Consider the following 56,461-nt stretch of genomic DNA (forward strand, 5'->3'; position numbering starts at 1 on the left):
CTTCAGCCACAGCGCGACATATTCGGCAGTCCCGCCAAAGATCGTGTTGCCGATCGCATAGGGCAGCGCGACGCCCAAAGTGCGGACCGCGGGCGGGAAGAGCTCGGCCTTGATCAGCCCCGAAATCGATGTGTAGGCGCTCAGCAGCAGCAGCGGCACTAGCACAAGGCCGAACGCGGCCGCCGTCGACGTCGTCGCCGCGAGCGCGCTGAACACCGGCACCGATACCAGTATGCCGCCGATGCCGAACAGCAGCAGCATCGGCTTCCGCCCCACGCGGTCGGAGATCGCCCCGAACACCGGCTGCGCAACCATATAGGCGATCAGCGCCAGCGTCATGATCTCGGTCGCGGTCTGGCGGCCGAAGCCGCTCGTGTTGACCAGGAATTTCTGCATGTACGTCGTGTAGGCATAGAAGGCGCAGGACCCGCCGCCGCTGATCGCGACGACGATCAGGAATTCGCGTGGGTGCGCCATCCACAGGCTGCGCGCGGTCGATTTGGCGCGGCCCTTGTCGAGTTTTTCGAACGCTTCGGTCTCGGCGAGGTTGCGGCGCAAGACATAGACCAGCAGCGCGAGCGCCGCGCCGATCGCAAAGGCGATCCGCCAGCCCCAGGCTTCGAGTGCCGTTTCGTCGAGCAGCGCCTGCAGGATCAGCGTCACGCCGAGCGCCAGCAATTGCCCGCCGATCAGCGTGACATATTGGAAGCTCGCCCAGAAACCGCGGTTCCGGCGCGTCGCCATTTCAGAGAGGTAGGTGGCGCTCGCGCCATATTCGCCGCCGACCGACAGCCCCTGCAGCATCCGTGCGATCACCAGCAGCGTCGGCGCGAGCACGCCCGCCTGCGCATAGGTCGGCGCGACCGCAATCATCAGCGATCCGCCGCACATCAACCCCACCGACAACGCGAGCCCCGCCTTGCGCCCGTGGCGGTCGCCATAGCTCCCCATCACCCACGCGCCGATCGGCCGCATCAGAAATCCGACCGCGAAGATCGCCGCCGTGCTCAGCAGTTGCGCGGTCTGGTCGGTGCCCGGGAAAAAGCTCGGCGCGAAATAGATCGTCAGCGCCGAATAGGCGTACCAATCATACCATTCGACCAGATTGCCCGCCGATCCGCCGACGATTGCGGTCAGCCGCTTGCGATCCATGCTTCCTGCCATGGCGCTAACTTGCCGATGCGCGCGGTGAAGGGAAGCGCTTTGTCGGCCCGGCGGGTGCGGAAGCGGTTGAGCCTGCCCGGCGCTTCGCCCATAGCAAGGGCATGCGCTTCGTTACGCCCGCCCTTGCTCTCGTGCTGCTCGCCAGCGCTTGTGCCTCCGCGCCGCCGCCGCCGCCCGCGGTCGCCGCTGCGCCGGTCGCTGTGCCGGCGCCACCGCCTGCACCGATGCCGGTAGCTGCTCCGGCGACCCCGCGCGGCGACTGGCGCGACTGGCCATTGACGCCGGGGGATTGGGTGTACCGGCAGGACGCGCGCGGATCGATCGCACTGTTCGGGCGGCCCGGCAGCGACGCCGAAGTGACGCTGCGCTGCGACCGGGCAGCGGCGGTGCTCTATCTGTCGCGGCGCGGAACGGTGCCAGGCAATGCGCCGATGACAGTACGGACGACCAGCGCGGTGCGTACGCTCGCAACGCGCCCGACCGGCGGGTCACCTGCCTATGTCGCCGTGACGCTCGCAGTGCGCGATCCGTTGCTTGACGCAATGGGCTATAGCCGGGGGCGTTTCGTGATCGAACAGGCCGGGATGCCGGTGCTGGTGGTCCCTGCCTGGGCCGAAATCCTGCGGGTCGCAGAGGATTGTCGCGGTTAACGCGAGCGGTTCGGCCCGAGCCCGGCGCAGTCCTTATTATTGGGGCCAAAAGAAAATCATTACAAGGCTTGCATGTCCGAATCACATGATTCAAACAGGAGTCGCGCTCAGGCAGAGCGTATAGTTTCAACTGGCGAAAGGAGGTGATCCGATGTCTCATGGTTCAGCAATGGGGTCGGTTCAGTTCGTTCGGGGGACGCGCCGCTGATCCGCCGGGCCTGACGGGGGGTATCCTCCCCCAGTCAACGTTAAGGCCCACAGGATTGGCGGTCCGCATGGTCTCCCGGGCTGGAGCATCCGGCCGCTGACCATGTTAGGAGGTTGCCGGGGAGGTGCGAGGCATCCCCCGGCAGCCTCTTTTCATTTCTGGCGTAGATCGATCGCCAGGCCCGCCGATACCGCCCTGCGGCCCCTTGCCAGCGATCATCCCCGCGTTAGGCTTGCGCCAAACGAGCCAAGGGGAAAATTCATGCGTCCGTTGATCGCTTTCGCGCTGCTCGCCGCCGTTGCCGCGCCTGTTGCTGCGCAATCGCTTCCCAAGGTCGAGGAAGCATCGATCGACCAGCTGCGCGCGATGATGGCCAAGGGAACGTCCTCCGAAGCGATCACGCGGGCTTATCTCGCCCGCATCGCCGCGATGGACCGCAAGGGGCCGACGCTGCGCTCGGTGATCGCGGTCAACCCGCAAGCGATCGCGCAGGCGCAGGCGGCCGATGCGCGGCGCAAGGCGGGCAAGCCGCTCGGTCCGCTCGACGGCATCCCGATCCTCGTCAAGGACAATATCGAGACCAAGGATCCGGTCGCGACCACGGCGGGCAGCCTTGCGCTCAAGGACAATGTCACCGGCCGCGACGCCCCGGTCGTCGCCGAACTGCGCAAAGGCGGCGCAGTAATCCTCGGCAAGACCAACCTCAGCGAATGGGCGAACATCCGTTCGAACAATTCGATCAGCGGGTGGAGCGCGGTCGGCGGGCAGGTGAAGAACCCCTATGCACTCGATCGCACGCCATGCGGATCGTCGAGCGGGACCGGATCGTCGATCGCCGCCAGCTTCGCCGCTGCCGGGCTCGGCACCGAGACCGACGGGTCGGTGGTGTGCCCGTCGTCGATCAACGGGCTGGCGGGGCTCAAGCCGACGCTCGGCCTCGTCAGCCGCACGCATGTCGTGCCGATCAGCCACAGCCAGGACACGCCGGGGCCGATGGCGCGCAGTGTGCGCGACGTGGCGGTGCTGTTCTCGGGCATGATCGGCACCGACCCCGCCGATCCGGCGACGGCCAAGGCCGACCAGTATCGCAAGGATTACGCCGCCAGCCTGAGCAGCGCGTCGCTCAAAGGTGTGCGGATTGCCGTGCGCCGTCCGCAGATGGGCCCCGATCTCGCCGCGCGCTTCGATGCCGCGCTCGCCGTGCTGAAGGCGCAGGGTGCGGTGCTGGTCGATGTCGAGGCGCCCAAGCTCGACGGGCTGGGCGAGGCCGAGTTTCAGGTGCTGCTCTATGAACTGAAAGGCGATCTCAACGCCTATCTCGCGACCACGCCGGAGGCGGTCAAGACGCGCACGCTTGCCGATGTCATTGCCTTCAACGAAGCCAACAAGGCCGCCGAAATGCCCTATTTCGGGCAGGAGACTTTCATTGCGGCCGAAAAGACGCGCGGCCTCGACGATCCCGAATATCTCGGCGCCCGCGCGAAATCGTTTCGGCTGGCGGGCAAGGAGGGCATCGACGCGATGCTCGCCAAGGCCAATGCCACGATCCTCGTCGAGCCGAGCTATGGCCCCGGCTGGCTGATCGAGCCGATCTATGGCGACCAATATCAGGGGCCGTCGTCGAGCGAGCTGCCGGCAGTGTCGGGCTATCCCAATCTGACGGTGCCGATGGGCCTCGCCAAGGGCATGCCGGTCGGGCTGTCGTTCATTGGGACGGCCTACAGCGACCAGAAACTGCTCGAAGCCGGCTATGTCTATGAACAGGCATCGCGCGCGCGGGTGGCGCCGCGCTACCTGCCCAGCGCCGACGTCGGACCGGGGATGGACGGCGCGAAGTAACTGCTCAGTCGCGCTCGCGCTCAAGCAGCTCGACGCGGACGTGGGTGGCGCGCAGCGATAGCCGGACTTCGATCATGAACATGACGAGTCCGGCGATCAGCAGCAGCATCGCCGCGATGAACATCACCCCGAGCACGGTGCCGATGTGCAGGTTGATCAACTCGGCGACAAACAGCAGCGCGACGACGCAGCAGATCAGGATGGCGCTCGCGACGCACAGGAATAGTGCGGCGTTGATGACCGCCATCCGCCGGTCGAGCAGCCGCAATTCCCAGACATGGCGGTCGTGCTCGGGGCCGGTCGAGCGCGGGTGGAGCGCCTCCAGCGCGCGGGCGCGATCGACCACGCGCCCCAGCCGCCCGGCGATGACGTTGAGCATCGCCCCCAGCCCGGCGAGCAGGAACACCGGGCTGACCGACAGCTGAATCGTCTGGGCAATGGTGGTGACGGCGGGTGACAGGCTCATGCTGCCTTGGTCGCCGGGCGTACCGATCGCGTCAAGCGCCAACCCATTGGTAATATCGTGCCGCTACAATTGCCGCCGATGACCAAGCCGATGCTGCTCGCCGAGTTCACGCGCCTGCCTCCAGCCTATCGCGCCCGCCGCGTCGATGGGTTGGCGAGTGGCATCGATCAGGTGGCGGGGCGCGCGCGCACCTCGCATCGCTTTCTGCGCTACCAATGGTTTGCAGCGGCGCTGTCGGCCTATGGCGGCGAAGCGCAGACATTGGTGGTGGAGGGCGAGCGCGGACTGGTTGCCGCGCTGCCGCTGGTGCGCGTCGGGCCGCGTGCGCTTGGGGCTGCGACGGTGCCGGGATGCTACTGGCCATTCCGCAGTTTCCCTAAGGCAGCGGGGCTCGATGCGGCAGCGTTCGATGCCTTGGTCGATGCGCTGGCGCAAAGCATTGCCGTGCTGCGGATAGGGCCGGTCTATGATGGCGACCCGGCGACCGGCGGGCTGATCGCGGCGGCGCGGCGGCGCGGCTGGGCGGTGATCGACCGTTTCATTGCCGACAGCTATTTGTTCGACATGGCCGGCGCGGCGCAAGAGGGCTGGCCGCGCAATTCGACGCTGCGCAAGAACCGCTTCCATGAAAAGCACCTTGCCGAACATGGCGCGCTCGACTGGCGCTTTCTGGGCGGCGCGGCGCTTGCCGATGGCGGCTTCGACCAATTGGCGGACGTCGAGCAAAAGAGCTGGATCGCCGCGCGGACCGACGGACGCGACGCGAAATTCATGGCGACCGGGCATGGCGCCTTCTGGCGCGCGGTCGCGGTCGATCCGGTGCTGGCCGACATGCTCCACGCCGCGCTGCTGACCGTAAACGGGGCGCCGGCCGACTTTTCGTTCGACATGAATGCGGGCGCGATCAAATATGCGATCGCCAACAGCTATGATCCCGCCTTTGCCAAACATTCGCCGGGCAAGCTGCTCTATTACCGCAATCTTGTCTCAGCGCTTGCCGACGGCATTGCGACCGTCGATTGGGGCGCGGGCGACAGCGGCTACAAACAGGTGATCGGCGCGACCAAGGGCCCGGCGATCCGCGACTGGCTGATCGTCCGCCCCGGCGCAATGGCGCTTGCTGCACGCGCGTTCGGCGGGCTGTGGCGGCGCAGCGGGCAGGGCTAGCCCGGCAGCGCTTTGACAAAGACGATCTTGTCTTCCCCGGCCTGGTAGAAATCGCGGATGCAGGCCTCCTGCCGATAGCCGCGCTGGCGATAAAAGGCCCGCGTCGGCTCGAAATCCGCCAGTCCCGAGGTTTCGACCAGCAGCAACCGAGCGCCGCGCTTGCCGAGCTGGTGTTCGACCGCAGTCATCAGCGCCGTGCCGATGCCCTTGCGCTGGCGAAGTGGATCGGCGGCGATGAGCAACAAGTTCCACGTGCCATCGGTCATGCGTTCGGGTGCGGCATAGGCAAGGCCGGCGACGGCGCCGTCGTCGAACACCCACCAGAGCTCATCGGGCTCGGGCGTGGCGAGAAAGGGTGCGGCCATATCGGGGAGCATTGCGCCGGGAAACAGTTCGGTCGCGTCGATCAGGGTGATGAGCGCGGGCAGATCGCTGTGCATCAGGGGGCGGATGGGATGAGTCATCGGATGTCCTTCTCAGTTTCGATTGTCGGATTGTGACCGCACCGATCGCCGCCCGAGCAGGCTGATCCGGTACGGCGCGCCGCCGCGCGATTCAATCAGGCGACGACGGCGAAGGCGTTGAAACAGCGCCGTCGTGCAGTCGGTGAGGATATGGCCTTCATGGGTGAAGCAGAGCGCCTCGACGATCTGGCCGTTATCGTCGCGGCGATGGCGGATCACCCCGCCGCGCGCGAGTTCGTGGAGCACGCGTTGCTCCATCTTCGAAATATTCATGGGATTGCTCAGCAGCTTGCGACCATAGGGTATCGATCGCCGCGAGGGCGTTCGATACGGCACAAACCTGACGCGCTAGGCGATCAGGTCAGGCGAGGGTCGCAAGCTCTTGCAAAAACGCTCCGTTGGGCTGTTGATCGCCCGCCAACGGTCTACTCAACGCCATCCCGCGCCGCAAGCGTCAGAGGCGCACATAGCGGAAGTACCACACTTCATGCCCCTGCCGCCGTGCCTTGGCTTCGTAGCGGGTTTGCGGCCAGTCGGCGGGGCGGGTGAGGAAATCTGCCGCCGATGTCGCCTGCCAGACGAAATCGGTGCGGGTGCGCATGACCATCATCGACCAGCGGCAATAGGTCGGGTCGTCGGTGCCGAGCCGGAACTCGCCGCCGGGTTTCAGCTTGGCGGCGATCAGGTTGAGCGGGCCGGGATTGACCATCCGCCGCTTGGCGTGGCGCGCCTTGGGCCAAGGATCGGGGTGGAGCAGGTACACCCGCTCGAGCGAGGCATCGGGTAGCCGCTCGATCACGCCAAGCGCGTCGCCCATGTGAAGGCGGACGTTCGTCAGCGCGCCATCGCGGATGTGATTGAGCGCGCCGACGACGCCGTTGAGGAAGGGCTCGCAGCCGATGAAGCCTTGGTCGGGGTGTGCGCTTGCCTGTCCTGCCAGATGCTCTCCCGCGCCGAAGCCGATTTCGAGCTGCAGCGGGCGCGCGTCGCCGAACAGCCGCTCGGCTGTCAGCGCACCATCCTCGGGCACCGCCACTTGCGGGAGGAGCTCCTCGATCAGCGCGGCCTGCCCCTGCCGCAGCTTGTGCCCCGCGCGGCGGCCGTAGAGGCGGCGGATCGTCGTTGGATCATTCATCGCGCTGGCCGGTAACGGAGCGCGCGCGAAAGTCCAGCGTAGGCGCGGTTCATTGTCCAAGGATTGGTCGCGTAGGCCGTGGCGCCCGCTCCTATGCAAGCTGCCCCTACTTCGGCGCGACGATCTCGCACGTCGTTGGCTGGGCTGCCGCGCGCAGGCGATATTGCGATCCGGCGGGGACATGGACGAGCATCCGCTTGCCCCCCGGCAATGCGTAGCGGATCACGAAATCATTGGGGCGGCGGCAGGCGCGGGGCCGCGGGCCGCTTGCGCATTGCACGACTCCGGCGCCGATCACAATCGACGATGTGCCATCGGCCGCGATTGTTGCCTCGGCCTGGGTGGCGCCCCCCGCAACGAGTTCGGCGAAACGGGTCGGGCTGATTTCCGGGCAGGCAGTGCCCGGCGCGCGGGGGCCGACGAAACCGTCGCACCCCGCGAGCATGATGATCAGCCCCGATGCCGCTCCCGCTCTAGCCGAAATCCGCATAGCCCCGCTCCCCCGAAGGCGATGCTATGGCGAATGCGGTCGCGCGACAAGCGTTGCGCCGGTCGTGGCGCGGCTTAAGCCACCGCTGCCTTCAGCTGGTCGACCAGATCGGTCGCTTCCCAGGTGAAGGCATTGCCTTCGGCCTTGCGCCCGAAATGGCCGTAAGCGGCGGTCTGCTGATAGATCGGCGCGTTGAGCTTCAGATGCTCGCGGATGCCCTTGGGGGTCAGGCGGACGAGCTGCGGCAGCACCGCTTCGAGCGTCGCTTCGGGCACGGTGCCGGTGCCGTGCGTGTCGACATAGACGCTCAGCGGCTCGGCAATGCCGATCGCATAGCTCAGCTGGATCGTGCAGCGGCGCGAGAGGCCGGCAGCGACGACATTCTTCGCCAGATAGCGCGCGACATAGGCGGCCGAACGGTCGACCTTGGTCGGGTCCTTGCCGCTGAACGCGCCGCCGCCGTGCGGGGCGGCGCCGCCATAGGTGTCGACGATGATCTTTCGACCGGTCAGCCCGGCGTCGCCGTCGGGCCCGCCGATTTCGAAACGGCCGGTCGGGTTGACGTAAATCTTGGTCTCATCGGTGATGAAGCCTGCCGGCAGCACCTTGTTGAACACGCCGATCACATAATCGCGCAGGATCGCATATTTTTCCGGATCGCTGCCCTCGGCGCCGTCATCGCAATAGCCCTTGGCGTGCTGGGTCGAGACAACGAGCGCGGTCGCGCGGACCGGCACTTCGTTTTCGTAATGCAGCGTCACCTGGCTCTTGGCGTCGGGCTCAAGGAAGGGCGCTGCGCCCGAATGGCGATCGGCGGCCATCGTTTCGAGAATGCGGTGCGAGTAATAGAGCGTCGCGGGCAGCAGGTCAGGCGTCTCGTCGGTCGCATAGCCGAACATGATGCCCTGATCGCCGGCGCCTTCTTCCTTGTTGCCGGCTTCGTCGACGCCTTGCGCGATGTGCGCGCTCTGGCCGTGGAGGTGGTTGGCGAAATCGAACGTCTGCCAGTGGAAGCCGTCCTGCTCATAACCGATGCGCTTCACGGTCGCGCGGACGGTCGCCTCGATTTCTTCGAGCGCGCCCGGTGCCCACTTGCCGTCTTCATACACGCCCTTGCAGCGGATTTCGCCGGCGAGCACGACCCGGTTGGTCGTCGTCAGCGTTTCGCAGGCGATACGCGCATAGGGATCCTTCGACAGGAACAGATCGACGACCGCGTCCGAAATCTGGTCGGCAACCTTGTCGGGATGGCCTTCGGAGACCGATTCGGACGTGAACAGAAACGAAGAGCGCATGAATTTCCCTCGTAGTTTGAGCGCGGTGCGGCCACGAAGGCCACATATAAAGCTTTCCTTATATGCGCCCCTATCGCGCGCGGCGGCGGATGGCAACACCAAGTGCGGCAAGCAGCGCCGCCATGGCGAGCGCGAGCCAGTTGCCGAACCGCGCGAACAAGGTGGGCTCGCGTGCGGGAGGAAGCCGATATTGCGCAGCGCCTGACGTGCCCCACGGCACTTGGGCACGGACGCGACCGAAAGCGTCGACAATCGCCGAAATGCCGGTCGGCGTCGCGCGGATGATCGGCAGGCCTTCCTCGATCGCACGCAGTCGCGCTTGCGCCAGATGCTGCTGGGGGCCAAACTTCGCGTACCAGCTGTCGTTCGACGGGTTGAAGATGAAGGCCGGACGGTGCGCGGCGTCGACGACTTGGCCTGAGAAGATCACTTCATAGCAGACCAGCATCCCCGCCGTGCCGAAGCCGGGCAGCGGCAGGCTGCGCGGGCCGGGGCCGGGGGCAAAATCATATTCGCCGGGGACCAGGCGCGAGATGCCGATCTGCGACAGCAAGGGGCGCCACGGCAGATACTCGCCCCAGGGCACCAGATGCGCCTTGTCATAGCGGCTGAGGATCGTGCCCTGCGCGTCGATCGCGAAGATCGAATTGGTGATCGCGGCAATCTCGCCATTGGGCTTGAACTGCACGGCATTGCCGCCGGTCAGCACGATGTCGCGCGGGCCGAGCGCGGCGGCAATGCGCTTGCGGGTGATCAGCGGATCGCCGCGCCAATAATATTGGCGGGGATAGCCGTCCTCGATCAGGAAGCGCAGCGCGCCCTCGGGCCACATGATCAGCCGCGGGCCCGGGCCGGGCGTGCCGCTGTTGGCGAGCAGCGCCTGCAAATTGGCCTCGGCATAATCGTCGCGCGGGCGCTGTTCCTGGTCGAGATTGGGCTGAACGACGCGGATGATCGGGTGGGATGGGGCTTTGATGAAGGTCGGGAGGATGCTCGACAGCGCGAGCACGACGAGCACAGGCGCAGTTATTGCTGCCGCTGATCGCCATTTGCGGCCAATCGCGAGCAACAGCGCCCCCGCCACCACCACCGTCAGCCCCGACAGCGCATAGGTGCCAACCCACGCCGCGCTCCACGCGATGCCGAGCACCGGCAGCCAGATCGTCGCGAGCGGTGGCCATGGATAGCCGGTCAGCGCCCAGCTCCGCAGCCATTCGGTGAGGATCCACGCCGCACCCGCGATCAGCACGAAGCGCAGATCGGGCGTGGCGCCGGGTGCATGGTCCTTACCCCAGCGCCACGCGAGCCCCGCCGCCATCATCGGGTAGATCGCGAGGTACAGGCACAGCAGCGCCACGGCTGGCGGCCCGAGCCAATGCGGCATCGCATCCTGATAGGTATACGCCTGCGCGATCCACATGTTCGCAAGCGTCAACTGCGCCCAGCCGAACAGCCACCCGCGCCACAATGCCGCGCGCACGCTGGGCGCCGCATGCACCAGCGCCAGCCACAGCGCGATGCTGACGAGGCTTACCGGCCAGAATTCGAGCGGCGCGAATCCAGTCGAGGCAAGCGCGCCGAGGATCAGCGCGGCGAGGCCGGGGCGGCGGGAGAGAATCGCGATCATCGCCCCCTTCGCTATGCGGTCGGGTTTCGCCAAACAAGAGCGATGACGCGGGAACAATGCTCCGATAGGATGACCTTATGGCCCGCCCTTTCCACCTCGCTTTCCCCGTCCATGATCTCGCCGCCGCGCGCGCATTCTACGGCGGGTTGCTGGGGTGCGAGGAGGGGCGCTGCTCGGACCATTGGGTCGATTTCAACCTGTTCGGGCATCAGATCGTCGCGCACCTCTCTCCCAAGGCAGCGCCCGCGCATCACAATCCGGTCGATGGCAAGGATGTGCCGGTGCCGCATTTCGGCGTGGTGCTGACAATGGCCGATTGGGAAAAGCTCGCGGCGCGGCTGACCGAAGCGGGGATCGATTTCCCCATCCCGCCGCACATCCGCTTCAAGGGCGAGATCGGCGAGCAAGCCACGATGTTCTTCCGCGACCCGAGCGGCAATGCGCTCGAGTTCAAGGCCTTTGCCGACGACGCGATGATTTTCGCGAACTGAGGAGCGTACTGCCCCGTCAATCCTCCAGCCGGTCGATCACGCCCAGACGGATCAGCATTTCGGCGGTCTTGGTGAATTCGATCATGATCGGCTCGAGGATCGGGGCGATCCCCAGCTTTTCGACCATGCCGATCGGTGGCGTGACGCCGCCGCGCGGGTCTTCGACCAACAGACCGCGCTCGATCATCTTTTCGACCTGACGCCGCACCGTTTCGCGCGGCAGGCCGGTGGCCGATGCAATGGCGTTGCGCGAAATCGGTACCACCCATTCGCGCGGCAGAATGTCGGTGCCAGAGAATTGTTCAGGGATTTGCCGCTCGCGCATCAGCTTTTGCACATTGGCAACCGCAACCGTCAGATAGATTTGCAATTCGGTCGGGTTGATCGCGATTTCGGTGCTTTGAAAGGCGCGGTGAGTGGTGAGGAACAGGTTGGCAAGGCCGAACATCGCAATCCGCCAGTTCGCGGCCATGCGTTCGGGATTCGTAACAACTCTGATCGCCAAAATACCACCCCCGTCCCCCGACAGGCGGACAGGATAAGTTACATTGCCGAAACGCGCCAGATGCGATTGCCCACGTCGTCGGCCACCAGCAGCGCGCCGGTACGATCGGTTATGACGCCGACGGGGCGGCCCTGCGCCCGGCCCTGCGCATCGAGAAAGCCGCCCAGCACGTCGACAGGCTTGGCGCCCTTTTCGGGATAGCCCTGCGCGTTGAACGGCACATAGATCACCTTGTAGCCCGACACCGGCACTCGGTTCCATGATCCATGCTGGCCGACGAAGGCGCCTTGCGCAAACCGGTCGCCCAGCTTGGCATCGCTCGCAAAGGCGAGCCCCAGCGAAGCAGTATGCGGCCCCAGCGCATAATCGGGGCGCTTGGCATATTCATAAAGGTCGGGCCGGCTTGGCGAAACGCGGTCGTCGGGATAGCCGCCCCAATAGCTGTAGGGCCAGCCGAAGAAATCGCCGAGGCCGACCGAAGTCATGTAATCGGGCGCAAGATCCGAGCCGAGCATGTCGCGTTCGTTGACGGTGGTCCACAACCGCCCGCTGCCGGGTTCGAACGCCAGCCCCTGCGGATTGCGCAGGCCCGAGGCGAACACGCGGAATTTCTTTGAAACCGGATCGACTTCGAGAATGCAGGCGCGGTTTACTTCCTTGTCGAAACCATTTTCGGCGATGTTGCTCGACGATCCGACAGCAACGTACAACCGGCTGCCGTCGGCGCTGGCGATCACATTGCGCGCCCAGTGATTGCCGCCGCCGGGATAGCGCACCACCACTTCGGGCGTGGCGGTGATCTTGGTCTGGCCGGGCGTGAACGGCACGCGGACGAGCGCATCGGTGTTAGCGATGTAGAGCCGGTCGCCGACCAGCGCCATGCCGAGCGGAGAATTGAGCCCGGTGATCAGCACGGTCTTCAACTCGGCAACGCCGTCACCATCGGCGTCGCGCAGCAGCGTGATGCGGTTGGCCGACGGCACGCCCGCGCCGGCCTTCGTCATCAGATAGCTCATCACCAGCCCGGTGATGCCATTGGGCTCGCGCGGCGGCGAATTGGTCTCTGCCACCAGCACATCGCCATTGGGGAGCCGGTAGAGCCAGCGCGGATGATCGAGTCCGGCCGCGAATGTCTTGACTTTCAGCCCCGGCGCCGGCGTCGGCGCGGCATTGCCCTGCCAGCCGACCACATCGGCGACCTTGATCGTCGGAATCATCTGGGGACGCGGCGCAGTGATCTTGGGCTGCACACCCTGCACGGCCGCGAGGCTGAGCTTGGCCTGATCGGGCTGGCTGGCCCAGATCCACCAGCCGATCACGCCCGCTGCGAACAGCCCCGATACGATGAGAATATGACGTAGCATGGTGACAGGACTATCCTTCCCGCAGACGTGCGCAAAGCGGAAACGCACGATCGCCGATCAGGGCGCATGCGCGCGAAAGCTTTTTGGCGGGCAGTACGGGCGCTAGCAGCCGATACCAGTCACCGCGCCGAGCAGGCTTGGCCGGCAACGCTTCTTGGGCGGATCGCGGCGGCTGTCCGATCCGCGCGCGTCGCTCATCTCCATGCCGGGCAGGAACGTGGTCATCGAGCGGAAGCGGACGCGCGCCGTCCATTCCTGATTCCACGGCCCCTTGTCGGGCCGCGGCGGGTAGACGAAATTTTCCTCAGGCCCGTATGCGACCAGATTGCCGAACATGCCGTCGCCCGTTGCCTTGCGGACTTCGGCGGGAATGGTGCAGCTCGTGGTCGATGGCGCCATCACCGTGCCGTCGCGGACCAGTCCGGCGACCACCGACGGGCTGATCCAGTCCCATAGCGCGCCGCCGAAATCGCGGCTGTTCGATGACGACCACCAGACGATGTCGCCGGTGTCGTTGCGCCCCTTGCGCCCCGTACCGTTCGCACCGATCAGCCAGGCATAATATCCGGTCGCGGCGTTGACGGGGTTCCAGTTGAGCGCGACCGTGCCGTCGGCGGGCAGGCTGGTGCGCAACTGAATGCCGGGCATGTAATCCTGCTGGAGCGTGAAGCTCATTTCCGGCGCATAATTGCCGGCGATACGGTGCTGGCCCAACAGCGAGCCAGCCTGCGGCATCCGCCCCGACCGTGCATTGGGCCATTCGCCATAGGTGCGGCTGTTGCTGACGCTCGGCCCGCGATCGAAAGTGACGCGGCTGGTGAAGAGGTCGGGCGGAATCTGGCCCGCGGCCAGATTGGCAAAATCGATGATCACCGGCTGACCCGCCGGGGCGTGCGCGCCGCATCCCCAGAACAGGATCAGCCGCCCCCTTGGCCGTTCAAACTGCTGCGGCACTTCGGGCGAACCCGGCTGGATCACGGGCGTCACCAGCGGCACCGACGGTCCCATATTGGCGGGTGGCAGGAAAAAATGGTCGGCCTTGGCGCCGCCGCCGGTGGGGGCGAGCGTCGACCCGAGCCGCAGGTGCAGCGTGTGGCTCTCGCTGTTGCCGCCGCCCGATGCCATCCGCATCATGTCGCCCATGCTGGGCTTGCCGCCGCTCATCATGCCGGCCAGCCCCGATGCCGTGCCGACGTCCATCGCGTAACGCGCTTTGGGCGGCGTGACGACTTGCGCCGCTGGCTTCGCAGCGGCGGGCTTGGGCTTGGGGGCGGGCTTGCGCTGCGCTGCCACGGTTCCGGCAAAGGCCGCCAGCCCGACCGTTGCGATCAATATCGTCCAGCCACGCATGCGCCATCCCCCGACCGTTTATGGACGGAAACTTACCAGTTTAACCGGCTTCGGCCAATCCCTCGGCACGGTTTGCTGGCGGGTGGAGGCGAAGTTTCTGGATGCGCTTGGTATCGGCAGCGACAACTTCGAAGCGCCAGCCGCTCGGGTGGTCGATGCATGTTCCTGGCGTCGGCACATGTCCGGCGAGCACTGCCGCCAGCCCGCCGATCGTGTCGATATCGTCGTCGGTTTCGGCGAGTCGCGGGTCGATTGCCTCGGCGACGTCTTCCAGCTCGGCGCGGCCATCGGCGTCCCAGCCGCCGTCGTCGATCGGGACCAGCAGTGCTTGCGGCGCCTCGTCATGCTCGTCTTCGATATCACCGACGATTTCCTCGATCAGATCCTCGATCGTGACGAGTCCTTCGGTGCCGAAATATTCGTCGAGCACGATCGCGAGATGGACGCGCTTGTGGCGCATGTCGGCGAGCAGATCGAGCGCACCCCGCGACATCGGCACGAACAGTGGTTCGCGAATCAGATCGGTGATCGATTCGGGGTGCGGCGCGCCGGTTGCCAGGATGTTGAAGACATCCTTGATGTGGACCATGCCGACAATCGTATCGAGTTCGTCGCGATAGACCGGCAGGCGGCTGTGACCCGCCTCGGCGAACTGGCGGACCAGATCGGCAAAGCTGATGCTTTCGGGCACCGCGATAATGTCGGCGCGCGGGACGCCGATGTCGCCCGCGTCGCGCTCGCCGAAATGGAGCAGGTTGCGCACCATCTGGCGCTCGAGCGGCGACAGGTCGCCCTTGGTGTCGGGGGCGGGATCATCCTCATGCGCGTCGATCGCTTCTTCGAGCTGCGCGCGCAGCGAGTCGTCGCCATGGTCGCCGAAGATCAGCGCGCGGAACGAGCGCCATAACCCGCCTTCGTGGGTGCCGGCGTCCCCGGCGCCGCTACTTTGGCCATCAGGCATAGGTGGTATTTCAGTCCTCTTGGTCGTGATACGGATCGTGCAAACCAAGGCCCTTTAGCACATCTCGCTCGATTTGCTCCATCGCCTCGGCAGCGCGGTCGTCGATATGGTCATAGCCGAGCAGGTGCAGCGTGCCGTGGACGATCAGGTGCGTCGTATGATCGGCAAGCGCGATGCCCTTGTCGGCGGCCTCCGCAGCGCAGGTTTCATGAGCAAGGACGATGTCGCCCAGCAGGACTTCGCCGTCGTCGCTGTTCTGGGTGACGGTGTCGATGAGGTCGGGCTGGATCATCGGGAAGGACAGGACGTTGGTGGGCTTGTCCTTGTGGCGGTAATCGCGATTGAGGGCTTGCACTTCGGCATCGGTGGTGAGCCGGACCGAGATTTCGATCGTGGCGAGCGACGGACATAACTCCAGATAGGGCGTATGCAAAATCGTCTGCTCTGCGGCCAAGTGCGCCAAGCCTTCCCACTCGACGGCTGTGCCCCAAGCGTCGTCGCGGCTGAGTTCGACGACGATCATGTGAGTGTTGCATCCTTGATGTCTGTCTGGGCAAAGTCGTCGCCCTTGAACAGCAGGGCAGCGCCGCTTCGCCGTGCGATCGCATAGGAGAAACAATCCCCGAAATTGAGCCCCGCTGGATCAACGCCTTTGCCGAAGCGCGCATGGGCATCCAGGGCAAGTTGGGCATCGGCGGGTTCGACCGCGACGATGTGAATCCCGGCGGCTGCGACAAAATCGACCACTAGGCCGCGCGCTTCTGTCAAAGTCACCGCCCGCGCGCCTTGGACGCCGCGCACAGCCTCCCAAATGGCGAGCGGCGACGTGATCCGAAGCGGGTCGTTGCTCAAGAATTCAGCAAAGGAGCCCGCCTCGGGCTCCTTCGCAATCATGGCAACGATCGCGGACGCATCAACGAAGATCGTCACAGTTCATCGTTCAGCGAATCATAAAAACGCTTGTCCGCTTTCAAGCCCGTAGGCAGCGGCAGCGGGTGATCTTGCCAAAACTTCTGCAACCAATCGGGCGCAGGGCTTCCCAGAGAATGCCGGTCGAAATAGTCTTTGACCGCCAGCTGGACGATTTCCGCCATTGGCGTGCCGCGCTCATCGGCAAGGCGCGCGATTAGCCGCACCACCTCCGCATCCTCGACGAGGAAGGGCGAGGTCAGGGCCTGTTGTTCGGCGCGGCTCGGTGGGTCGGCAGGGGCGTTCATGACGCTCCTTCATACGCCTCGACAATTCGCCCGACAATCGGATGGCGCACGACGTCGCCCGCGCCGAAGCGGCAGATCGACAGGCCTTCGACGCCCTCCAGCCGTCCGACTGCGTCGTTCAGGCCGCTTGCGTTCATGCCGCCGGGCAAGTCGGTCTGGCGCGGGTCGCCGCACACGACCATGCGGCTGTTCTCGCCAAAGCGGGTGAGGAACATCTTCATTTGCGCGGGCGTCGTGTTCTGCGCTTCGTCGAGGATGATGAAGGCGTCCGCCAGCGTGCGCCCGCGCATGAAGGCGATCGGCGCGATCTCGATCTCACCGGATGCGATGCGCCGCTCGACCTGCTCGGCGGGCAGACAATCGTTGAGCGCGTCGTACAGCGGGCGGAGATAGGGATCGACCTTCTCCTTCATGTCGCCAGGCAGGAAGCCGAGCTTTTCACCTGCCTCCACCGCCGGGCGGGACAGGATCAGTCGCTGGACGCTGCCGGTGATGAGCTGCGCGACGGCCTGGGCCACGGCGATATAGGTCTTGCCGGTGCCCGCCGGCCCGAGCGCGAAGATGATGTCGTTGCCCAGCAGCTCGCGCATGTAATGCGCCTGCGCGACCGTGCGCGGGACGATCGTCTTCTTGCGCGTGCGGATCATGATCGACGGCGGCGCCGAAGCTTCAGCGCTGATGATGCCGGCGAGCGTCGGCTCGGCCGACTGCGTGATCACCAGTTCGATCAGGCCGGTGTCGATAATCTCCCCGCGCACGATGCGGTTGTAGAGATTGGTCAGCACGTCGCGTGCCTGTGCAACCGCTTCAGCAGTACCTTCAATCTGAACCCGGTTGCCGCGGGCCGTGATATACACCCCCAGCCGGTTTTCGATCAGCAGCAGGTTGCGATCGAACTCGCCGAACAATTGCGGCATCAGCTGCGGCCGATCGAAAGTCAGCTCGGCGCGGCTGCGGTCGCCGGCCTGGGCAGGCGTGGATTTACGGCTCATGCGGTTCCTTGGAGCGGGAGGGGCGCGATAGGGCTGCTGGGGCGGTCGCGCGCGCCACCGTCGGAACCGCGATGGCCATGGGGGCCAAGGATCGCGGAGGAGAGGCGGGCGTGCTGCATCCGCAAGCGAGTTTGGCAGATCGGCGGCGTGGGGGACAGGGGGAAAAGCGTGGCAAGTCAGCTTATGACGGTTTTGGCGAGCGCCTGCATCAGCTCGCGCGACGGCACACCCATTGGCGGCTTGAAACTGGTAAAATAAAAATAGCGGTTGCCTCCTTGGAACACATGGAGCTGGTGCATTGCGTCGGTCTGGAAGGCGCGCTTGCCAAGCCCCGGCACCTCTTCGACCTTGGCACCGCCGATGCCCGCGATCGTGTCGTGGACCGATTGCATGGCAGTGTCGCTGTTGTCGTCGATTGGCGACTGGCGCGCGAAGAAGACGATGTTCACGCCGCCGCCAAAATCATAAGTGCACTGCGAGAAGCCTGCGGTCGTGCTGGTTGCTTTGGTGACACGGTCGAGTGTCGCGCTCAGCACCGGCGCTTTGGCGATGGCGGCAACCTTCTCCTTCGGCAGGATCGCGCAGGCGTCCTCGGCATTCCACGCGCCCGCATCGGCGCTGTCGGTCTTGGCCGGCGCGGACTCTTTGGCCCCGTTGCCTGAACATGCCGCCAGCACTGCCGCTGCGGCTACCGATGTCATGATGATGGACCCGCGCATCGACTCACCCCCTGTGGCCAAACACGGGATCATGTGTGCGCCGATCCGACTGCGCCGCCAAGCCCCGGCGCGACTAACGGTGACTGGCAGACCAGCCGTCGAGGATGGCAGCAGGCGTAAATTCGGCAGCTTCGGCGCGTGTCAGCTGCCGCCGGGACGGACTCGCTGGTGCTGCGCCGGGGCCGATGCTGGCAAATTCGGCAAGCCGCGCTTCCTGTGGCGTCAGCAGGTGCTGCGTCCCCGCTTGGTCACGATAACCCATCGCCGTCCAGCCTTCCCGGCGGATATGCGCGCCCATCCAGCACCGCAGGAAAGTCGCGCTGCCGGTCAGGGCCATGTTGCCGCCCGCGCGCCAGGGTCGGCCGAGAAATGCCGACTGGTCGGGCACGCCGGGTTCGCGAGTGAGGCGGCAGCGGTCGAACACCAGCCCGAAGCGCTGCGCGGCTGGCGTGCTCGGCGCGGCGACATAGCCTTGGCCCGGGGCGTCGGGCACGAAGCGGGTCACAATCTCGCAAGCATCGAACAGCGCCGCGCCGCCGCCGAAAATGAAGTCGACGCCGCCAGCGATGCAGCACCGGCTGAACCACGCCCGCGCGTTGACGTAGAGCGTGTCCTGATAACCCTCGATGGCGCAGTCGATCACGCGCGTCCGGTCGGCGCTGCGGTCGATCAGCAGCGCTACCGCCTGAAAGCCGTTCTTGACCGCGTCGTTGCCCGAGTGCGCGCCAATGAAATCGAAGCCATTGGCAATCGTAAGCCCGCGCAAGGTGACGTCGGGGGCGGCGATCGTCAGCGTCGCCGACCCCGATGTCCCCCAGCTGCCGCCGCCGGGTTTCGGCGTGCCGCTGGCATCGGCGTGGGTCAGGATCGCGGCGCGGCTTTCGCCAATGATTTCGACGCCGGGGGTGGTCATCGTCAGTTTCTCGTCATGCACACCGTTGCGCAGCAGGATACGAAAGCGCAACCGGTTGGCAGATGCAGCTACTGCCAGTGCCTCGGCAAGCGTCGGGAAGTCACCGCCTTGGCCGACCGTTGTGTCGACTTGTCGCGTTGCCGCTCGCACCGGCACGGTCGAGGCCGCGACGGCCGCGCCAGAAAGGAAGGTTCGACGGTCGATCACGCGCGGTCGTCGCCGCAGACCGACCGGGCTGTCATAGCGGCCGCCCGGTAACCGAATTTGGGCCGGCGTCGATGATGTCGACCTCCAGCAAGTCGCCGATCGCGGCATCGGTTTCGATGATCGTCGATTGCAGCCACGGGCTTTTGCCGAGCATCTGCCCGGGCCGCTTGCCTTCGCGTTCGATCAGCACGGCGCAACGCTTGCCGACGGTCGCCGCGTTGAACGCCATCTGGTCGCGGTTGAGCGCGGCTTGCAGGCGTTGGAGCCGGTCGTCCATCACCTCCGGCGGCACTTGGTCGGCCATTGTCGCGGCGGGGGTGCCGGGGCGGGGGGAGTATTTGAAGCTGAAAGCCTGCGCATAGCCGACTGCATCGACGAGGCTCAGCGTCTCGGCGAAATCGGCTTCTGTTTCGCCGGGGAAGCCGACGATGAAATCGCCCGACAGCGCGATGTCGGGGCGGGCTTCGCGGACGCGGTCGAGCAGGCGCAGATAACTGTCGCGCGAATGGCTGCGGTTCATTGCCCGCAGCACGCGGTCGCTGCCCGCCTGAACCGGCAGATGGAGAAACGGCATCAGCTTCGCCACGTCGCGGTGCGCGGCGATCAGGCCGTCGGCCATGTCGTTGGGGTGGCTGGTGGTGTAGCGGATGCGCGCGAGGCCCTCGATCTTGTCGAGCGTCGCGATCAGGTCGTGCAGACCCTGACCATCATCTTCCCAAGCATTCACATTCTGCCCGAGCAGTGTGATCTCCTTCGCGCCCGCATCGACCAATGCCTTGGCCTCGTCGACGATCGCGGCGAACGGGCGGCTGACTTCGGCGCCGCGCGTGTAGGGGACGACGCAATAGGTGCAGAATTTGTCGCACCCCTCCTGCACCGTCAGGAAAGCGCTCGGCGGCACGCGGCGGCGTGCGGGCAGATGGCCGAACTTTGGCTCGACCGGCATGTCGGTGTCGAGCGCGGCCTCGCCCCGGCGCGCGCGCGCGACAAGATCGGGCAGGTTGTGGTACGCCTGCGGGCCGACGACGACGTCGACCTTGGCGCGGCGGATGATTTCCTCGCCCTCGGCCTGGGCCACGCAGCCCGCGACCGCGATCATCGGATTGTCGCCGTGCTTCCTGAGGCGGCCGATATCCGAATAGACCTTCTCGGTCGCTTTCTCGCGAATGTGGCAGGTGTTGAGGATGACGAGATCGGCAGCGTACTGGTCGTCGGTCGCGGTCAGCCCTTGCGCGGCCATCAGCTCGGCCATGCGGTCGCCGTCATAGACGTTCATCTGGCAGCCGAAGGACTTGACGTGGAAGGTCTTGGGGGGCGCGTTCATCGGCGGCGCTATAGCCTCGACATCAAAGTTCGTCATGCTGAACTTGGTTCAGCATCCACTGCGCGGCCGGTGCTTAAGCCCTTGCGGCACGATGGACCCTGAAACAAGTTCAGGGTGACGGTCGAGGAATCAAATCGACCTATGGGCCAACGCTATTCGGTTGCCTCCGGCACCTCATAAGCCACCCCCGGCGGCACCGTCGCCAGCGCGTCATGGCCCGGAAACGGCCGCAGCGGCTTGTCGAGGATGCGCTCCATCGCCTCGGCGATCCGCCGCCGGGCTTCGGCGCTGATCGCCTTGCGTCCCGGATAGTCGCGTGGGTTGAACGGTTCGAGGAAATGCACCGCCACCGGAAAACTGCCCTTGCGCGACAGCACGCGGAAGGCATTGTCCTGCCCTTCCTCAACCCCTACCCAGGCGATCTCCTGCGCGACCGATCCGTAGTCGAGCGCCACTGGCTGCACCATGATGCCCGGAGGCGGCGGATCCAGCACGGCGAGCAAGGAAGGCTTAAACGGCAGCAGCGACAGCCCGTCGGTGGTGGTGCCTTCAGGGAAGATCGTGATCGCCCAGACGTCGGCGAGCGCTTCGCGCAGCTGGTTGATCTGTTCGGCAACGCCCATGCGGTCGGCGCGGCTGACGAAGACAGTGCGGTTCATCTTGGCCAGCCAGCCGACGACCGGCGCATCGGCAAGCTCGTGCTTGGCAATGAAGGCCGTGCCATTGGCACTGGCGATCACCGGAATGTCGAGCCAGCTTAAGTGATTGGCGACGAAAAACACATCGCGCTTCAACGGCACGCCGACCGTGCGCCGCCGCACGCCGCAAATGCGCGTGGTTGCGACCATGAACCAGCGCGGCCACGGCGATGACAGTCGGAACAACCGCCACAGCAAATGCGGCCCCGCACATAGCAGCACGAGACCTGCCAGCAGAAATGCGCGGATTGAAAAGCGGACCCAGCCGGCGGCGTCAGCCCTTGCGTTCAAGCGCAACGCCGTAAAGTTCCATCCGGTGATCGACGAGACGGAAGCCAAGCCGTTCGGCGATCAGCTTCTGCAATTGTTCAAGCTCGGGGTCGACGAATTCGATGACCTTGCCGGTCTCGACGTCGATCAGGTGATCGTGATGCGCCTCGGGCGCGGGCTCATAGCGCGAGCGACCGTCGCCGAAATCATGGCGGTCGAGAATGCCCGCTTCCTCGAACAGGCGGACCGTGCGGTACACGGTCGCAATCGAAATGCCGGGGTCGATCGCCGAGGCGCGTTCATAGACTTTCTCGACGTCGGGATGGTCCTCGGCATCGGACAGCACGCGCGCAATCACGCGGCGCTGATCGGTGATCCGCAGCCCCTTCTGGTTGCACAGCGCTTCCAGATCGATTTTTCGCGCCATGCCGCCTTACCCGACTCCCGATGCCCGTGCGGGTTGTTTAGCGGCGATGTGCCGCGGCGGAAAGTGCCCCCGCCCGATTGCGCGTCCGACGACGGGGGCAGAAGCGGTCAGCGCGCGGTGCGGCGGCGCTTGGTGCCAAGGCCGATCTTCTTGGCGAGCGTGCGGCGCTGCTCGGCATAGTTCGGCGCGACCATCGGATAGTCGGCGGGCAGGTTCCACTTGGTCCGATATTGTTCGGGGGTCATCTGATAATGCGTCATCAGGTGACGCTTGAGCATCTTCAGCTTCTTGCCGTCTTCAAGGCACACGATGTAGTCGGGCTTGATCGACGCACGCACAGAAACGGCGGGCTCCTGCTTCACTTCCGGCTCGACAACCGGGCCGCCGAGGTTTGCCAACGCGTTGTGAACATTGGCGATGAGCACTGGCAAGTCGGAAACCGCAACGCTGTTGTTGCTCACATGAGCCGCGACAATATCGGCGGTCAGCGTGATAAAGGTTTCCTGCATTTCGTTACGCACGTCCATCTCGATTTCCTCGTAAACTGTAAGGCGACAATTGGGCCTTGACATCTGCCTATCGTGGAAATCGCCGCTTTCTGCAAGCGGAATTGATCTAAAGATGGTCCGGTTTCAGACGATCTGGCAGCGGAAGGTATAGGCATCGAACAATTGCCCGTTCTGGCCGCGATAATATCCGCGCCGCTCGCCGACCTTCGTAAACCCTAATGAGCGATATAATCCAATTGCTTCGTTGTCGGCGCGTACTTCCAGAAAGAGTTGCTTGATTGCCCGATAACGTACCTCGTTCAGCACGGAGCGCAAAAGAGCACCGCCGACACCGTTCCGCCGCATGCGTGGGTCGGTCGCAAGCAACAGCAACTCGGCCTCGTCGCTGGTCGCGCGGGTGATCGCAAAGCCGACGGTCGTGCCGTCGATATTGGCAAGCGTCAGCCAGACGCCCGGCATCGCCATGATTCCCAGACACTGCGCCCGCGTCCAAGCTTCGCCATATCGGGGATCAAATGCACGCCGCATGATGCCGTCGACGACCGCCAGGTCCGCGGCCGTACCATTGCGCAGCTCGATGAGGTTGAGCGTCGCGCTCACGCGGCCGCCATCGGCTTGGCATCCGGCGCGCGGCCATAAATCGGCTGCGGCGGCAAGGTCGTGAATGCGGGCGGCAGCAACCGCGCATCGGCGGCGCGGGGCAGTCGGTCATGCCCGAGCAGCGTTGCGGTCAACGGCGCCAGCAAGCGTCGCCCGCTGCCAACGACGGCCAGAGCCCCTACCGCTTGCAGCGCCGCCTGCGGTAGCAGCGATTGCGGCGGCGCATCTGCGGCGAGGGGGGCAGTGAAGGCCTGCATGAAGACTTCGCCATGCCCGCCCTCAATCACCACCGCAAGCATCGGCATCGCCGAGTCTTCGGCAAAGGCCGCAGCCGCGATCAGCGGGAGCGAGGAATAGCCGCCGAGCGTTGCCCCCCAACCGAACGCGAGCGCGCGGGCGGCGGCGAGCCCGACGCGGATGCCGGTGAAACTGCCTGGCCCGCAATCGACCAGAATGCGCAGCGCGCGGCCCCCGTCGGGCAATGCGGCGATCATCGGCAGCAGCTGTTCGGCATGGCCGCGCCCGACAATCGCATGCTGCTCGGCAATCAGCGTGTCGCCATCGATTAAGGCGACCGAGCAGGCAGCAGTTGCCGTTTCGATCACAAGCGTGCGCATCGAAGCGGCGTCTTTGAAGCTCAGCGGCGCGGCCGCGACTTGGCGTCGGGCACCGGCTTGGCAGGCACCACAGGCTTCGTCGGCGCGGCGGGCTTGGTCGGGGCGGCGCCGGGCAGCACGACTTCGGGGCCGAGATCGGCGGGCGGCGTGACCGCTTCGGGCGCGGGCGCGACATAGGCAGGCGGGTTGTCGGCAGCGATCCACGCATGGAGGATGCGCGAAGGCTTGAGCGGCGGCTCGCCACGTTCGATCGCATCGACATACTGCATGCCGTCGATCACCCGGCCGAACACAGTGTATTTGTTGTCGAGTTTTAGCGTCGGTTCGAACACGATGAAGAACTGGCTGTTGGCGCCGTTTTCAGCCGCCGCAACTTCTTCGGGCGGCGCCCCCGGCTGGGCACCGGGCCGCGCGGCGGAAACGGCGCCGCGCACATGGGGGAGGTAATTGAACTCGGCCTTTACATTGGGCATGTCCGACCCGCCGGTGCCATTGCCCTTCGGGTCGCCGGTCTGGGCCATGAAGCCTTCGATTACGCGGTGGAACAGCAGGCCGTCATAAAATTTCTTGCGGGTCAGCGTCTTGATGCGCTCGACCATCAGCGGCGCGACATCGGGGCGGAGCACAATGGTTACCCGACCGCCAGTCGACAGGTCGAGGTAAAGCAGATTTTCCTTATCGTTGACATTGGGCGCGGGGTGGACGCTCGGCACATATTGTGCGGCCGCCGGGCTCGCGACCAGCCAGCCGAATGCCGCCATCAAGCAGACAAGAAAACGCATCACATCCCCATAACCAAGACCCGGACAGGCTCGCGCTTAGAGCAAATCGCCCAGCGCGCCAACGCTAACATCGGCGCACTGACCCGATCGGCGCGATCTGCGCGGTCAGCTGCCGAGGCGACCGATCCGGTTGACGCGCGCAGCGACTTCGATCGCGACACGTGGCGGCACGAATCTGGTGATCGGCCCGCCGTACATCGCGATTTCCTTCACCCAGCGGCTCGCAATGGGCTGGAGCGATACATCGGCCATCAGGAAGACCGTCTCGATCCCATCGTTGATCTGCTGGTTCATTCCCGTCATCTGGAACTCATATTCAAAGTCCGACACGGCCCGCAGGCCGCGGACGATGACAGTCGCCCCTTCGCGTTCGGCAAAGTCCATCAGCAGCGAATCAAAGCTGACGACATGAATCTCGCCTTCGAGATCGGCCACTTCGCGCTGGATAATCTCCATCCGCTCGTCGAGTGTGAACATCGGCGATTTCGAAGGATTGGTCGCAACGCCGACAACCAGCCGGTCGACCAGCTTCGCGCCGCGCCGGATGATATCCATATGCCCAAGCGTTACCGGGTCGAAGGTGCCCGGATAGACGCCGGTGCGGATGCTCAACGGTCGCGTTCCAGCGTGAAGCGGGCGATGTCGCGCAGCAGATCGGCCTCGGCGCCATAGCTGCCGAGATGGGTCAGCGCTTGGTCGACCAGCATCCGCGCCTGCTCGCGCGCGCGATCGACGCCGAGCAGCGACAGGAAAGTCTCCTTGCCGGCGTCGGCATCCTTGTGGAGCTTCTTGCCCATCTTGGCTTCGTCGCCTTCATGGTCGAGCAAGTCGTCGGCGATCTGGAAGGCGAGGCCGACGTCACGGGCATAGCCGCGCAGTCCGGTGCGGCCCTCGGGCGGCACTTTGCCCAGGATCGCGCCCGCCTCGACCGCGCTGGCGATCAGCGCGCCGGTCTTCAGCGCCTGCAACCGGGTGACGGCAGGCAAATCGAAGTTCGAGCGTTCGGCCTCGATGTCCATCATCTGGCCGCCGGCCATGCCCGCGGGTCCGGCAGCGCGGGCAAGATCGAGCACCAGCTCGGCGCGCACGAACGGATCGGCATGCGTCGCCGGGTCCGAAAGCACTTCGAACGCCAAGGCGTGGAGGCAGTCGCCCGCCAGAATCGCGGTCGCTTCGTCGAATGCCTTGTGGACCGTCGGCTTGCCGCGCCGCATGTCGTCATTGTCCATCGCCGGCAGATCGTCGTGGATCAGCGAATAGACGTGGATGCATTCGATCGCGAGCCCGGCGCGGCCCGAACATTCGCGGTCGACGCCGAACAGCCGCGCGGTCGCATGCGTCAGCAGCGGGCGGAGCCGCTTGCCGCCGCCAATCGCGGCGTGGCGCATCGCGCGGTAAAGATCGGCCCGCGGATCGTCGGGCACCTCAAGCAAAGCGTCGAACCGGTTGTCGACTTCGGCCGAGATTTCGACAAGCGCCGCCTTCAACGACATCGAGGCTTCCCCCATCGTGCTCTCAGCCCGCGGCAAAGGATGTGGTTCCAGTTGGGCGGCCGTTCGCATCGAGCCGGATCGCCTCGATCCGCGCCTGCGCAGCATCAAGCCGTTCCGCGCAGCGCTGGCGCAGCAAATTGCCGCGCTCGTAAAGCGCAATCGAGGCATCGAGCGGTTCGTCACCGCTTTCGAGCCGCGCCACGATGCGTTCGAGCTCGCGCAGCGCGTCTTCAAAACGCATTTCTTCGATTGGGACTGCCGGTTCCATCTTGCCGCTATGGGGCAGGCAGGCGAGGAGGGTCAAGCATGTGCGCGGACCCGCAAGCCATTGCGGTGCGTTTCGCGTGCTAATTCGGGAAGAGGAAAGCATGTTCCAGAGCGTCAACCCCGCCACCGGCCTGCCCGGCGACACGATCCGCGAATTGACCGGGGACGAGATCGAGGAACGGCTCGCGCGCGCGCACGCGGCCTGGCACGCATGGCGCACGACCGACTTTGCGACCCGGGCCGCCTTGCTGGAGGCGATCGCCGAACAGTTCGATGCCCATGCCCATCGGCTCGCCGAAATCGCGACGCGCGAAATGGGCAAGACGTTGAAATCGGCGCTCGCCGAGGTGCAGAAATGCGCGGGCGGCTTCCGCTATTATGCGCAGAACGGCCCGGCGATGCTCGCCGATATCGAGGTGCCGCTCGCCAGCGGCCGCGCGCGGCAGCAATGGCTGCCGATCGGACCGGTGCTGGCGGTAATGCCGTGGAACTTCCCCTATTGGCAGGTCGTGCGCTTTCTTGCGCCGACGATCATGGCGGGCAATGTCGGGCTGCTCAAACATGCGTCGCTGACGCAAGGCTGTGCGGCCGCGATCGAGGAAATGGTGATCGCGGGTGGCGCGCCCGCCGGGCTGTTCCAGAATCTTGCGATTCGCAGCGGCGCCGTGCAGGCGCTGATCGAGGACCCGCGCATCGCCGCGGTGACGCTCACCGGCAGCGAGGAAGCCGGTGCGCGCGTCGCCGAGACGGCGGGGCGAGTGCTGAAGAAAGTCGTGCTCGAACTCGGCGGATCGGACCCGTTCATCGTCATGCCGTCGGCCGATCTCGACAAGGCGGTCGCGGCCGCCGTGACCGCGCGGATCCAGAATGCGGGTCAGTCATGCATCTGCGGCAAGCGGATGATCGTCCACGCCGACATCCACGACGATTTTCTCGCGCGCTTTTCGGCAGCGATGGCAGCAGTGAAGGTCGGTGATCCGATGGATGCCGCAAACGACATCGGCCCGCTGTCGAGCGAAGAGCAGCGCGACACCGTGCTCGACCAGCTCGCGCGCTTTCAGGCAGCGGGCGCCAAGCTGATCGGCGGCGAGCCACTTCCGGGCAAGGGCGCTTACATGACGCCGGGTATCCTGACCGATGTACCCGCCGACGATCCCGTTGCGCAGGAAGAAGTGTTCGGCCCGGTCGCAATGCTGTTCAAGGTTGCCGACATCGACGCCGCGATTGCGCTGGCGAACGACGTGCCGTTCGGCCTTGGTTCAAGCGTGTGGACCAATGACCTGGCCGAGCAGGAGCGCTTCGCCCGCGACATCGAAGCGGGGATGACAGCAATCAACCAGGTGCTCGCCAGCACGCCCGAAGCGGCATTCGGGGGCATCAAGCGTTCGGGTCATGGCCGCGAGCTGGGACCGTGGGGGCTGCACGAATTCATGAATTTGAAGACGGTGATGATCGCTTAACGGCGGCATTTGTCACGCAGCCGGGCTAGGGCGGTGGTGCGCGCTGGGTTAAGATGTTGACACAGGCTTTCGAACGGGAGTGACGGTAATGCGGATGGCGACGATAGGACTGAGCGTGCTGGCGCTCGCGACGACGGGCTGTAATATCGATGCCAAGCCTGTCGGCTCGGCCCTGCCCGACGGGCGCACGGCAGTGGCGATGTTGAAGACTGCCGCTGGTGTCGAAATTGGTCGCGCATCGGCGCGTGAGGTCGAGGGCGGCATCCGGCTGACGGTCGACGCCAAGGGGCTGATGCCGGGCGATCACGGCGTCCATGTCCACACGATTGGCCGTTGCGACGCGCCCGATTTCATGACCTCGGGCGGCCATTGGAACCCGACCGGTGCCAAGCACGGATCGATGAACGCGATGGGCCCGCATGAAGGCGACTTGCCCAATCTGACGGTCGGCACCGACGGTCGCGGTACCGTGGGCGTTATGGTGCCGGGCGCGATGTTCGACTCGCTGCTCGATGCTGACGGCAGCGCGTTTGTGATCCACGCCAACCGCGACGACCTGATGACCGATCCGTCGGGCAACAGCGGCGCGCGCATCGCCTGCGGGGTGTTTGCGAAAAGCTGAGGCCGAGTGTGGCTGAAGGCCATACCCCTCATCCGTTCGTGCTGAGCTTGTCGAAGCACTGTCCTTCTTATTTCCGCCGGTGGAAAAGAAGGACGGCCCTTCGACAGGCTCAGGGCGAACGGGTAAGCGGAACAACTTCGAAGAACAAGCCGACCTAAATCGCCTCGCCCGCTGCCCTGGCCCGCGCTTCGCGATTGGCTTCGGCGGCGGGGACGAGGCGATAGGCGAGGATCGCGGCGGTCAGCGTGACCGGCACGACCACCAGCATCGACAGCACCCCCGTCGACAGGCTGCCCGAAAGCGTCGAAACACGCCCGGCCAGATAGGGGCCCATCGCCAGCCCGAGCAGGGTCGTGCCGATCAGGAAAGTCCCCGTCGCAGTGCCGCGCATCCGTGGCATCACCAGATCCTGCGTCGTCGCTGCCGCGGCACCCAGCGCGCAGCTGGCGCACGCCTGCGCCGGGAACAGCATCAGATAGAAGAGCGTGATGTTGCTCGTGCTGAACGCCGTCGCGATCGCCAGCGAGGGCACGACCGCGCCGAACATCACCACCATCAGCCGCCCGGCGGGGTTACGCTGCCGCAATCGGTCAGCGACCATCCCGCCGATCGTCACGCCGAGAAATCCGGACATCGCCCCCATGCCACCGATGATGAAGCCCGCTTCGGCTGGCGTCGCACCGAGCACGCGGATCGCATAGGGCGACGCCCAGAAGGACACGGTGTAGCTGAGGAAGGCGTTGAGGCCATAGGCGACCACGGTGAGCAGGAAAGCCGGATTGGCGACGATCAGCGCAAAGGTCGGCGGATCGCGGCGCTTGAGCGCGCTCGCCCAGGAAAAGACCGCATAGACGCCGATTCCGATCGCAATCCATTGCGGCGCCGGCTCGCCGAGCGCGACCAGGCCGTTCACCAGCCCCGCAATCAGCGCCAGCCCGGCGACATTGCGGGCAAAGGCAGCCGCGCCGCCCTGCGCCGCGCCGATCAGCGTGAAAGGCGGCACGATCGTGACGAGTTCGTTGAGGAAAGCGCGAAACGGCGCCGGGTGCGGCGGCGGCGCTGGCAGCCCTTCGGACTGGCCGCGCGTCGGCTCGCGCAAGGTGAAGATCAGCAGCGCGAGCAACAGGCCGGGAATGCCGACGATCAGGAATGCCGCCTGCCACCCCGCCAGCCCCAGCGGGCCGCCGTCCGGATAGGCCTTGTTCCAGCTCCGCACGATCAGCCCGCCGATGCCGAGCGAAATGCCGCCGCCGACGTAAAGCCCTGCCGAATAAATGGCGAGCGCAGTGGCGCGCAGCCGCTTCGGGAACCAGTCCGAAATCAGCGAATAGGCTGACGGGGCGGCGGTCGCCTCGCCAATACCGACGCCGATTCGGGCACCGGCGAGCGCAATGCCGCTGCGCGCGAACCCCGACAGCGCGGTCATCGTCGACCAGAGCGCGAGGCCGAAGGTCATCAGCCGGACGCGGTGCCAATTGTCGGCGAGCCGCCCGAGCGGAATGCCGAACAGCGCGTAAAACACGCCGAAAGCGGTGCCGTAGAGGAAGCCGAGATCCTCGTCGCGCAGCTGCAGGTCGCGTTTTATGTCTTCGGCCAAGATCGAAATGATCTGCCGGTCGATGAAGTTCAGAACGTAAACGATGAACAGGATCGCGAGCACATACCAGGCATAGGGCGGTGTCCTTGGCTCTGTGCCCGCCGCTGTACCCGCCGATGATGTGTCCATGTCCGCTCCCGTCTGTTTTGTTCGGACCGTCGGGCTAGCAGAGCCAAGCAGGCGAGCGAAAGGCTTTTGTCGGCACGACTTGGTCAGCCGAGCGGCCAGCGCTCGACGATGTCATAGGCCGATCCGCCGCTGCCGAGGTGGCTTTCGAACAGGATCAGATGCGGCAGCGTGAACCCGTCGCTGCTCATTGCTGCGTGGCGGGCAAGAAAGGCATTGATCGCCGGACCGCTGCCTTGCGACCGCGCGAGCCGCGCCAGCGTGACGTGCGGCACGAACGCGCGTCCCTCTGGCGGCAGGCCGATCGAGACCAGCGCCCGGTCGACCTTGCGGTGCAGGGCCGCAAGCGGCTCGGCCGGGCGCACCCCGGCCCATAATGTGTCGGTGCGGCCGTCACGCTCGAACCGGCCGACGCCGGCGATCGCAACCTCGGGCGCCGGCGCGTGCACTCTTGCCAGCGCCACCACGACATCATCGGCGAGTCGGCCATCGACTTCGCCGATGAATCGCAGCGTCAGGTGGAGCTGATCATCACGCTGCCAGCGCGCACCCGGGACATCGGCCATCGCCGCAAGCAGCAGCGACCGGATCGCGGGCGGCGGTTGCAAGCCGATGAAAAGCCGATGCATTATTGGTGAATCCCAAGGAATTTTGCACCGTTACGCGGCGCTGAACCATTCATAGCTCGTTAAGAGTCTGAAAACGCCTTCCTTTTACATCTTGCGCGAAGGCTATGCCGGTGCCGGTTTCGCTTGAAAGATGCCGGTGAAACGCCGATATTCGTAACAACCGGCATTGGGCCGGTCAAAGGAGTTGGTTCACAATGGCAAATTGGTCTGATCCCCGGCCGGACGCCGCCGCATGGGGGGCTAGCGCCGCCGCGCGTGGCGCTGCGTACGATGCGGGGCTGCGGTCCTACATGCTGTCGGTCTATAACTATATGGCCTCGGCGGTGCTGCTCACCGGTATCGTGGCGCTGGGCTTTGCCGCAAGCGGGCTGGCCGAACAGATCTTCGTGACGATGCCGATCGTCGGCTTCATTCTGAAGCTTGCGCCGCTCGGTTTCGTCTTCGCGCTCAGCTTCGGCCAGGCACGGATGTCGCCCGCGACGCTGCAGGCGATGTTCTGGGGCTTTGCAGTGGCGATGGGCCTGTCGCTGTCCACGATCTTCCTGCAGTACACGGGTACGTCGATTGCGGGCGCGTTCTTCGCAACCGCGGCGGGCTTTGCGGGGCTTAGCCTTTACGGCTACACCACGAAGCGCAACCTGACCGCGCTGGGCAGCTTCCTGATCGTCGGCCTGATCGGCCTGATCGTCGCGAGCCTGATCAACGTGTTCCTGCAGTCGGGCCCGCTGTCGCTCGTCATCAGCGTGATCGGCGTGCTGATCTTCGCCGGCCTGACGGCTTACGACACGCAGCGCACCAAGGCGCTCTATGCCGAAGTCGCGGGGACCGAGTGGGAAAGCCGCAGCATCATCATGTCGGCGCTCAACCTGTACCTCGACTTCATCAACATGTTCCTGTTCATCCTGCGCCTGTTCGGCAGCAGCCGCGACTAAGCGACAGGCGAACAGATCGTCCTCAATGGCCCGGCGGAGCGATCCGCCGGGCCTTTTCATGTGCGGCGCAACGCCCCCAAGCCATTGGTTACAAAAGTTACGATCGAAGCTTTTTGTGCGGCACAGCGTAATCTAATTGCATCGTCTGTGCAGATATGATGATTTCTGGTCGGCGGACGGTGAACGTCAACATGGCGTTAACCAACCGCCGGGCATGATGCCCGTATCAATTTGGAGCCGATTGGACGACGACATGAGCGCAAGGATGAAGCCGGCCGCCGGGGCAGTGGCCATCGCCGAGATGAAGGAATTCGCAGGGTTCGCAGCCGCGACCCAGCGCTATGTCCGGCGCTCGCTCGACATCGGCCTCGACCGCGAAGACGCCCTCCAGCGCTGGTCGCGCGACGTGGTCGAAGCTGCCAGCATCCGCGCGCAATACCGGCTGTACGACCGTTTGCCGGACATCCGCGCGACCGTGCCGACCGAAAGCGGGCTCGATCGCGTCGATGCCTTTCTCGGCCAGCTCGTCACGCTCAGCGCATTCGATCTCGGTCAAGCGCGGCTGACGAGCTTTTCGGCCTATCGCTTCCTCTATGAACGGCTGATCGGCGCGCAGGTCCGCCCGTGGCTGCCCGCGGCCTTCTGCGCCGCCGCCGCGATGCCGCATCTCCAGCCCGACATGCGCCGCAAGCTGCTCCAGTCGATCAGCGAAGCCGCCGCAACTGCACAGGGCTGGTCGACGCGCGAGCCCGCATTCTTCCCCTATTGGGTCGAAAAGGTCGATTCAGCGGCGATGCACTAAGCGCGCTTTGCGCCGCTCAGTGGTTCGGCGGTAACGGGATAGCCCGCGTTTTCGGGAATGCAGAGATAGTCGGCGCCGCCGCGCGCCTCGGTCCACGGCGTGATCATCGGCGTACTGTGCAGCATCGCGTCCGCCACAGCCTCGTCGAAACTGGCAAAGCGCGCGAGCCGCTCGAGGTTGCGCCGCGTCGGGAAGATGATCGTCGCGCGCCCGGCATCGGCATCGTCGAGCACGGCCTGCGCGCTCGCCCAGAACACGCGGGTATTCTCGGTCGCATCGACGACCGGCTCGGCGGCGCCTGTGGGCAGGCTGGCGACAAAGAACATCGTGTCGAAAATTCGCATATTGGCATGGCGCGGGCACCAGCGCGCAAAGGGCGTCAGCGCCGCCGGATCGAGCCGCAGCCCGTGCGCGTCGAGCAGCCTGGCGAACGGCGCGCCGTGGTGGAGCCCGGCACGGATCGCGGCCAACTGCACGGCGTCCGGCATCGGGGCGATGCCGACCGCAATCCCGGCTTCCTCGATCATTTCGCGAATTGCGGCGATGCGGGCAGCGCCATGCTCGTCGCCGGGCAGGTCGCGCAGCGCGTGCGCGCGGTCCTCGGCATCGACGCGCCCGCCCGGAAACACCAAAGCGCCGCCGGCAAAGGCCATCGCCGCCGCGCGTTCGACGATCAGCAGTTCGGGCGGTCCGCCCGCGCAGGCGCGAAACAGGACCAGCGTGGCGGCCGGGATCGGATCGGCGTAAACCTCATCGGACATGGCGCCACCCTTAGGCGCGCGGGCGGGCGCGTCCAGCGGCTTTCGCGTCAGGCTGCGAGCGCGAGCCGGTCGCGACCGCCGGCCTTGGCGCGGTACAGCGCCTCGTCGGCGGCGCGCATCAACTGCAGGCGCGACGATGTCGGCGTGATTTCAGCAATCCCTGCGCTGACGGTTACCGTCACTTCGGCGCCGCTGGGCGCGCGCGTGACGTCGCCGGCGATCGCCCGGCGGACGCGGTCGCAAATCTGGGTCGCTTCCTCGATCGTTGTGCCTTCGAGGATCAGCCCGAACTCCTCGCCACCGAGCCGGGCGACATGATCATTGGCGCGGACCGTGCGCTGCGCAGCCGCAGCAAAGGTTTCCAGCACCAGATCGCCAACCGAATGGCCATGGGCATCGTTGACGCGCTTGAAATAGTCGATGTCGAACAGCGCGATGCAACCATAGCTCTTGTTCTGTCGCCGGTCGTCGATCTTGCGGTCGAGCAGCGTGTCGAAGCGGCGGCGGTTGGCGAGGCCGGTCAGCGGATCGGTCGAGGCAGCATGCGCCAGCTTCAGTTCCAGCGCCTTGCGGACCGACACGTCGCGGATCGCGCTGACCCAGCCCGAAAGCTCGCCGTTATCGTCGAAGGTGCCGCGGGTATGCGCTTCGTACCAGCGCGATTCGCCCGATGCGGCTCGCGCGCAATATTCGACCGTCGTCGGACTGCCTGCGCGGCCGTGCGCGTGATTGACGGCAGCGCGCATCGTCCCCGGGTCGGGACCGCAAGCAAGATTCTGCGGCATGTGCCCGATCATTTCCGCGCCGTCGAACCCGGTGACTTCGCGCGCCGAGGGCGACGCATAGGTAATGACCCCCGACCGATCGAGCGTAACGATCAGATCGGTCGAGCTTTCGGTGATCAGCTTGTAGCGCGCTTCGCTTTCGTGCAGCCGCCGGAACACGTCACGCCGCTGCGCGAGTTCGGCCGCAACCGGCAGCACCGTCAGCACGGTGATGGCCATGTAGAATTGGAACAGCCGCGCATGATCGGCAGCCGATCCGTCGACAAGATTGACCGGACCCTGGCCGCTGGTCGTCAGCACTGCGCCGACCATCGCCAGGATCACGACCGCCACCGCACTGCCGACCTGTTCAAGCCGGAAGGTGATCACCATCAGCGGCAGGATCGGCAGGAACAGCAGCGGCACGGTCGAAACGGTGAACACCAGCCAGCTGAATCCCGCCATCACGGCCATCAGTATCGCTGCCTCGGCCCGGTTGGCGGGCGTTGCCGAGCGCAGCCAGCGCGCGAACTCGCCGCGCAGCAGCAGCACCATCACCGGGGTGAACGTCAGCGTGCCGAGCCCGTGCCCCAGCAGCCACGAGCGGAACTCCGTGCCGAAGGGCCGGTCGACCGACCACGCCGCGATGGCCGCGCCCGGCAACCCGGCGATGGCGGGCGCGGCCAGCCCCGCGACCAGCGCGAACGCAATGATGCCGTCCGACGATTGAAGAAACGAATTGGCGCGCCGCAACCGCCGCAGCAGGGTCGCAGCGATCAGCGCTTCACCGACGTTGACGAACGCGAGCGGAACGGCAAGCACGAGCCCGAAGCCGAACAGGCTGGTGGCAACGACGCTTGCGATCAGGCAGGCGGCAATCGTCGCACGGCGGCGGGCGCGATCGGCAGTGCATAGTTCGGCGATCAGCAATGCCGTCGCGATCCACATATTCGCTAGTCCGCCATCGAAGCGGGTGAGCAGGATCATCGACGATGCGGCAACGAAATAGCCGACGCCGATCCATATGGCCCGGGGCCATACCGACTGTCCAACGTCGTTCGCCGGGATCGCGCGAAACTTCATCGGCCATTCTGTAACGCGCGATGGTTAAGCTATTCTTTGAAAGACGCGAATTGGCTAGAGTGCACGCGTTTGGGGCGATCCGGCACCACAGCGACGGGGAACGACGCGTGATCTACATTCTGCTCAATCTGCTGCCGATCGCGGTGGCGACCGCTGTCGGGCTCGGGATCGGCTATGCGTGGCGGATGACCTTGGGCAGCGGCGGGCGGATGGGGGCGGGCATGGTCACGCTTGCCGCACTCGGCGAATTCTGGCTGGCCGCAATTCTGGCGGGTGCGCTGATCCTCGCGCCGCCCAAGGCCGATCCCTGGATCATGGCGATCGGCAGCGCGGTGGTGATCTGGGCGGGGTTCGTGCTGCCGGCGGTCGCGATCACCCTTGCCCATCGCGGCGTTGCGGCGCGCGGCGTTGTGACCGATGCGCTCCACTGGCTGGTCGTGATGACCCTGCAGGCGGTGCTGATGAAGGCAATCGGCCTTGTCCCGCCGCCGCCCGGCAGCTAGCGCGCGGTCGCCTCGACCCGCAGCGTCGCCAGCGCGGCGAGTGCCATCACAACCGCGGCGAACGCCATCGTCCAGATCGGGTCGCCGGGGAACCACGCCTTCATGATCGACCCCATCACGGTGGATACCAGCAATTGCGGGATGACGACGAAGACGTTGAACAGCCCCATGTAAACCCCGAGCTTAGCCTGCGGCAGCGACGAGGCGAGGATCGCATAGGGCATCGCGAGGATCGACGCCCAGGCAATGCCGATGCCGACTTCGCTAATCAGCAGCAGTTCGGGCGTCCGGATGACGAAAAAGCTCGCATAGCCCGCCGCGCCGCACAGCAGCCCGATCATGTGCGTGCGGACTTGCCCCACCGACCGCGCGAGCAGCGGCAGCAGCGTGAGCGCGGCAATCGCGGCAACGCCGTTATAGGTCGCAAACAGCACATCGACCCAATTGCCCGCGCGCTGGAATGCCTCGCTCGATGAATCGGTCGTCCCGAAGCTGTATTGCGCGACGATCGGGGTGGTGTTGATCCACATGATGAACAGCGCCGACCAGCTGAAGAACTGGACGAGCGCGAGCCGCTTCATGAGCGTCGGCATGCCCGAAAAATCACCGACGATATGGCCGAGCATCGACGCGCCGCGACCGGCGCGCGCAAGCTGGATCGCGACGATGCTGGCAATGCCATAGGCAATCAGCAAGGCGCCGAGCAGATACATTTCCTGTTGCAGGGCAAAGCGATAGACGAACAGCAGCACGGCGGCGCCGGCGGCCATCCACGCAAAGCTGCTCGTCAGCGTGCGCGCGGCGAGCAGGCGGATGGTGTCGCCGTGCTCGGTGTCGTCCGCGCCGTGGAACGCGGCCATTTCGTCGGGGCTGTACTCGCGCGTCGTCACGACGGTCCAGACGACGGCGAGCAACAGCGCGGCACCGCCGAACCAGAAAGCGTAGCGGACCGTGTCGGGGATCGTGCCCGCCGCCGCCGAATTGGCGACTCCCGCCCATTCGAGCAGCTTGGGGAAAATCGAGCCCACCACCGCGCCCGCACCGATGAACGCGGTCTGCACGGCATAGCCGGTCGCATGTTGCTCCTTGGGCAACATGTCGCCGACAAACGCGCGGAACGGCTCCATCGAGATGTTGAGCGAAGCGTCGAGCACCCACAGCATGAACGCCGCGAACAGCAGCGCGGGCGCAAGCGGCATTACGAACAGCGACAGCGCGGCAAGGATCGCGCCGGTCAGGAAATAGGGCCGCCGCCGCCCGAGCGCGCCGAGCCAGGTACGATCGGACATGTGCCCGATGATCGGCTGGATCAGCAGCCCCGTCAGCGGGGCGGCGACCCACAGCGCCGGCAGCTTGTTCAGAATGTCGGGGTCATCGGGCGACAGCGTCTGGAAAATGCGGCTCATGTTCGCGTTTTGCAGCGCAAAACCGATCTGGATGCCGAAGAATCCGAACGAGATGTTCCACAGCCCAATGGCTGACTGGCGTGGCCGCTCGCGCACCTGCTCTCCCCCGATGTCGTTTTTGTTGCACCAAGCGTGGCAGGGGCGGCGCGGCGCGGCAATCCCGCTGCCGACTGAATTCGAATGCGAAAAATACGGTTCGGTGCCGCCCCCGGGTCAGCCCTCGCTCGATCGCCGCACGACGAGACGACCGGGCAGAGTGACGCTCGCCACCGGCTCGCCGCGGATCAGCGCGAGCAGCGTGTCGACCAGCATTTCGCCCGCCGCGAGATAGTTTTGCGCGATCGTCGTCAGCGGCGGATGGGTGAGGCTGGCTGCCGGAATATCGTCGAAGCCGACCACGGCGACGTCGCCCGGCACGCTCAGCCCCGCCTTCTCTAGCGCGGCGAGCGTGCCGATCGCGATCGTATCCGATGCCGCAAAGATCGCGTCGAACGCCGCCCGCCGCGCGATCAGCGCCTCGACGGCGTCAAACCCCGCCTGTTGCGTGTTGAGCGCGTCGACAACCAGCAGCGGATCGGGCTCGACCCCTGCATCGCGCTGGGCCATGCAACTGCCGCGATAGCGATCGTTGAATTCGGGATAATGGCTCGACGCATCGCCGATGAAAGCGATCCGGCGGCGCCCGCCCGCGATCAGATGCGCGGCGGCATCGCGCCCGCCCGAGAAATTGTCGCAGCCGATGACGGTGCCCGGCTCGCCCGCCTGCACCGATCCCCAGCGGACGAAATGGGTGCGCTGCGCGATCAGCATGTCAAGCCGCGCGCGATACTCCTCATAATCGCCATAGCCGAGCAGGATGATGCCGTCGGCCTTGTGGCTGTCTTCATAAGCGACATGCCAGTCGCTCGACATCTGCTGGAACGATGTCAGCAGGTCGTAACCGCGCAATGCGCAGGTCCGCGTGATCATCCCCAGCATCGACAGGAAGAAGGGATTGATCAGCGACTGGTCGGGCGTCGGATCCTCGAAGAACAGCAACGCCAGCGTGTTCGACTGGCCGCGCCGCAACGACGAGGCGTTCTTGTCGACGGTATAGTTAAGCTGGCGGGCGATTGCCTCGATCCGCTTGCGCGTCGCTTCGCTGACCGACGGGCTGCCTGACAGCGCGCGCGACACCGTCGGCTGCGACACGCCGGCCAGTTGCGCGATATCGAATGACGTGGGTTTTTCCTTCATGCCGCGGCGCGGCGCCTCTCCCGATGTCGCCGGTTATCCGGTCATGAGCAAAGGCTAATCCCCGCCAAGGAACGGGGGAAGGGGCATATTGAATACGTATGTAACATTATTGGCTTTGTGGCCGCGCGGCCACATTCAGGCAGCCGACGAATTTTGGGGCGCAGTGCGCTTCGATCAACACGGTCCGCAGCTACCGTCAAAAACGGAGCGGGGCCATTAGGAGGGGCAACAAGAAAATGATCCGCAGCAAATCCGCTTTGGCCGAGAAATCGATGCGCGTCGGTCTGCGCGCCTTGGCGATCGGCCTGATGGCAACGACTGCCTCCGCCGCATTTGCGCAGGCTTCGCCGGCCCCGGCCGAGGATGCCACCGCGACCGACAAGGACGACGTCGTCGTCACTGGCTTCAAGCGCTCGCTCGAAAGCGCGACCAATACCAAGAAAAAGAACGACCAGATCCTCGAATCGGTCACTGCCGAAGACATCGGCAAGCTGCCGGACGCATCGATCGCTGAATCGATCGCGCGCCTGCCCGGCATCACCTCGCAGCGGCTGAACGGTCGCGCCAACGTCATCTCGATCCGCGGCTTCGGTCCCGACCTGTCGACGACGCTGCTCAACGGGCGCGAACAGACGTCGACCGGCGACGCGCGCGCCGTCGAATTCGACCAATATCCCTCGGAAGTCATCAGCCAGGTCGTTGTTTACAAGACGCCGGTCGCTTCGCTGATCGGTCAGGGTCTGGCCGGCACCGTCGACATCCGCACGATCCGCCCGCTCGACGTGAAGAAGCGCGTGCTTGCCTTTGGTGCGCGCGGCATCAATACCGATCTGGGCAAGCTCAACGCCGGGTCGACCGAGTTCGGCTATCGCGTGAACGGCACTTATGTCGACCAGTTCTTCGACAACACGCTCGGCGTCGCGCTGGCGGCATCCTATGTCGACGAACCCTATCAGGTGCAGGAATTCAACAGCTGGGGCTATGCCGGTAACGGCACGGCGGGCAGCCCCTATCTGATCGGCGGCAACCGCTCGTTCGTGCGGTCGACGCAGCTCAAGCGTTTCGGCTTCGTCGGCACGGTTCAGTGGCAGCCGCGCCCCGAACTGACGTTCACCGCCGACGGCTTCTATTCGGACTTCAAGGATAACCAGATCGGGCGCGGGATCGAACTGCCGCTCGGCTTCGGCGGTGGCTTCAACGTCACTGGTCCCGTCAACACGACGGTTCAGAACGGCATCGTGACGTCGGGCACTTTCAACAATGTGCGTGGCGTCATCCGCAACGACCCGGCAGAGCGCAATGCCCAGCTGTCATCCGCGGGCTTCAACGCCGCGTGGAAGGGGAATGACGGCTGGAGCGCCTTCTTCGATTTCGGCTATTCGCATGTCGACCGCAACGAGCTGATCTTCGAAAGCTATTCGGGCACGGGCTTCAACGGTGACGATGCGCGGCCGGGCTTCCCGCTGGGCACGAGCCCTGCGGACTCGATCGGCTTCAACCTGCGGACCTCGGGCGCATTTTACACGAGCCGGCTCAATTACAGCGATCCCAATGTGGTGCGGCTCACCGACCCGCTCGGCTGGGGTGGTGGCACGGTGCCGCAGGCGGGTTATTACAACAACCGCATCGTCCAGGACGATCTCCAGCAATATCGTTTGCAGATCGAGCGTGATTTCGGCAGCGACTTCTTCATCAAGTCGGTGCAGTTCGGCCTCGGCTATATCGACCGCGGCAAGTCGCTGGTGCCCGACGAATTCCTGATCCGGCTCGCCAATGGCGCAACGTCGTTGCCGATCCCCAACCAGTTCCTGCAGGCGCCGACGCAGCTCAGCTACCTCGGGCTCGGCCCGGTCGTCAGCTATGATCCGCGCCAGCTGCTGGCCGCGGGCGTGCTGACGCTCGAGCGCAACACGTCGAACGACATTCCGGCCAAGGCCTATCAGATTTCCGAAAAGCTGATGCAGGCCTATATTCAGGGCAATCTGCAGGGCCATCTGGGATCGGCGGACATCTCGGGCAATTTCGGCCTGCAGATCGTCACGACCACCCAACGGTCGACGGGCCTTGTGTTCCCCAATGGTCAGCGCCAGCAGGTCAGCCTGGGCGCGAGCTACACTGATCTGTTGCCGAGCTTCAACATCACCGCGCGCTTCCCGAATGACTGGGTGGTCCGCTTTGCGGCGGCTCGCGAAATTCAGCGTCCGCGCCTCGACGACCTGCGTGTTGCGATCGCCTATGGTTATAACAACGCCTCGGGCCTGATCGAAGGCAGCGGCGGCAACCCGCTGCTCCAGCCCTACCGCGCCAACGCGTTCGATCTGAACTTCGAAAAATACTTCGGCGGCAAGGGCTTCATCGCAGTCCAGCTGTTCTACAAGCAGATCGAGAACTTCATCTTCGGTGGCCGGTTCCTGTTCAACTATGCGGGCCTGCCAACGCCGGTGAATACGCCGGCCAATGCGCCGACGATCGGTATCCTGAACGCGCCGGTCAACACGCGCGGCGGCGAGATCTATGGCGCCGAACTGTCGACGACAGTGCCGTTTGAGGTCATCACGCCAGCGCTCACTGGCTTTGGTGTCACCGGTGGCGCGGGCTATAGCATCTCGCGCATCCGCAACGATCAGGGCCAGATCCAGTCGATCCCGGGCTATTCGAAGTGGACGGCCAGCGGCACCTTGTTCTGGGAAGACAAGGGCTTCTCGGTGCGCGGCAGCGTCCGCTACCGCTCGGGCTTCCTGGCCGAAGTGTCGGGTTTCGGCGCCAACCGCGAAACGCGGACGGCCGTGCCCGAGACGATTGTCGACGCTCAGGTCGGCTATGACTTCGGCAAGGTCGGGCCGCTGGCGGGTCTGTCGGTGTTCTTCCAGGCGCAGAACCTGACCGATGAACGCTTTGCGACGATCATCAACGGCCAGCCGCTGCTGGTGCGCGATTATCAGATCTATGGCCGCCGCTATTACGCTGGGGCCTCCTTCAAGTTCTGATGATCCTGGTCTACGATCCCCCTGCTGCCGCGCAGCAGGGGGCGTAACGCGCAGAAAAAGAGTGTGGTGATGAACGAGGCCATCCGCCGAAATATCGTCATCATCGGTGGCGGCACGGCGGGCTGGATGGCGGCAGCGGCGCTCGCGCGCTTCGTCGGCCAGAGCAGCAAGATCACCCTGATCGAATCGGACGAGATCGGCACCGTTGGTGTCGGCGAAGCGACGATTCCGCAGCTCAAACTGTTCAATGCCGGGCTGGGGATCGTCGAGGCGGATTTTGTCCGCGCGACGCAGGGGACGTTCAAGCTCGGCATCGAATTCGCCGGCTGGAACGGTGCCGACAGCCGCTACATCCACGCATTCGGCGCGGTCGGGCGCCCGCTCGGACTGCTGCCCTTCCATCATTATTGGCTGCGGCATCGCGCCCAGGGCGGTGCAGCGTCGCTGTGGGACTTTTCGTCCGCCGCCCAAGCCGCCGCGCGCAGCCGCTTCGCACCGCCCGCCGACGCGCCGGGGCAATTGCCTAGCGGCTATGACTATGCGTTCCACTTCGATGCCGGGCTCTATGCCGCGTTCCTGCGCCGCTATGCCGAAGCGCGCGGCGTGGTGCGGACCGAGGGGCGGATCGGCGAAGTGCGTCTCCGACCGGAGGACGGCTCCGTCGAAGGCGTGACGCTCGCAAGCGGCCAGCGCGTCGATGGCGATCTTTTCATCGACTGCTCGGGCTTTCGCGGACTGGTGATCGAGCAGGCGCTGGGCGCGGGCTATGAGGATTGGTCGCACTGGCTGCCATGCAACCGCGCGCTCGCCGTGCCGTGCACGCGCGTCGCGCCGCTGACGCCGTTCACGCGCGCCTCGGCTCGCGATGCCGGGTGGCAGTGGCGGATTCCGCTCCAGCACCGCACCGGCAACGGCTATGTCTATTGCAGCGATTTCATCAGCGACGATGCCGCCGCCGACACGCTGCTCGCCAATCTCGACGGTGCCCCGCTTGCCGATCCGCGCCCGCTGAAGTTCGTGACCGGCAAGCGCAAGGCTGCCTGGGTCAAGAATTGCGTCGCGCTGGGGCTGGCGGCGGGCTTCATGGAGCCGCTCGAATCGACTTCGATCCATCTGGTGCAGGCGGGGATCGCGCGGTTGCTGCAACTCTTCCCGACGGCGGGCTTCGACGCGGCCGACATCGCCGAATTCAACCGCCAGACCGATTTCGAATGGCGCGCGATCCGCGATTTCCTGATTCTCCACTATCACGCCAATGCCCGCGAAGGCGCTTTCTGGGCGGCGTGCCGCGACATGGCGATCCCGGACAGCCTTGCCGCCAAGCTCGAACTGTTCCGCGCGAACGGGCGGCTGTTCCGCGAGCATGAGGAATTGTTCACCGAAGTCGGCTGGCTGCAGGTGCTGATCGGGCAGGGCGTGATGCCCGCCGGTCACCATCCGCTCGCCGACCAGCTTTCCCCCCAGGAGCTTGCCGAATTCATGAGCCTCGCCAAACGCCATGTCGACCAGGTGGTGGGGCGCTTGCCCGATCACGCCGATTTCATCGCGCGCCATTGCGCCGCCGATCAGCAGGTGGCGGCATGATCCGGCGCTGGCTGCTCGGCGCCCTGCTCGCCGCCACGACCGCGCCCGCGATCGCGCAGGATTATCGCGCGCGGCTGCCCGAGGATGAAGTGATCTATTTCGTGCTGCCCGACCGCTTCGAAAACGGCGATCCGGCGAACGACAAGGGCGGGCTGAGCGGTGATCGGCTGACGACGGGCTTCGATCCGGCCGCCAAGGGCTTCTACCATGGCGGCGACCTGAAGGGGCTGATCAAGCGGCTCGATTATATCCAGCATCTGGGTGTCACCGCGATCTGGGTCGGCCCGATTTTCAAGAACAAGCCCGTTCAGGGGCCGCCCGGCAACGAATCATCGGGCTACCATGGCTATTGGATCACCGATTTCACGCAAGTCGACCCGCATCTGGGTTCGAACACTGATTTCAAGGCGCTCGTCGATGCTGCGCACGCGCGCGGCATCAAAATCTACATGGATATCATCGTCAACCACACCGCCGATGTGATCAAGTATCGCGAATGCGTGCCCGACCGGAATTGCCCTTATCGATCAAAGGCAGATTTCCCCTTTTCGCGGCGCGGCGGCGTGACGGGGCCGGCGATCAATCCGGCTTTTGCAGGCGATGCCGTGCAGACGCCGGACAATTTCGCCAAGCTGACCGACCCGAGCTACGCCTATACGCCATACCTGCCCAAGGGCGAGGAACATGCCAAGACGCCTGATTGGCTCAATGACATGACGCTCTATCACAATCGCGGGGATTCGGTGTGGACCGGCGAGAGCGTCACTTACGGCGACTTTTCGGGGCTCGACGATGTCGCAACCGAACACCCCAAAGTCGTCGCCGGCATGATTGACATCTTCGGCGACTGGATCGACCGCTTCGGCATCGACGGTTTCCGCATCGATACCGCCAAGCATGTGAACCCTGAGTTCTGGCAAGCATTCGTGCCCGCGATGCAGGCGCGCGCGAAGGCGAAAGGCATTCCCAATTTCCATATCTTCGGCGAAGTCGCGACCGGCGAGTTCGACCCCGCGCTGCTCGCACGCCATACGCGGGTCGACAAGCTCCCTGCGGTGCTCGACTTCGGCTTCGCGGTCGGCGTCGCGAAGGCGGTCGCGGAGGGCAAAGGCACCGACATTCTTGCCGAATTGTTCGCCGATGACGCGCTCTACGAAGGCGGCGCCAATGCCGCGCGGACGTTACCGACTTTCCTCGGCAACCATGACGCAGGGCGGTTTTCGACCTTCGTGCGACAGTTGAGCCCGAAGGCTGATGCGGCCGAGCAACTCGCGCGGGTAAAGCTCGCGCATGCGATGCTGCTGACGTTGCGCGGCGTGCCGACGATCTATTCGGGCGACGAACAAGGCTTTGTCGGTGATGGTGGCGATCAGGACGCGCGCGAGGATTTGTTCGCGTCGAAGGTCGCAAGCTACAACGACAATGTCCTGCTCGGCACGAAATCAACGACGGCGCAGGCCAATTTCGACGAGGCGCATCCGCTGTACCGGCTGATCGCCGATCTCGCGAAACTGCGGGTCGCGCATCCGGCGCTGACGCGCGGGCGCACGGTGGTGCGCGCGGCGAGCCAGCAAGCGGGACTGTTCGCCGTTTCGCGGATCGACGCAGCGAGCGGCGAAGAGGTGCTGCTCGTTTTCAACACCGACACCAAGCCGCTCAGCGCCAATGTCGCGATCGACCCGGCGACCAGCCGCTTGACCGGCCTGCGCGGCGCCTGCCCTGCGGCGCCGACTGCACCCGGCAGCGTCGCGGTAAAGCTCGCCCCCCTCGACTTCATGATCTGCAAGGCGGAACGACCCCAGTGAACGACGCGCTTGCCAGACAGCCCCGCCCTCGATTGACGCGCGAATGGTGGCGCGGGGCGACGATCTATCAAGTCTATCCGCGATCTTTCGCCGATTCGAACGGCGACGGCATCGGCGACCTGCCCGGCATTACCGCGCGGCTCGACCATATCGCCTCGCTCGGCGTCGATGCAGTGTGGCTGTCGCCCTTCTTCCCGTCGCCGATGAACGATTTCGGCTATGACGTGAGCGATTATTGCGACGTCGACCCGATCTTCGGCACGCTCGCCGATTTCGATGCCCTCGTCGCGCGTGGGCACGAACTCGGGCTCAAGATCATCATCGACCAGGTCTATGCCCACACGTCGGACCAGCACGGCTGGTTTACCGAGAGCCGCAGCGACCGCAGCAATGCGAAGGCCGACTGGTATGTCTGGGCCGATGCCAAGCCCGACGGGTCGCCGCCCAGCAACTGGCAGTCGGTGTTCGGCGGCCCGGCGTGGACGTGGGACGCGCGGCGGCGGCAATATTACATGCACAATTTCCTGAGCAGCCAGCCGCAGCTGAACGTGCACAACCCCGATGTGCAGCAGGCGCTGCTCGACACCGCGGCCTTCTGGCTCGATCGCGGCGTCGATGGCTTCCGCGTCGATGCGATCAACTTTGCGATGCACGACCCGGCGCTGACCGACAATCCACCGGCGCCACCCGGCAATGGCCTGCGCACCCGGCCGTTCGATTTCCAGCTCCACATCCACAACCAGTCGCACCCCGACATTCCGTTGTTCATCGAACGGCTCCGCGCGCTGCTCGACAGCTATGGCGAACGCTTCACCGTCGCCGAAGTCGGCGGCACCGACAGCGACGGCGAGATGAAGGCGTTCACTGCCGACGATCGTCGCTTCAATTCGGCCTATGGTTTCGACTTCCTCTATGCCGACCGGCTGACCCCGGCGCTGGTGCGCGAGGCAGCCGAACGCTGGCCCGAGGCGCCCGGAATCGGCTGGCCGAGCTGGGCGTTTTCGAACCATGACGCGCCGCGCGCCGTCTCGCGCTGGGCGCCGCCGCACGCGCGCGATGCCTATGCGCGGATGGCGATGCTGTTACTGCTGTGCCTGCGCGGCGATGTCTTCATCTATCAGGGCGAGGAACTGGGGCTGCCGCAAGTCACGATCGGCTATGACGATCTGAAGGATCCCGAGGCGATCGCCAATTGGCCGCTGACGCTCGGCCGCGACGGCGCGCGCACGCCGATGCCGTGGTGCCCCGACAGCGCCGGGCTGGGCTTCAGCGCGGCCAAGCCGTGGCTGCCGATCGGCGAGGAGCATGCCGCGCTCGCGGTCGGCGTGCAGGAGCGGCAGGAAACGTCGATGCTCGCGCTGACCCGGCGGCTGGTCGCGCTCCGCCAGTCGAGCGACGCGCTGCTGCTCGGAGAGATGCATGTGGTGGCGGCCGCCGACAATGTGCTCGCGTTCGAGCGCGCGGTGGCGGGCGAGCGGCTGCTGTGCGTCTTCAATCTGGGCGAGGCGCCAGTCGACTGGCGCCCCGCGCAACCCGGTGCGTGGCGGGTGATCGAATCGGTGGGTGCGGTGGACGACTGGCGGCTCGGCGGCTTTGCCGGGCTGGTCGCGCGCCATGTTGCGTAACGGGAGAGTGATGATGTGGCAGCGGTTGATGATGGCACTGGCGGCGATGCTGCTGGTCGGTGGCCCCGCGCTGGCGCAGGACAAGCCGGTCGCCGAGGCAAGCTCGCCGGGCAATGTCGTGTCCGCGGCGCTGTTCGTCGATGGCGACGGGCGCGTGCTCTACACGATCAACCGGCGCGGCAAGCCCGTCGTCAGCCCCTCGCGGCTCGGCTTCCTGTTCACCGATCAGCCGAAGATCGAGCGCAACCTGATGTTCGTCTCGGCGAGGACGCGCGATGCCGACGGGACTTGGGAACAGCCGTGGGGCGAATGGCGCACGATCCGCAACCATTTCCGCGAGCTGACGGTGCGCTTCAAGGACAAGGGCACGCTTGGCCGGCAATTCGATGTCGTCTTCCGGCTCTATGACGACGGCGTCGGCTTTCGCTACGAATTCCCCGAGCAAGCCGCGCTCAAGACCGCCAATATCGCCGACGAGCTGACCGAATTCGCCTTTGCGAGTGGCGGGACGGCGTGGTGGAAGCCCGCCTTCCTGTGGAATCGCGAGGAATATCTCTACAACAAGACGCCGCTGTCGGCGGTCGGCACGGCCGATACGCCGGTGACGATCAAGCTCGACGACGGGACCTATGTCGCGCTCCACGAAGCCGCGCTGGTCGATTATTCGGGCATGGCGGTCGCGCGGACGGAAGGGAACACGCTGCGTGCGGCGCTGACGGCGGGGGCAGGGCGCCCGAAGGTGACGCGAACCGGCGCGTGGCACACCCCGTGGCGCACGCTGATCCTCGCCGATGATGCACCGGGCATCTACATGAGCCACCTGATGCTCAACCTGAATGAGCCCAACAAGCTTGGCGACATGAGCTGGTTCAAGCCCGGCAAGTTCGTCGGCGTGTGGTGGAACATGATCAAGGGCGAATGGAGCTGGGCCCGCGGGCCGAAGCACGGCGCGACCACCGCCAACGTTAAGCGCTACATCGATTTCGCTGCCGCCAACGGCATTCCCAATGTGCTGGTCGAAGGCTGGAATGTCGGCTGGGACGGCGACTGGTTCGGCAATGGCAATGACATGAACTTTGCCCAGCCAACGGCGGATTTCGACGCTGACGCGCTCGCGGCTTATGCCAAGGCCAAGGGCGTGCGGCTGATCGGCCATCACGAGACTGGCGGGTCGGCAAGCCATTATGAGAACCAGTTCGACGCGGCCTTCAAATTCGCCGCCGATCACGGCGAGATGGTCGTGAAGACCGGCTATGTCACCGACGCCGGCCAGATCGAGCGCGTCGACGCCGACGGCACGAAGTTGCGCGAGTGGCACGAAGGCCAGTGGATGGCGAACCACCACATCCGCGTGCTCGAGGCGGCGGCGAAGTACAAGGTCGCGATCGACAGTCATGAGCCGATCAAGGGCACCGGCCTGCACCGCACCTATCCAAATTGGGTCGCGCGCGAAGGATCGCGGGGCATGGAATATAACGCCTGGGGCGGCAAGAACCCGCCCGAGCATGAAGCGAACCTGGTGTTCACGCGCATGCTCGAAGGGCCGATGGATTTCACCCCCGGCGTGCTGAGCCTGAAGGGGCAGAATGACAGCGACATCCTGTCGACCGAAGCCAAACAGCTTGCGCTCTACGTGGTGCTCTACTCCCCCGTCGTGATGGCCGCCGACACGCCCGAAAATTACGCGCAGCACATGGCGGCGTTCCAGTTCATCAAGGACGTGCCCACCGACTGGGACGACACGCGGATGCTTGCGGGCGAACCGGGCGATTATGCCGTGATCGCGCGTAAGGTGCGCAGCGGGGCGGACTGGTTCCTGGGTGCGGTCGGCGACGAGGAAGCACGGACGCTGACGGCGAAGCTCGATTTCCTCGATCCCGGCAAGACCTATGTCGCGCAAATCTATCGCGACGGCCCGGACGCCGACTATCGCACCGACAAGCGCCATGCGATCGTCATCGAAAGCCGCAAGGTCACCGCCGCCGACACGCTGACGCTGGCGCTGGCGCCGGGCGGCGGGCAGGCAATCCGCTTCGTGGCGCCGAGGGGCAAGAAATGATCCGGTCGCTCATTCTCCTCGTCGCACTGCTGTTCGCGGCACCCGTCGCGGCGAAGAAGGCGCCGGTTGCCGCAACCGGGAACTTTGTCGAGCTGCCCAAGGTCGCTTCGACCAATCTGGTCGAGCCGGCGCATGTCACGATCTGGCTGCCGCCCGGCTACGCCAGGGGCAAGGCGCGCTGGCCGGTGATCTACATGCACGACGGCCAGAACGTGTTTTTCCCCAAGCGCTCGGGCTATGACAAGGTCTGGGCGGCCGACAAGGCAATGCTCAAGCTGATCGCCGATGGCGAGACCAAGGGCGCGATCATCGTCGCGGTCGATCACCAGAAGGCGCGATCGCGGCAATATTACCCGCAAGCGCTTTACCCGCTGCTCCCGGCCTGGGCGAAGGCCGATGCCGACCAGTTCAATCAGGGGCCGATTTATTCGGACGGCTATCTGCGCTTCCTCGTCGCCGAGCTGAAGCCGATGATCGACAAGCGTTACCGCACCTTGCCCGATCCGGCACACACCATGGTCGCGGGGTCGAGCATGGGCGGGCTAATCTCGCTCTATGCGATTACGCAGTATCCGAGCGTGTTCGGCGCCGCCGCCTGTGTGTCAACGCATTGGCCGCTGTCGAACCCGCCGCTCGCCGAAGCGCGGCGCGACGAACTGATCGCGCTTTGGGGTCGGTTTCTTACCGACCGGCTGGGGCCGCCCAATGGCCGCCGCATCTGGTTCGACCACGGCGACAAGACGCTCGACCAATTCTATGGCCCCTATCAGACCGCAGTCGATCGCACGCTGATCAACGTCGGCTGGCAGCCGCAGCGCGATTTCGAGGCGCGCAGCTATCCCGGCGCGGCGCATGAGGAAAATGCGTGGGCCGCGCGGCTGCCCGAAATCTTCGGCTGGCTGCTCGCCAAGGCACCCGAATGACGCAGCCGCGGATCGTCGTGCTGGGCGGCGGGACGGCGGGCTGGATGGCGGCCAATCTGTTCGCGCATGCGTGGCCGCGCGCGCAGGTGACGGTGATCGAAAGCCCCGACATCGGCATCATCGGCGTCGGCGAAGGATCGACGCCGCAGCTGAAGGCGTTCTTCGACCGGCTGGGGATCGCCGAGCGCGACTGGATGCCGGCGTGCAACGCGACCTACAAGACCGGTATTGCCTTTCACGGCTGGTCGGCGCGGGCGGGTTGCGAAAGCTATTTCCATCCCTTCCCGACCGCGCTCGACGTGCACACCGCCGAATCCTTCTTCAGCCACACGGTCGCGCGGCGGCAGGGGATTGATGCCGAAGCGCATCCCGATCGCTTCTACCTGCCTGCTCGCCTCGCCGCCGAGCAGCGCGGGCCGAAGCCGGCCGAGAATTTCCCCTTCGACGTCAGCTATGGCTATCACTTTGACGCCTATCTGGTCGGTGCCTTTCTGCGCGACCATGCGGTCGGGCGCGGCGTCGCCCATCTGCCGCTGCGCGTGACGGAAGTCCGGGTCGGCACCGACGGCAACGTCGCCGCGCTGGTGACTGAGGACGGGCAGGAGCTCCGCGCCGACCTGTTCGTCGACGCCAGCGGCTTCAGGAGCGTGATCGCGCAGGAAGCGCTCGGGGTGAAGTTCAGCTCATTCGCCGACAATCTGTTCAACGATTCCGCCGTGGTGATGCCCACCCCGCGCATGGGCGAGGCAATCAACGCGCATACCAAGGCGACCGCGCTGTCGGCGGGCTGGTGCTGGGACATTCCGCTGACCAACCGCACCGGCAATGGCTATGTCTATGCGTCGCGCTACCTGAGTGCCGAGGAAGCCGAGGCCGAGCTGCGGGCGCATCTCGGCCTGCCCGACGATGCGCCCGCGGCGCGTCATTTGAAAATGAAGGTCGGTCGCGTTGAGAATAGCTGGTCGGCCAATTGCCTGACGGTCGGGCTGGCGCAGGGTTTCATCGAGCCGCTCGAGGCGACTGCGCTGCACATCGTGCAGGCAACGGTCGAGGGATTCATCAATGCCTGGGCTGCGGGCGGCTTCACGCCGCGCCACCGTGACAGCTTCAACGCCGCGATCGCCGCGCGCTACGATGGCATCCGCGATTACATCGTCTGCCACTACCGCGTGAACCAGCGGCACGATTCGACCTATTGGCGCGACAATGCCGCCAACACGCATCTGTCGCACTCGCTCAAGGCGCTGCTGCATTGCTGGTTCAGCGGGGGCGATCTGACCGCCGAAGTCCTGCGCCAGCGGATCGAGGCCTATTATGCGCCGATGAGCTGGCACTGCCTGCTGTCGGGTTATGGCAGCTACCCGCCCGATACTGCCCTGCACGCGGCCGAGGGCGGCGCGGACATGGTGCAGATGGACGATTTCCTCGCGCGTTGTGCCAGCAACTTCGCGCCGCACCACCTGCAACTCGCCGCGCTCGGCTGATCTTCGAAGGACGTTTCATGGCCCTTGCCCCCAATGCCACGCCGACCGACGCCGCGAGCGAAGGCGTCAACGCGCCCGACCTGCAGCTGTTCGTGTTCGCGCTGTTCTTCATCTTCGGCGGCATCACCAGCCTGAACGACGTCATCATCCCGAAGCTGAAGGAGCTGTTCACGCTCAACAATTTCGAAGCGTCGCTGGTGCAAGTGTGGTTCTTCATTGCCTATGCCGTCGTCGGCATTCCAGGCGCCAAGCTGGTCAAGCGGATCGGCTATATGCGTGGGGCGGTCGCCGGGCTGGTGACAATGATCGCGGGCTGCCTGTTGTTCATCCCGGCGAGCCAGACTGCGACGTTCAGCGTGTTCCTGCTTGCCTATTTCGTGCTCGCAAGCGGCGTGGTGCTGGTGCAAGTGGTGTCCAACCCGCTCATCAGCCTGCTCGGCCCGCCGCGTACTGCGCCCAGCCGACTGACCTTCGCGCAGGCGTTCAACTCGCTCGGCACCACGATCTTTCCTTATTTCGGCGCGATCCTGATCCTGGGCAGCCTCGCCAAGGTTTCGGCGGACCAATTGTCGGGCGCTGAACTCAGTGCCTATCGCACGGCCGAGACGCAGGCGATCGTATCGGGTTATCTTGGTATTGCTGCCGCGCTGGCGGCGGTGGCGCTCGCTGTCTGGCTGTTCCGCAACCGCGTGCAGGGCGAACAGCATGAAGCCTCGAGCCTTGCGCAAGGGCTTGCCCTCCTCAAGCGCCCGCGGTTCGGCTTCGGCGCGCTGTGCATCTTCCTTTACGTCGGCGCCGAAGTCGCGGTCGGCAGCTTTCTGGTCGGCAATCTGATGCTCGCGGAATCGCTCGGCGCGTCGCAGCAGGACGCGGGCAAGCTCATCCCGGTCTATTGGGGGCTGGCGATGCTCGGCCGTTTCGCCGGGTCGGCGGTGCTGCGGGTGGTCAGCCCGGCCATGGTGCTCGCGTTCAACGCGATCGGCGCGGGCGTGCTCATTATCGTGTCGATTGCCACCACCGGCACCGTTTCGGGCTATGCGCTGCTCGGCGTCGGGCTGATGAACTCGATCATGTTCCCGGTGATCTTCACGCTGGCGAGCGAAGGCCTCGGCAAGCGCGCGGCCGACGGATCGGGGATCATCAACGTGGCGATCGTCGGTGGCGCCGTTATCCCGGCGCTTTATGGCTGGATGGCGGACCAGTCGGGCTTGCGGCTGGCGTTGATCCTGCCGATTGCCTGCTATGCGGTGATCGCTGCTTACGGCGTCTATGCCCGCCGCCCGGTAGCAGCATTGGCCTGATCGGCGGGAGTCGGGCGGGCAAGCGCCCGGCAGCCGCGCGCTGCACGAGCGATCGCGACCGTCAATCCGTGCCCACGGCCGCGGAAGGCCCGCTATCCGCTCCGATGCGTGCGTTTCGGGCGTTCGACATTGGCCATGGCTTGCAGCGATGCTAACCCTGCTCGCAACGCGAGGTGAGACAGATGTTGAAGCGGCTGCCGATTCTTATCACGCTCGCTGTCATCGTCTTTGCCTTTTTCTATTTTGACCTCGGGCAGTATCTGACCCTCGGCGCGCTGAAGGCGAGTCAGGCCGAATTTGCCGACTATTACCGGCAATCGCCGGTCGTCGTTATCATCGTCTTCTTTCTGGTTTATGTGGCGGTTGCCGGTGCGTCGCTGCCTGGTGCTGCGATCCTGACACTTGCGGCGGGGGCGCTGTTCGGGTTGGTGATCGGCACGGTGGTTGTCTCGTTCGCATCGTCGATCGGCGCGACATTGGCGTTTTTTGCATCGCGTTACCTGTTCCGGGATGCCGTGCGAGCGCGCTTTGGCAATCGGCTGCGCGCGATCGATGCCGGGGTGGCGCGAGACGGCGCCTTTTATCTGTTCACGCTCCGCTTGGTCCCGGCGTTCCCGTTCTTTCTGGTCAACCTGTTGATGGGGCTGACAACCATCCGCGCGCTGACATTCTATATCGTCAGCCAGCTCGGGATGTTCGCGGGAACGCTGGTGTTCGTCAATGCTGGTACCCAGCTGGCGCAGATCACGTCGCTGTCGAGCATTGCCTCGCCGGGCTTGATCGCGTCGTTTGTCGCGCTCGGCATCTTTCCCTGGATCGCCCGCGCGATTGTCGGCTGGGTAAAGGCCAGACAAGTCTATGCAAAATGGGCGCGACCGAAGCGATATGACCGCAACATGGTCGTCATTGGCGCCGGCGCTGGGGGGCTGGTGTCGGCCTATATCGCCGCGACCGTGAAGGCGAAGGTCACCATCGTCGAAGCGCACAAGATGGGTGGCGATTGCCTGAATTTCGGCTGCGTGCCCAGCAAGGCGCTGATCCGCAGCGCAAAGCTTGCGCATCAGATGCGCCACGGCAGCCACTATGGGCTCGCCGATCATGTTCCCGCCGTTCCGTTCCCCGCCGTCATGGCCCGGGTACAGCAAGTGATCCGCGATATCGAACCCCATGACAGCATCGAACGCTATACCGGGCTCGGCGTCGACGTCATCGAAGGCTATGCGACGATCGTCGATCCGTGGACGGTTTCGATCAAGCGCAACGACGGCGGCGAGCAGCGTTTGACGACGCGATCGATCGTCATCGCGGCCGGCGGCGCGCCGTTCGTTCCGCCGATTCCGGGGCTTGATACGGTCGACTTTGTCACCAGCGATACGATGTGGGACCGGTTCGCCGCGCTCGAGGCGCTTCCCGGCCGGATCGTCGTGCTCGGCGGCGGACCGATCGGGTGCGAATTGGCGCAAAGCTTTGCCCGGTTGGGCGCGCAGGTCACGCAGGTCGAAATGGCTTCGCGGATCATGGCGCGCGAAGACGCCGACGTGTCGACGCTGATCGAGGCGCGCTTCCGGGGCGAAGGGATCGATGTGCGAACCGGCACGCGCGCGGTGCGCTGCGAGCGGCGCGATACCGGCCAGTTCCTGATCGTCGAGGTGGCGGGCACCGAAGCCGAAATCGCTTTCGATTACCTTATCCTTGCGGTCGGGCGCGCCGCCCGGCTGACCGGCTATGGGCTTGAGGCGTTGGGGATCGAAACCGACAAGACCGTGATCACCAACGAATATCTGCAAACGCTTTATCCCAATATCTATGCAGCGGGCGATGTCGCCGGGCCGTATCAATTCACGCATGTCGCCGCGCACCAGGCGTGGTTTGCCGCCGTCAACGCGCTGTTTGGCCGGTTTCGCAAGTTCAAGGCCGATTACCGGGTCATCCCCTGGACCACTTTCACCGACCCCGAAGTCGCACGCGTCGGGTTGAGCGAGGCCGAAGCGACGGCGCAGGGAATTGCGCATGAAGTCGCGTCCTATCCACTTCACGAGCTCGATCGGGCGATCGCCGACAGCGCAACGACTGGCTTCATCAAGGTGCTCACCCCGCCCGGCAAGGACACCGTTCTGGGGGTGACGATCGTCGGAGAGCATGCCGGCGATCTGCTTGCCGAATATGTGCTGGCGATGAAGCACGGGCTGGGCCTGAACAAGATCCTGGGCACGATCCACACTTATCCGACACTGGCCGAAGCCAACAAATATGTCGCCGGCGAATGGAAGCGGGCACATGCGCCGCAGGGCATTTTGCGCTGGTTGGAGCGCTATCACAGCTGGATGAGAGGGTAAGCGATGTTGCGCATGATGATCGCTGTGTTGTTGATGCTCCTGCCCGTTTCGGCGCACGCGCAGGCATTCGATCATGCCGTCTGGGACGGGCTGCTGAAGCGCAACGTCGTGGTCGTGCGCGGCGGCGTTGCCTCGCAAGTCCGCTACGGCGGCATGGCGCGCGACCGGGCCGCGCTGAAGACCTATCTGGCCAATGCGGCGAAGGTCAGCCGGGCGACGTTCGACGGGTGGTCAAAGCCCGATCAGCTCGCCTTCCTGATCAATGTCTACAACGCGGCAACGGTCGAACTGATCTTGACTGCCTATCCCAAGATCAATTCGATCAAGGATCTGGGCGGTTTGTTCCAGGGGCCTTGGGCAAAGCCTTTCGTGACGCTGCTCGGCAAGACGGCATCGCTCGACGATATCGAACACGGGCTGATCAGGGGGAGCGGGCGCTATAATGATCCCCGCATCCATTTTGCGGTCAATTGCGCCAGCATCGGTTGTCCCGCACTCGGTCGTGCGGCGTTTCGCGGAGCGACGATCAACGCCCAGCTCGATGCGGCGACGCGCGATTTTCTGCGCGATCGCACGCGTAACCGCGTTCAGGGCGATGGCGTTGCGGTATCGAGCATTTTCAAATGGTATCGCGGCGATTTCGAAAAGGGCTGGCGCGGCGCAAGGACGTTACCCGCGTTCTTTGCGCTTTACGCTGACAGTCTCGGGCTGAACGCGGATGCGGCTGCCAAGGCAAGGGCCGGTCAGTTGAACATCAGCTTCCTCGACTATGATTGGCGGCTCAACAAGGCCGGATGATCGCTGGCTCGCCATCCCGCTCGCGCGGCTAGGTGCGTGCAGACCCAGACCCATGCGCTGATCGGCGCCTATTTCTTTGGGAAGCGCGACCCGACGCTGATGACGGTCGGGGCGGTGGCGGGGATTGTCCCTGATCTGCCAATGTTCGTGATCGTGGCGACATTGTTGGCGATGGGGCGCGGCGGGCAGGAAATTTTCGGCCATGATTATTTCCAGCCGTGGTGGCAGCACATCAACGGGCTGGCCCACAGCCTCATCCTTTGGCCGCTCGCGCTCGTAGCTGCGCTGGTGGCGCGGCGAGCACGACCGCCCGCCCGCTGGCCAGCGATCCTGCTGGCGGCGGCAGCCGGCGGAGTTGCGCATGCGGGCATCGACTTTCTCTGCCACCGCGACGACGCGCATATGCAGTTCTGGCCGATCTCGGACTGGAAGTTCATTTCCCCGGTTTCCTATTATGATCCTGCCCATTTCGGTCGCGCGATGATGCTGTTCGAGGCTGGGCTCGGGCTGTTCATGGCTTGGCGGCTGCTTCGGATTGCGCGGCGGCGCTGGTCGCGCGCCTTGATCATGCTGGTGACGCTGCCGTACCTCGCGACGCTGATCCTGCTGCCGGTCGCGGTTGCGCGCGCCGAGGCCGACGTCGACGTTGACACCGTTCCGCTGGGTCGGTTTGCGATGGGCACGTCCGGATGGTCAGTCGTTTCGATCGACAAGAAAGTGCCGACAACGCGCTACCGGCTGGTCCGCAAGGACGATGTTGTCGGTGTCGAGGCGCTAGCCGACCATAGTCAGGCGCTGTTCGCGCGGCAGGTCGATCAGGCGCTCGACCAGGTTCCGATCCTCTGCTGGCGCTGGCGTATCAAGGGTGTGGTGGACCGGGCTGATATCCGCACGCGCCAGGGCGACGACCAAGCCGCGCGAATTTTTGTCGGGCTCAGCCTGCCGCGCGGGGCGATGTCGTTGGCTACCCGCATGAAGCTGGCGCTTGGCCGCGCACGCTTTGGCAAGTTGCTGCCCGACGGTGCGCTCAACTATGTTTGGGACAACAAGGCGCCCGTGGGCACGATCGTGCCCAATGCCTATACCGATCGCGCGCGGATGTTCGTTCTGCAATCCGGCAATGGCAGGGCTGGAAAATGGGTTGCCGAACGTCGCGATCTTGCGGCTGACATGCAGAGCCAGTTCGGGACGATGGCAGGCCGCATCACGCTGATCGCGCTCGCAACCGACACCGACAACACCGGCAGCGTGGCCGAAGCAGGCTATGCTGATCTCCATTTGGTGCGGCGAGGGGCGCCTTGTCGCTTCCCAGCCTAGCCATCCGTGTTGCGTTGCCGCAAATCGGGCGGCGTGGAACGATTTTTTGCCGGGGCGCAAATGACTGACAGGCGACATTATCTTCTGGCCATGACGGCAGTTGTCGCGAT

Annotated in this window: 55 protein-coding genes (2 of these 55 cut by a window edge); 21 read left to right on the plus strand and 34 right to left on the minus strand. The window is 65.2% G+C overall.

Annotated features, from left to right (window positions below; translation table 11 throughout):
• Positions 1 to 1,164, minus strand: the 5' portion of a protein-coding gene (locus tag AX672_RS00310) for an MFS transporter (protein WP_066646588.1). 117 nt of this gene lie to the left of the window's left edge; 1,164 of the gene's 1,281 nt are visible here — the first part of the coding sequence; it begins with the start codon at positions 1,162 to 1,164; its stop codon lies beyond the left edge, outside the window.
• A 101-nt stretch (positions 1,165 to 1,265) separates the two neighbouring features.
• Here AX672_RS00310 and AX672_RS00315 point away from each other — a divergent pair, with 101 nt between their 5' ends.
• Positions 1,266 to 1,814 carry a hypothetical protein gene (locus tag AX672_RS00315; RefSeq protein WP_066646590.1) on the plus strand — a complete coding sequence of 183 codons (549 nt, stop codon included), beginning with the start codon at positions 1,266 to 1,268 and terminating at the stop codon, positions 1,812 to 1,814.
• Positions 1,815 to 2,283: 469 nt separating this feature from the next.
• Entirely contained in the window at positions 2,284 to 3,861 is a 1,578-nt protein-coding gene (locus AX672_RS00320) for an amidase (protein WP_066646594.1), read from the plus strand.
• Between the two features lie 4 nt (positions 3,862 to 3,865).
• Here the strand turns inward: AX672_RS00320 and AX672_RS00325 are convergent, their stop codons facing one another.
• On the minus strand, positions 3,866 to 4,327 hold the full coding sequence (locus tag AX672_RS00325) for a DUF2721 domain-containing protein (protein ID WP_066646840.1): 462 nt from the start codon (positions 4,325 to 4,327) through the stop codon (positions 3,866 to 3,868).
• Between the two features lie 78 nt (positions 4,328 to 4,405).
• On the opposite strand from AX672_RS00325, the gene AX672_RS00330 reads away from it, so the two are divergent.
• Positions 4,406 to 5,494 carry a GNAT family N-acetyltransferase gene (locus tag AX672_RS00330; protein ID WP_066646597.1) on the plus strand — a complete coding sequence of 363 codons (1,089 nt, stop codon included), beginning with the start codon at positions 4,406 to 4,408 and terminating at the stop codon, positions 5,492 to 5,494.
• Here the strand turns inward: AX672_RS00330 and AX672_RS00335 are convergent.
• The 6 genes from AX672_RS00335 to lnt form a co-directional block, all read right to left on the minus strand.
• Positions 5,491 to 5,958, minus strand: a complete 468-nt coding sequence (locus AX672_RS00335) for a GNAT family N-acetyltransferase (RefSeq protein ID WP_066646599.1) — start codon at positions 5,956 to 5,958, stop codon at positions 5,491 to 5,493. The two genes, AX672_RS00330 and AX672_RS00335, sit on opposite strands and share 4 nt — an antisense overlap.
• 12 nt (positions 5,959 to 5,970) lie before the next feature.
• Positions 5,971 to 6,231, minus strand: coding sequence for a YjhX family toxin (locus AX672_RS00340; RefSeq protein ID WP_066646602.1), 261 nt, complete (start codon positions 6,229 to 6,231; stop codon positions 5,971 to 5,973).
• 181 nt (positions 6,232 to 6,412) lie between these two features.
• Entirely contained in the window at positions 6,413 to 7,093 is a 681-nt protein-coding gene (trmB, locus tag AX672_RS00345; protein WP_066646610.1) for a tRNA (guanosine(46)-N7)-methyltransferase TrmB, read from the minus strand.
• Between the two features lie 106 nt (positions 7,094 to 7,199).
• Positions 7,200 to 7,583: a hypothetical protein gene (locus AX672_RS00350; RefSeq protein WP_168727268.1), complete on the minus strand. Its 384-nt coding sequence runs from the start codon at positions 7,581 to 7,583 to the stop codon at positions 7,200 to 7,202.
• A gap of 74 nt (positions 7,584 to 7,657) precedes the next feature.
• Positions 7,658 to 8,878 (minus strand): methionine adenosyltransferase, encoded by a 1,221-nt coding sequence (gene metK / locus AX672_RS00355; RefSeq protein WP_066646616.1) that lies wholly within the window; start codon positions 8,876 to 8,878, stop codon positions 7,658 to 7,660.
• A 70-nt stretch (positions 8,879 to 8,948) separates the two neighbouring features.
• Positions 8,949 to 10,505, minus strand: a complete 1,557-nt coding sequence (gene lnt, locus AX672_RS00360; RefSeq protein WP_066646619.1) for an apolipoprotein N-acyltransferase — start codon at positions 10,503 to 10,505, stop codon at positions 8,949 to 8,951.
• 77 nt (positions 10,506 to 10,582) lie between these two features.
• Between lnt and AX672_RS00365 the strand changes: the two genes are divergently transcribed.
• Positions 10,583 to 10,996 (plus strand): VOC family protein, encoded by a 414-nt coding sequence (locus tag AX672_RS00365; RefSeq protein ID WP_066646621.1) that lies wholly within the window; start codon positions 10,583 to 10,585, stop codon positions 10,994 to 10,996.
• A 16-nt stretch (positions 10,997 to 11,012) separates the two neighbouring features.
• Here AX672_RS00365 and AX672_RS00370 read toward each other — a convergent pair whose 3' ends face one another.
• From AX672_RS00370 to AX672_RS00465, 20 genes are all read right to left on the minus strand, one after another.
• Complete coding sequence (locus tag AX672_RS00370; RefSeq protein ID WP_066646622.1) at positions 11,013 to 11,468, minus strand: hypothetical protein; 456 nt, start codon at positions 11,466 to 11,468, stop codon at positions 11,013 to 11,015.
• A gap of 71 nt (positions 11,469 to 11,539) precedes the next feature.
• Positions 11,540 to 12,865 (minus strand): PQQ-dependent sugar dehydrogenase, encoded by a 1,326-nt coding sequence (locus AX672_RS00375; RefSeq protein WP_066646624.1) that lies wholly within the window; start codon positions 12,863 to 12,865, stop codon positions 11,540 to 11,542.
• A gap of 102 nt (positions 12,866 to 12,967) precedes the next feature.
• On the minus strand, positions 12,968 to 14,215 hold the full coding sequence (locus AX672_RS00380; RefSeq protein ID WP_202189191.1) for a hypothetical protein: 1,248 nt from the start codon (positions 14,213 to 14,215) through the stop codon (positions 12,968 to 12,970).
• Between the two features lie 40 nt (positions 14,216 to 14,255).
• A complete protein-coding gene (locus tag AX672_RS00385; RefSeq protein ID WP_066646626.1) occupies positions 14,256 to 15,176 on the minus strand; it encodes a hemolysin family protein in 921 nt (306 codons plus the stop codon).
• 10 nt (positions 15,177 to 15,186) lie between these two features.
• The gene (gene ybeY / locus AX672_RS00390) at positions 15,187 to 15,699 is read right to left on the minus strand and encodes an rRNA maturation RNase YbeY (protein ID WP_066646630.1); all 513 of its coding nucleotides are present in this window, start codon (positions 15,697 to 15,699) and stop codon (positions 15,187 to 15,189) included.
• Entirely contained in the window at positions 15,696 to 16,106 is a 411-nt protein-coding gene (locus tag AX672_RS00395) for a type II toxin-antitoxin system VapC family toxin (RefSeq protein WP_066646633.1), read from the minus strand. The genes ybeY and AX672_RS00395 overlap by 4 nt, the downstream gene beginning before the upstream one ends.
• Complete coding sequence (locus tag AX672_RS00400; protein ID WP_066646635.1) at positions 16,103 to 16,393, minus strand: hypothetical protein; 291 nt, start codon at positions 16,391 to 16,393, stop codon at positions 16,103 to 16,105. Before AX672_RS00400 ends, AX672_RS00395 begins: the two co-directional genes overlap by 4 nt.
• Entirely contained in the window at positions 16,390 to 17,385 is a 996-nt protein-coding gene (locus tag AX672_RS00405) for a PhoH family protein (protein WP_066646639.1), read from the minus strand. Before AX672_RS00405 ends, AX672_RS00400 begins: the two co-directional genes overlap by 4 nt.
• Positions 17,386 to 17,561: 176 nt before the next feature.
• Positions 17,562 to 18,104, minus strand: a complete 543-nt coding sequence (locus AX672_RS00410; RefSeq protein ID WP_066646642.1) for a DUF3558 domain-containing protein — start codon at positions 18,102 to 18,104, stop codon at positions 17,562 to 17,564.
• A 73-nt stretch (positions 18,105 to 18,177) separates the two neighbouring features.
• Positions 18,178 to 19,224: a pectinesterase family protein gene (locus tag AX672_RS00415; protein ID WP_202189192.1), complete on the minus strand. Its 1,047-nt coding sequence runs from the start codon at positions 19,222 to 19,224 to the stop codon at positions 18,178 to 18,180.
• A gap of 31 nt (positions 19,225 to 19,255) precedes the next feature.
• Positions 19,256 to 20,548 (minus strand): tRNA (N6-isopentenyl adenosine(37)-C2)-methylthiotransferase MiaB, encoded by a 1,293-nt coding sequence (gene miaB, locus AX672_RS00420; RefSeq protein WP_082730299.1) that lies wholly within the window; start codon positions 20,546 to 20,548, stop codon positions 19,256 to 19,258.
• Positions 20,549 to 20,700: 152 nt separating this feature from the next.
• Positions 20,701 to 21,537, minus strand: a complete 837-nt coding sequence (locus AX672_RS00425) for a lysophospholipid acyltransferase family protein (RefSeq protein WP_231731102.1) — start codon at positions 21,535 to 21,537, stop codon at positions 20,701 to 20,703.
• Positions 21,521 to 21,943: a Fur family transcriptional regulator gene (locus AX672_RS00430; RefSeq protein WP_066646647.1), complete on the minus strand. Its 423-nt coding sequence runs from the start codon at positions 21,941 to 21,943 to the stop codon at positions 21,521 to 21,523. The genes AX672_RS00425 and AX672_RS00430 overlap by 17 nt, the downstream gene beginning before the upstream one ends.
• Positions 21,944 to 22,050: 107 nt before the next feature.
• Complete coding sequence (locus AX672_RS00435) at positions 22,051 to 22,470, minus strand: MucR family transcriptional regulator (protein ID WP_066646649.1); 420 nt, start codon at positions 22,468 to 22,470, stop codon at positions 22,051 to 22,053.
• A 105-nt stretch (positions 22,471 to 22,575) separates the two neighbouring features.
• Positions 22,576 to 23,052 (minus strand): ribosomal protein S18-alanine N-acetyltransferase, encoded by a 477-nt coding sequence (rimI, locus tag AX672_RS00440; RefSeq protein WP_066646650.1) that lies wholly within the window; start codon positions 23,050 to 23,052, stop codon positions 22,576 to 22,578.
• Positions 23,049 to 23,669 (minus strand): tRNA (adenosine(37)-N6)-threonylcarbamoyltransferase complex dimerization subunit type 1 TsaB, encoded by a 621-nt coding sequence (tsaB, locus tag AX672_RS00445; protein ID WP_066646651.1) that lies wholly within the window; start codon positions 23,667 to 23,669, stop codon positions 23,049 to 23,051. Before tsaB ends, rimI begins: the two co-directional genes overlap by 4 nt.
• A gap of 20 nt (positions 23,670 to 23,689) precedes the next feature.
• Entirely contained in the window at positions 23,690 to 24,451 is a 762-nt protein-coding gene (locus AX672_RS00450; RefSeq protein ID WP_066646653.1) for a peptidylprolyl isomerase, read from the minus strand.
• Positions 24,452 to 24,556: 105 nt separating this feature from the next.
• Positions 24,557 to 25,057 (minus strand): pantetheine-phosphate adenylyltransferase, encoded by a 501-nt coding sequence (coaD, locus tag AX672_RS00455; RefSeq protein ID WP_202189202.1) that lies wholly within the window; start codon positions 25,055 to 25,057, stop codon positions 24,557 to 24,559.
• Between the two features lie 2 nt (positions 25,058 to 25,059).
• The gene (locus AX672_RS00460) at positions 25,060 to 25,959 is read right to left on the minus strand and encodes a polyprenyl synthetase family protein (protein WP_066646661.1); all 900 of its coding nucleotides are present in this window, start codon (positions 25,957 to 25,959) and stop codon (positions 25,060 to 25,062) included.
• Between the two features lie 7 nt (positions 25,960 to 25,966).
• The gene (locus AX672_RS00465) at positions 25,967 to 26,212 is read right to left on the minus strand and encodes an exodeoxyribonuclease VII small subunit (RefSeq protein WP_066646663.1); all 246 of its coding nucleotides are present in this window, start codon (positions 26,210 to 26,212) and stop codon (positions 25,967 to 25,969) included.
• Between the two features lie 100 nt (positions 26,213 to 26,312).
• Between AX672_RS00465 and AX672_RS00470 the strand changes: the two genes are divergently transcribed.
• Both AX672_RS00470 and AX672_RS00475 read left to right on the plus strand, forming a co-directional pair.
• Positions 26,313 to 27,671, plus strand: a complete 1,359-nt coding sequence (locus AX672_RS00470) for an NAD-dependent succinate-semialdehyde dehydrogenase (protein WP_066646665.1) — start codon at positions 26,313 to 26,315, stop codon at positions 27,669 to 27,671.
• Between the two features lie 88 nt (positions 27,672 to 27,759).
• A complete protein-coding gene (locus tag AX672_RS00475; protein WP_066646671.1) occupies positions 27,760 to 28,293 on the plus strand; it encodes a superoxide dismutase family protein in 534 nt (177 codons plus the stop codon).
• 154 nt (positions 28,294 to 28,447) lie between these two features.
• Here the strand turns inward: AX672_RS00475 and AX672_RS00480 are convergent, their stop codons facing one another.
• On the minus strand, positions 28,448 to 30,019 hold the full coding sequence (locus tag AX672_RS00480) for a spinster family MFS transporter (RefSeq protein ID WP_066646672.1): 1,572 nt from the start codon (positions 30,017 to 30,019) through the stop codon (positions 28,448 to 28,450).
• Between the two features lie 83 nt (positions 30,020 to 30,102).
• Positions 30,103 to 30,645 carry an RNA 2',3'-cyclic phosphodiesterase gene (thpR, locus tag AX672_RS00485; protein ID WP_066646673.1) on the minus strand — a complete coding sequence of 181 codons (543 nt, stop codon included), beginning with the start codon at positions 30,643 to 30,645 and terminating at the stop codon, positions 30,103 to 30,105.
• A 194-nt stretch (positions 30,646 to 30,839) separates the two neighbouring features.
• Between thpR and AX672_RS00490 the strand changes: the two genes are divergently transcribed.
• Entirely contained in the window at positions 30,840 to 31,577 is a 738-nt protein-coding gene (locus AX672_RS00490; RefSeq protein ID WP_066646677.1) for a Bax inhibitor-1/YccA family protein, read from the plus strand.
• 265 nt (positions 31,578 to 31,842) lie between these two features.
• A complete protein-coding gene (locus tag AX672_RS00495; protein ID WP_443026225.1) occupies positions 31,843 to 32,379 on the plus strand; it encodes a hypothetical protein in 537 nt (178 codons plus the stop codon).
• Here the strand turns inward: AX672_RS00495 and AX672_RS00500 are convergent.
• Together AX672_RS00500 and AX672_RS00505 are read right to left on the minus strand one after the other, a co-directional pair.
• Complete coding sequence (locus AX672_RS00500) at positions 32,376 to 33,140, minus strand: NUDIX hydrolase (protein WP_066646680.1); 765 nt, start codon at positions 33,138 to 33,140, stop codon at positions 32,376 to 32,378. The genes AX672_RS00495 and AX672_RS00500 overlap by 4 nt on opposite strands.
• 47 nt (positions 33,141 to 33,187) lie before the next feature.
• Positions 33,188 to 34,987, minus strand: coding sequence for a sensor domain-containing diguanylate cyclase (locus tag AX672_RS00505; protein WP_066646682.1), 1,800 nt, complete (start codon positions 34,985 to 34,987; stop codon positions 33,188 to 33,190).
• Positions 34,988 to 35,094: 107 nt separating this feature from the next.
• Between AX672_RS00505 and AX672_RS00510 the strand changes: the two genes are divergently transcribed.
• Complete coding sequence (locus tag AX672_RS00510; RefSeq protein ID WP_066646854.1) at positions 35,095 to 35,490, plus strand: hypothetical protein; 396 nt, start codon at positions 35,095 to 35,097, stop codon at positions 35,488 to 35,490.
• Here AX672_RS00510 and AX672_RS00515 read toward each other — a convergent pair.
• Both AX672_RS00515 and AX672_RS00520 read right to left on the minus strand, forming a co-directional pair.
• Positions 35,487 to 36,992 (minus strand): MFS transporter, encoded by a 1,506-nt coding sequence (locus AX672_RS00515; RefSeq protein WP_066646685.1) that lies wholly within the window; start codon positions 36,990 to 36,992, stop codon positions 35,487 to 35,489. The genes AX672_RS00510 and AX672_RS00515 overlap by 4 nt on opposite strands.
• 117 nt (positions 36,993 to 37,109) lie before the next feature.
• Positions 37,110 to 38,132, minus strand: a complete 1,023-nt coding sequence (locus AX672_RS00520) for a LacI family DNA-binding transcriptional regulator (RefSeq protein WP_066646687.1) — start codon at positions 38,130 to 38,132, stop codon at positions 37,110 to 37,112.
• A gap of 236 nt (positions 38,133 to 38,368) precedes the next feature.
• Here AX672_RS00520 and AX672_RS00525 point away from each other — a divergent pair, with 236 nt between their 5' ends.
• From AX672_RS00525 to AX672_RS00580, 12 genes are all read left to right on the plus strand, one after another.
• Entirely contained in the window at positions 38,369 to 41,119 is a 2,751-nt protein-coding gene (locus AX672_RS00525) for a TonB-dependent receptor (RefSeq protein ID WP_202189193.1), read from the plus strand.
• A gap of 69 nt (positions 41,120 to 41,188) precedes the next feature.
• Complete coding sequence (locus tag AX672_RS00530) at positions 41,189 to 42,703, plus strand: tryptophan halogenase family protein (RefSeq protein WP_066646697.1); 1,515 nt, start codon at positions 41,189 to 41,191, stop codon at positions 42,701 to 42,703.
• Positions 42,700 to 44,508: an alpha-amylase family glycosyl hydrolase gene (locus AX672_RS00535; RefSeq protein ID WP_066646701.1), complete on the plus strand. Its 1,809-nt coding sequence runs from the start codon at positions 42,700 to 42,702 to the stop codon at positions 44,506 to 44,508. Before AX672_RS00530 ends, AX672_RS00535 begins: the two co-directional genes overlap by 4 nt.
• On the plus strand, positions 44,505 to 46,133 hold the full coding sequence (locus AX672_RS00540; RefSeq protein ID WP_066646704.1) for an alpha-amylase family glycosyl hydrolase: 1,629 nt from the start codon (positions 44,505 to 44,507) through the stop codon (positions 46,131 to 46,133). Before AX672_RS00535 ends, AX672_RS00540 begins: the two co-directional genes overlap by 4 nt.
• A gap of 13 nt (positions 46,134 to 46,146) precedes the next feature.
• Positions 46,147 to 48,192 carry a glycoside hydrolase family 97 protein gene (locus AX672_RS00545; protein ID WP_066646859.1) on the plus strand — a complete coding sequence of 682 codons (2,046 nt, stop codon included), beginning with the start codon at positions 46,147 to 46,149 and terminating at the stop codon, positions 48,190 to 48,192.
• Positions 48,189 to 49,115 (plus strand): alpha/beta hydrolase, encoded by a 927-nt coding sequence (locus tag AX672_RS00550; RefSeq protein ID WP_066646712.1) that lies wholly within the window; start codon positions 48,189 to 48,191, stop codon positions 49,113 to 49,115. The genes AX672_RS00545 and AX672_RS00550 overlap by 4 nt, the downstream gene beginning before the upstream one ends.
• Positions 49,112 to 50,599, plus strand: a complete 1,488-nt coding sequence (locus AX672_RS00555) for a tryptophan halogenase family protein (RefSeq protein WP_066646715.1) — start codon at positions 49,112 to 49,114, stop codon at positions 50,597 to 50,599. Before AX672_RS00550 ends, AX672_RS00555 begins: the two co-directional genes overlap by 4 nt.
• Positions 50,600 to 50,616: 17 nt before the next feature.
• Entirely contained in the window at positions 50,617 to 51,900 is a 1,284-nt protein-coding gene (locus AX672_RS00560) for a sugar MFS transporter (protein WP_066646717.1), read from the plus strand.
• A 182-nt stretch (positions 51,901 to 52,082) separates the two neighbouring features.
• Positions 52,083 to 54,236, plus strand: coding sequence for an FAD-dependent oxidoreductase (locus AX672_RS00565; RefSeq protein ID WP_202189194.1), 2,154 nt, complete (start codon positions 52,083 to 52,085; stop codon positions 54,234 to 54,236).
• A gap of 12 nt (positions 54,237 to 54,248) precedes the next feature.
• On the plus strand, positions 54,249 to 55,034 hold the full coding sequence (locus AX672_RS00570) for a DUF547 domain-containing protein (RefSeq protein WP_066646861.1): 786 nt from the start codon (positions 54,249 to 54,251) through the stop codon (positions 55,032 to 55,034).
• Positions 55,035 to 55,070: 36 nt separating this feature from the next.
• The gene (locus AX672_RS00575; protein ID WP_066646719.1) at positions 55,071 to 56,351 is read left to right on the plus strand and encodes a DUF3047 domain-containing protein; all 1,281 of its coding nucleotides are present in this window, start codon (positions 55,071 to 55,073) and stop codon (positions 56,349 to 56,351) included.
• A gap of 60 nt (positions 56,352 to 56,411) precedes the next feature.
• On the plus strand, positions 56,412 to 56,461 hold the 5' portion of the coding sequence (locus AX672_RS00580; protein ID WP_066646722.1) for a TonB-dependent receptor. 2,983 nt of this gene lie beyond the right edge of the window; the window shows 50 of its 3,033 coding nt (coding positions 1–50); its start codon is at positions 56,412 to 56,414; the stop codon falls past the right edge of the window.

The organism is Sphingomonas sp. CCH10-B3 (assembly GCF_001556185.1).
Taxonomy (GTDB): Bacteria; Pseudomonadota; Alphaproteobacteria; order Sphingomonadales; family Sphingomonadaceae; genus Sphingomonas; species Sphingomonas aquatica.

What these genes read in the sequence shown, in the direction of transcription:
- AX672_RS00315 (WP_066646590.1), top strand. Translation starts at nt 1,266, where the DNA reads ATGCGCTTCGTTACGCCCGCCCTTGCTCTCGTGCTGCTCGCCAGCGCT.
- AX672_RS00320 (WP_066646594.1), top strand. Translation starts at nt 2,284, where the DNA reads ATGCGTCCGTTGATCGCTTTCGCGCTGCTCGCCGCCGTTGCCGCGCCT.
- AX672_RS00325 (WP_066646840.1), bottom strand. Translation starts at nt 4,327, where the DNA reads ATGAGCCTGTCACCCGCCGTCACCACCATTGCCCAGACGATTCAGCTG.
- AX672_RS00330 (WP_066646597.1), top strand. Translation starts at nt 4,406, where the DNA reads ATGACCAAGCCGATGCTGCTCGCCGAGTTCACGCGCCTGCCTCCAGCC.
- AX672_RS00335 (WP_066646599.1), bottom strand. Translation starts at nt 5,958, where the DNA reads ATGACTCATCCCATCCGCCCCCTGATGCACAGCGATCTGCCCGCGCTC.
- AX672_RS00340 (WP_066646602.1), bottom strand. Translation starts at nt 6,231, where the DNA reads ATGAATATTTCGAAGATGGAGCAACGCGTGCTCCACGAACTCGCGCGC.
- trmB (WP_066646610.1), bottom strand. Translation starts at nt 7,093, where the DNA reads ATGAATGATCCAACGACGATCCGCCGCCTCTACGGCCGCCGCGCGGGG.
- AX672_RS00350 (WP_168727268.1), bottom strand. Translation starts at nt 7,583, where the DNA reads ATGCGGATTTCGGCTAGAGCGGGAGCGGCATCGGGGCTGATCATCATG.
- metK (WP_066646616.1), bottom strand. Translation starts at nt 8,878, where the DNA reads ATGCGCTCTTCGTTTCTGTTCACGTCCGAATCGGTCTCCGAAGGCCAT.
- lnt (WP_066646619.1), bottom strand. Translation starts at nt 10,505, where the DNA reads ATGATCGCGATTCTCTCCCGCCGCCCCGGCCTCGCCGCGCTGATCCTC.
- AX672_RS00365 (WP_066646621.1), top strand. Translation starts at nt 10,583, where the DNA reads ATGGCCCGCCCTTTCCACCTCGCTTTCCCCGTCCATGATCTCGCCGCC.
- AX672_RS00370 (WP_066646622.1), bottom strand. Translation starts at nt 11,468, where the DNA reads ATGGCCGCGAACTGGCGGATTGCGATGTTCGGCCTTGCCAACCTGTTC.
- AX672_RS00375 (WP_066646624.1), bottom strand. Translation starts at nt 12,865, where the DNA reads ATGCTACGTCATATTCTCATCGTATCGGGGCTGTTCGCAGCGGGCGTG.
- AX672_RS00380 (WP_202189191.1), bottom strand. Translation starts at nt 14,215, where the DNA reads ATGCGTGGCTGGACGATATTGATCGCAACGGTCGGGCTGGCGGCCTTT.
- AX672_RS00385 (WP_066646626.1), bottom strand. Translation starts at nt 15,176, where the DNA reads ATGCCTGATGGCCAAAGTAGCGGCGCCGGGGACGCCGGCACCCACGAA.
- ybeY (WP_066646630.1), bottom strand. Translation starts at nt 15,699, where the DNA reads ATGATCGTCGTCGAACTCAGCCGCGACGACGCTTGGGGCACAGCCGTC.
- AX672_RS00400 (WP_066646635.1), bottom strand. Translation starts at nt 16,393, where the DNA reads ATGAACGCCCCTGCCGACCCACCGAGCCGCGCCGAACAACAGGCCCTG.
- AX672_RS00405 (WP_066646639.1), bottom strand. Translation starts at nt 17,385, where the DNA reads ATGAGCCGTAAATCCACGCCTGCCCAGGCCGGCGACCGCAGCCGCGCC.
- AX672_RS00410 (WP_066646642.1), bottom strand. Translation starts at nt 18,104, where the DNA reads ATGCGCGGGTCCATCATCATGACATCGGTAGCCGCAGCGGCAGTGCTG.
- miaB (WP_082730299.1), bottom strand. Translation starts at nt 20,548, where the DNA reads ATGAACGCGCCCCCCAAGACCTTCCACGTCAAGTCCTTCGGCTGCCAG.
- AX672_RS00430 (WP_066646647.1), bottom strand. Translation starts at nt 21,943, where the DNA reads ATGGCGCGAAAAATCGATCTGGAAGCGCTGTGCAACCAGAAGGGGCTG.
- AX672_RS00435 (WP_066646649.1), bottom strand. Translation starts at nt 22,470, where the DNA reads ATGGACGTGCGTAACGAAATGCAGGAAACCTTTATCACGCTGACCGCC.
- tsaB (WP_066646651.1), bottom strand. Translation starts at nt 23,669, where the DNA reads ATGCGCACGCTTGTGATCGAAACGGCAACTGCTGCCTGCTCGGTCGCC.
- AX672_RS00450 (WP_066646653.1), bottom strand. Translation starts at nt 24,451, where the DNA reads ATGCGTTTTCTTGTCTGCTTGATGGCGGCATTCGGCTGGCTGGTCGCG.
- AX672_RS00460 (WP_066646661.1), bottom strand. Translation starts at nt 25,959, where the DNA reads ATGGGGGAAGCCTCGATGTCGTTGAAGGCGGCGCTTGTCGAAATCTCG.
- AX672_RS00465 (WP_066646663.1), bottom strand. Translation starts at nt 26,212, where the DNA reads ATGGAACCGGCAGTCCCAATCGAAGAAATGCGTTTTGAAGACGCGCTG.
- AX672_RS00470 (WP_066646665.1), top strand. Translation starts at nt 26,313, where the DNA reads ATGTTCCAGAGCGTCAACCCCGCCACCGGCCTGCCCGGCGACACGATC.
- AX672_RS00475 (WP_066646671.1), top strand. Translation starts at nt 27,760, where the DNA reads ATGCGGATGGCGACGATAGGACTGAGCGTGCTGGCGCTCGCGACGACG.
- AX672_RS00480 (WP_066646672.1), bottom strand. Translation starts at nt 30,019, where the DNA reads ATGGACACATCATCGGCGGGTACAGCGGCGGGCACAGAGCCAAGGACA.
- thpR (WP_066646673.1), bottom strand. Translation starts at nt 30,645, where the DNA reads ATGCATCGGCTTTTCATCGGCTTGCAACCGCCGCCCGCGATCCGGTCG.
- AX672_RS00490 (WP_066646677.1), top strand. Translation starts at nt 30,840, where the DNA reads ATGGCAAATTGGTCTGATCCCCGGCCGGACGCCGCCGCATGGGGGGCT.
- AX672_RS00495 (WP_443026225.1), top strand. Translation starts at nt 31,843, where the DNA reads ATGAAGCCGGCCGCCGGGGCAGTGGCCATCGCCGAGATGAAGGAATTC.
- AX672_RS00500 (WP_066646680.1), bottom strand. Translation starts at nt 33,140, where the DNA reads ATGTCCGATGAGGTTTACGCCGATCCGATCCCGGCCGCCACGCTGGTC.
- AX672_RS00505 (WP_066646682.1), bottom strand. Translation starts at nt 34,987, where the DNA reads ATGAAGTTTCGCGCGATCCCGGCGAACGACGTTGGACAGTCGGTATGG.
- AX672_RS00520 (WP_066646687.1), bottom strand. Translation starts at nt 38,132, where the DNA reads ATGAAGGAAAAACCCACGTCATTCGATATCGCGCAACTGGCCGGCGTG.
- AX672_RS00525 (WP_202189193.1), top strand. Translation starts at nt 38,369, where the DNA reads ATGATCCGCAGCAAATCCGCTTTGGCCGAGAAATCGATGCGCGTCGGT.
- AX672_RS00530 (WP_066646697.1), top strand. Translation starts at nt 41,189, where the DNA reads ATGAACGAGGCCATCCGCCGAAATATCGTCATCATCGGTGGCGGCACG.
- AX672_RS00535 (WP_066646701.1), top strand. Translation starts at nt 42,700, where the DNA reads ATGATCCGGCGCTGGCTGCTCGGCGCCCTGCTCGCCGCCACGACCGCG.
- AX672_RS00545 (WP_066646859.1), top strand. Translation starts at nt 46,147, where the DNA reads ATGTGGCAGCGGTTGATGATGGCACTGGCGGCGATGCTGCTGGTCGGT.
- AX672_RS00550 (WP_066646712.1), top strand. Translation starts at nt 48,189, where the DNA reads ATGATCCGGTCGCTCATTCTCCTCGTCGCACTGCTGTTCGCGGCACCC.
- AX672_RS00555 (WP_066646715.1), top strand. Translation starts at nt 49,112, where the DNA reads ATGACGCAGCCGCGGATCGTCGTGCTGGGCGGCGGGACGGCGGGCTGG.
- AX672_RS00560 (WP_066646717.1), top strand. Translation starts at nt 50,617, where the DNA reads ATGGCCCTTGCCCCCAATGCCACGCCGACCGACGCCGCGAGCGAAGGC.
- AX672_RS00565 (WP_202189194.1), top strand. Translation starts at nt 52,083, where the DNA reads ATGTTGAAGCGGCTGCCGATTCTTATCACGCTCGCTGTCATCGTCTTT.
- AX672_RS00570 (WP_066646861.1), top strand. Translation starts at nt 54,249, where the DNA reads ATGATGATCGCTGTGTTGTTGATGCTCCTGCCCGTTTCGGCGCACGCG.